This window comes from Serratia ureilytica (assembly GCF_017309605.1).
GTDB lineage: Bacteria > Pseudomonadota > Gammaproteobacteria > Enterobacterales > Enterobacteriaceae > Serratia > Serratia ureilytica.
The window spans coordinates 3,132,030-3,186,830 of the sequence record NZ_CP071320.1; the positions used below are offsets into that span (position 1 = coordinate 3,132,030).

58 protein-coding genes and 2 tRNA genes (2 of these 60 running past the window's edge) are annotated in these 54,801 nt (G+C 57.8%); 34 read left to right on the plus strand and 26 right to left on the minus strand.

The features are described 5' to 3' along the window. On the minus strand, positions 1-262 hold the 5' portion of the coding sequence (uvrY, locus tag J0X03_RS14720; RefSeq protein ID WP_004927947.1) for a UvrY/SirA/GacA family response regulator transcription factor. 395 nt of this gene lie to the left of the window's left edge; only the first 262 of its 657 coding nucleotides appear in the window; the start codon lies at positions 260-262; its stop codon lies off the left edge, out of view. Positions 263-956: 694 nt separating this feature from the next. On the opposite strand from uvrY, the gene J0X03_RS14725 reads away from it, so the two are divergent. Together J0X03_RS14725 and J0X03_RS14730 are read left to right on the plus strand one after the other, a co-directional pair. Further along, positions 957-1,181, plus strand: coding sequence for a DUF2594 family protein (locus J0X03_RS14725; protein ID WP_004927950.1), 225 nt, complete (start codon positions 957-959; stop codon positions 1,179-1,181). Positions 1,182-1,303: 122 nt separating this feature from the next. Continuing rightward, positions 1,304-1,645: a GlpM family protein gene (locus J0X03_RS14730; protein WP_025302360.1), complete on the plus strand. Its 342-nt coding sequence runs from the start codon at positions 1,304-1,306 to the stop codon at positions 1,643-1,645. A gap of 17 nt (positions 1,646-1,662) precedes the next feature. Here J0X03_RS14730 and J0X03_RS14735 read toward each other — a convergent pair whose 3' ends face one another. Next, positions 1,663-2,094 carry a hypothetical protein gene (locus tag J0X03_RS14735; protein ID WP_033642636.1) on the minus strand — a complete coding sequence of 144 codons (432 nt, stop codon included), beginning with the start codon at positions 2,092-2,094 and terminating at the stop codon, positions 1,663-1,665. A gap of 174 nt (positions 2,095-2,268) precedes the next feature. Then, positions 2,269-2,583, minus strand: coding sequence for a hypothetical protein (locus J0X03_RS14740; RefSeq protein ID WP_033642635.1), 315 nt, complete (start codon positions 2,581-2,583; stop codon positions 2,269-2,271). A gap of 542 nt (positions 2,584-3,125) precedes the next feature. Here J0X03_RS14740 and J0X03_RS14745 point away from each other — a divergent pair. Continuing rightward, positions 3,126-3,485, plus strand: coding sequence for a hypothetical protein (locus tag J0X03_RS14745; RefSeq protein WP_033642634.1), 360 nt, complete (start codon positions 3,126-3,128; stop codon positions 3,483-3,485). A gap of 47 nt (positions 3,486-3,532) precedes the next feature. On the opposite strand, the gene J0X03_RS14750 is transcribed toward J0X03_RS14745, so the two are convergent. From J0X03_RS14750 to J0X03_RS14765, 4 genes are read right to left on the minus strand one after another with little or no spacing between them, the layout of a single operon-like run. Next, entirely contained in the window at positions 3,533-4,801 is a 1,269-nt protein-coding gene (locus J0X03_RS14750) for an FAD-dependent oxidoreductase (RefSeq protein ID WP_160204166.1), read from the minus strand. Further along, complete coding sequence (locus J0X03_RS14755; RefSeq protein WP_033642632.1) at positions 4,794-5,054, minus strand: (2Fe-2S)-binding protein; 261 nt, start codon at positions 5,052-5,054, stop codon at positions 4,794-4,796. Before J0X03_RS14755 ends, J0X03_RS14750 begins: the two co-directional genes overlap by 8 nt. Next, on the minus strand, positions 5,051-6,175 hold the full coding sequence (locus J0X03_RS14760) for an NAD(P)/FAD-dependent oxidoreductase (RefSeq protein WP_033642631.1): 1,125 nt from the start codon (positions 6,173-6,175) through the stop codon (positions 5,051-5,053). The genes J0X03_RS14755 and J0X03_RS14760 overlap by 4 nt, the downstream gene beginning before the upstream one ends. Continuing rightward, complete coding sequence (locus J0X03_RS14765) at positions 6,175-7,122, minus strand: 4-hydroxyproline epimerase (protein WP_033642630.1); 948 nt, start codon at positions 7,120-7,122, stop codon at positions 6,175-6,177. Before J0X03_RS14765 ends, J0X03_RS14760 begins: the two co-directional genes overlap by 1 nt. Positions 7,123-7,509: 387 nt before the next feature. On the opposite strand from J0X03_RS14765, the gene J0X03_RS14770 reads away from it, so the two are divergent. The 5 genes from J0X03_RS14770 to J0X03_RS14790 all read left to right on the plus strand — a co-directional run bounded on the left by J0X03_RS14770 (position 7,510) and on the right by J0X03_RS14790 (position 13,805). Further along, positions 7,510-8,364: an AraC family transcriptional regulator gene (locus J0X03_RS14770; RefSeq protein ID WP_033642629.1), complete on the plus strand. Its 855-nt coding sequence runs from the start codon at positions 7,510-7,512 to the stop codon at positions 8,362-8,364. 207 nt (positions 8,365-8,571) lie between these two features. Further along, positions 8,572-9,492: a dihydrodipicolinate synthase family protein gene (locus J0X03_RS14775; RefSeq protein ID WP_069100856.1), complete on the plus strand. Its 921-nt coding sequence runs from the start codon at positions 8,572-8,574 to the stop codon at positions 9,490-9,492. A gap of 54 nt (positions 9,493-9,546) precedes the next feature. Further along, on the plus strand, positions 9,547-11,163 hold the full coding sequence (locus J0X03_RS14780; protein ID WP_047571998.1) for an aldehyde dehydrogenase (NADP(+)): 1,617 nt from the start codon (positions 9,547-9,549) through the stop codon (positions 11,161-11,163). Between the two features lie 44 nt (positions 11,164-11,207). After that, positions 11,208-12,773, plus strand: a complete 1,566-nt coding sequence (locus tag J0X03_RS14785) for an APC family permease (RefSeq protein WP_047571999.1) — start codon at positions 11,208-11,210, stop codon at positions 12,771-12,773. A gap of 18 nt (positions 12,774-12,791) precedes the next feature. After that, a complete protein-coding gene (locus J0X03_RS14790; protein WP_160204165.1) occupies positions 12,792-13,805 on the plus strand; it encodes an Ldh family oxidoreductase in 1,014 nt (337 codons plus the stop codon). A 46-nt stretch (positions 13,806-13,851) separates the two neighbouring features. On the opposite strand, the gene J0X03_RS14795 is transcribed toward J0X03_RS14790, so the two are convergent. The 3 genes from J0X03_RS14795 to J0X03_RS14805 all read right to left on the minus strand — a co-directional run bounded on the left by J0X03_RS14795 (position 13,852) and on the right by J0X03_RS14805 (position 16,033). Next, positions 13,852-14,532: a hypothetical protein gene (locus J0X03_RS14795; RefSeq protein WP_047572003.1), complete on the minus strand. Its 681-nt coding sequence runs from the start codon at positions 14,530-14,532 to the stop codon at positions 13,852-13,854. A 176-nt stretch (positions 14,533-14,708) separates the two neighbouring features. Beyond that, positions 14,709-15,137 (minus strand): universal stress protein, encoded by a 429-nt coding sequence (locus J0X03_RS14800; protein ID WP_033642623.1) that lies wholly within the window; start codon positions 15,135-15,137, stop codon positions 14,709-14,711. A gap of 179 nt (positions 15,138-15,316) precedes the next feature. Beyond that, positions 15,317-16,033 (minus strand): autoinducer binding domain-containing protein, encoded by a 717-nt coding sequence (locus J0X03_RS14805; protein WP_047024917.1) that lies wholly within the window; start codon positions 16,031-16,033, stop codon positions 15,317-15,319. A gap of 347 nt (positions 16,034-16,380) precedes the next feature. Between J0X03_RS14805 and J0X03_RS14810 the strand changes: the two genes are divergently transcribed. From J0X03_RS14810 to J0X03_RS14840, 7 genes are all read left to right on the plus strand, one after another. Continuing rightward, positions 16,381-17,910, plus strand: coding sequence for a 3-hydroxyacyl-CoA dehydrogenase NAD-binding domain-containing protein (locus tag J0X03_RS14810; RefSeq protein ID WP_160204164.1), 1,530 nt, complete (start codon positions 16,381-16,383; stop codon positions 17,908-17,910). Between the two features lie 9 nt (positions 17,911-17,919). Further along, positions 17,920-19,131 (plus strand): acetyl-CoA C-acyltransferase, encoded by a 1,212-nt coding sequence (locus tag J0X03_RS14815; RefSeq protein WP_089191485.1) that lies wholly within the window; start codon positions 17,920-17,922, stop codon positions 19,129-19,131. 15 nt (positions 19,132-19,146) lie between these two features. Further along, positions 19,147-20,358 carry a 5-aminolevulinate synthase gene (gene hemA / locus J0X03_RS14820; RefSeq protein WP_094141843.1) on the plus strand — a complete coding sequence of 404 codons (1,212 nt, stop codon included), beginning with the start codon at positions 19,147-19,149 and terminating at the stop codon, positions 20,356-20,358. Next, entirely contained in the window at positions 20,355-21,527 is a 1,173-nt protein-coding gene (locus J0X03_RS14825) for an MFS transporter (protein WP_060659689.1), read from the plus strand. The genes hemA and J0X03_RS14825 overlap by 4 nt, the downstream gene beginning before the upstream one ends. Continuing rightward, positions 21,520-22,239 carry an enoyl-CoA hydratase-related protein gene (locus J0X03_RS14830; protein ID WP_122004054.1) on the plus strand — a complete coding sequence of 240 codons (720 nt, stop codon included), beginning with the start codon at positions 21,520-21,522 and terminating at the stop codon, positions 22,237-22,239. The genes J0X03_RS14825 and J0X03_RS14830 overlap by 8 nt, the downstream gene beginning before the upstream one ends. 135 nt (positions 22,240-22,374) lie before the next feature. Next, entirely contained in the window at positions 22,375-22,941 is a 567-nt protein-coding gene (locus J0X03_RS14835; protein ID WP_160204163.1) for a GNAT family N-acetyltransferase, read from the plus strand. After that, positions 22,925-23,485: a hypothetical protein gene (locus tag J0X03_RS14840; protein WP_033644247.1), complete on the plus strand. Its 561-nt coding sequence runs from the start codon at positions 22,925-22,927 to the stop codon at positions 23,483-23,485. The genes J0X03_RS14835 and J0X03_RS14840 overlap by 17 nt, the downstream gene beginning before the upstream one ends. Before the next feature lie 111 nt (positions 23,486-23,596). Here J0X03_RS14840 and J0X03_RS14845 read toward each other — a convergent pair whose 3' ends face one another. Then, positions 23,597-23,899, minus strand: coding sequence for a putative quinol monooxygenase (locus J0X03_RS14845; protein ID WP_033633403.1), 303 nt, complete (start codon positions 23,897-23,899; stop codon positions 23,597-23,599). Positions 23,900-24,282: 383 nt separating this feature from the next. On the opposite strand from J0X03_RS14845, the gene J0X03_RS14850 reads away from it, so the two are divergent. Next, positions 24,283-25,596 (plus strand): MFS transporter, encoded by a 1,314-nt coding sequence (locus tag J0X03_RS14850; protein ID WP_033642615.1) that lies wholly within the window; start codon positions 24,283-24,285, stop codon positions 25,594-25,596. 74 nt (positions 25,597-25,670) lie between these two features. Beyond that, the gene (locus tag J0X03_RS14855; RefSeq protein WP_033642614.1) at positions 25,671-26,174 is read left to right on the plus strand and encodes a DedA family protein; all 504 of its coding nucleotides are present in this window, start codon (positions 25,671-25,673) and stop codon (positions 26,172-26,174) included. Positions 26,175-26,394: 220 nt separating this feature from the next. On the opposite strand, the gene J0X03_RS14860 is transcribed toward J0X03_RS14855, so the two are convergent. Then, positions 26,395-26,470, minus strand: a tRNA-Arg gene (locus J0X03_RS14860). Between the two features lie 350 nt (positions 26,471-26,820). Here J0X03_RS14860 and cycA point away from each other — a divergent pair. Continuing rightward, positions 26,821-28,221: a D-serine/D-alanine/glycine transporter gene (cycA, locus tag J0X03_RS14865; RefSeq protein ID WP_033642613.1), complete on the plus strand. Its 1,401-nt coding sequence runs from the start codon at positions 26,821-26,823 to the stop codon at positions 28,219-28,221. 50 nt (positions 28,222-28,271) lie between these two features. Here the strand turns inward: cycA and J0X03_RS14870 are convergent, their stop codons facing one another. Continuing rightward, positions 28,272-29,195: a DMT family transporter gene (locus J0X03_RS14870; protein ID WP_123061568.1), complete on the minus strand. Its 924-nt coding sequence runs from the start codon at positions 29,193-29,195 to the stop codon at positions 28,272-28,274. A 67-nt stretch (positions 29,196-29,262) separates the two neighbouring features. On the opposite strand from J0X03_RS14870, the gene J0X03_RS14875 reads away from it, so the two are divergent. Next, entirely contained in the window at positions 29,263-29,838 is a 576-nt protein-coding gene (locus J0X03_RS14875) for a helix-turn-helix domain-containing protein (protein ID WP_033642611.1), read from the plus strand. A gap of 117 nt (positions 29,839-29,955) precedes the next feature. Then, the gene (locus tag J0X03_RS14880; RefSeq protein WP_033642610.1) at positions 29,956-30,423 is read left to right on the plus strand and encodes a helix-turn-helix domain-containing protein; all 468 of its coding nucleotides are present in this window, start codon (positions 29,956-29,958) and stop codon (positions 30,421-30,423) included. Here the strand turns inward: J0X03_RS14880 and J0X03_RS14885 are convergent. Beyond that, positions 30,407-31,330 carry a LysR family transcriptional regulator gene (locus J0X03_RS14885; protein WP_160204162.1) on the minus strand — a complete coding sequence of 308 codons (924 nt, stop codon included), beginning with the start codon at positions 31,328-31,330 and terminating at the stop codon, positions 30,407-30,409. The two genes, J0X03_RS14880 and J0X03_RS14885, sit on opposite strands and share 17 nt — an antisense overlap. A gap of 68 nt (positions 31,331-31,398) precedes the next feature. On the opposite strand from J0X03_RS14885, the gene J0X03_RS14890 reads away from it, so the two are divergent. The 4 genes from J0X03_RS14890 to J0X03_RS14905 all read left to right on the plus strand — a co-directional run bounded on the left by J0X03_RS14890 (position 31,399) and on the right by J0X03_RS14905 (position 34,239). Further along, complete coding sequence (locus tag J0X03_RS14890; RefSeq protein WP_033642607.1) at positions 31,399-32,016, plus strand: LysE family translocator; 618 nt, start codon at positions 31,399-31,401, stop codon at positions 32,014-32,016. 78 nt (positions 32,017-32,094) lie between these two features. After that, positions 32,095-32,694 carry an NAD(P)H:quinone oxidoreductase gene (wrbA, locus tag J0X03_RS14895; RefSeq protein WP_033650699.1) on the plus strand — a complete coding sequence of 200 codons (600 nt, stop codon included), beginning with the start codon at positions 32,095-32,097 and terminating at the stop codon, positions 32,692-32,694. 240 nt (positions 32,695-32,934) lie between these two features. Continuing rightward, positions 32,935-33,249, plus strand: coding sequence for a hypothetical protein (locus J0X03_RS14900; protein ID WP_016928271.1), 315 nt, complete (start codon positions 32,935-32,937; stop codon positions 33,247-33,249). A gap of 189 nt (positions 33,250-33,438) precedes the next feature. After that, positions 33,439-34,239, plus strand: coding sequence for a DNA/RNA non-specific endonuclease (locus J0X03_RS14905; RefSeq protein WP_033650698.1), 801 nt, complete (start codon positions 33,439-33,441; stop codon positions 34,237-34,239). Positions 34,240-34,313: 74 nt separating this feature from the next. On the opposite strand, the gene J0X03_RS14910 is transcribed toward J0X03_RS14905, so the two are convergent. From J0X03_RS14910 to J0X03_RS14945, 8 genes are all read right to left on the minus strand, one after another. Beyond that, the gene (locus J0X03_RS14910; protein ID WP_197665001.1) at positions 34,314-34,751 is read right to left on the minus strand and encodes a helix-turn-helix transcriptional regulator; all 438 of its coding nucleotides are present in this window, start codon (positions 34,749-34,751) and stop codon (positions 34,314-34,316) included. A 169-nt stretch (positions 34,752-34,920) separates the two neighbouring features. After that, positions 34,921-35,445, minus strand: a complete 525-nt coding sequence (locus J0X03_RS14915; RefSeq protein ID WP_049866670.1) for a hypothetical protein — start codon at positions 35,443-35,445, stop codon at positions 34,921-34,923. Between the two features lie 136 nt (positions 35,446-35,581). Continuing rightward, positions 35,582-36,646, minus strand: a complete 1,065-nt coding sequence (locus J0X03_RS14920; protein ID WP_004928073.1) for a fimbrial protein — start codon at positions 36,644-36,646, stop codon at positions 35,582-35,584. Between the two features lie 15 nt (positions 36,647-36,661). Then, positions 36,662-39,157, minus strand: a complete 2,496-nt coding sequence (locus J0X03_RS14925) for a fimbria/pilus outer membrane usher protein (protein ID WP_047572019.1) — start codon at positions 39,155-39,157, stop codon at positions 36,662-36,664. Between the two features lie 14 nt (positions 39,158-39,171). Then, a complete protein-coding gene (locus tag J0X03_RS14930; protein ID WP_033644245.1) occupies positions 39,172-39,867 on the minus strand; it encodes a fimbrial biogenesis chaperone in 696 nt (231 codons plus the stop codon). 54 nt (positions 39,868-39,921) lie between these two features. Beyond that, entirely contained in the window at positions 39,922-40,518 is a 597-nt protein-coding gene (locus tag J0X03_RS14935) for a fimbrial protein (RefSeq protein WP_369825806.1), read from the minus strand. A gap of 820 nt (positions 40,519-41,338) precedes the next feature. Beyond that, the gene (locus J0X03_RS14940) at positions 41,339-41,551 is read right to left on the minus strand and encodes a hypothetical protein (RefSeq protein WP_004928089.1); all 213 of its coding nucleotides are present in this window, start codon (positions 41,549-41,551) and stop codon (positions 41,339-41,341) included. A 227-nt stretch (positions 41,552-41,778) separates the two neighbouring features. Continuing rightward, positions 41,779-41,866: transfer RNA gene (locus tag J0X03_RS14945), tRNA-Ser, on the minus strand. Positions 41,867-42,095: 229 nt separating this feature from the next. Here J0X03_RS14945 and yccA point away from each other — a divergent pair. After that, positions 42,096-42,755, plus strand: coding sequence for an FtsH protease modulator YccA (yccA, locus tag J0X03_RS14950; RefSeq protein WP_033642602.1), 660 nt, complete (start codon positions 42,096-42,098; stop codon positions 42,753-42,755). A 110-nt stretch (positions 42,756-42,865) separates the two neighbouring features. Beyond that, on the plus strand, positions 42,866-43,195 hold the full coding sequence (tusE, locus tag J0X03_RS14955) for a sulfurtransferase TusE (RefSeq protein WP_033642601.1): 330 nt from the start codon (positions 42,866-42,868) through the stop codon (positions 43,193-43,195). A gap of 34 nt (positions 43,196-43,229) precedes the next feature. Here the strand turns inward: tusE and yccX are convergent, their stop codons facing one another. Continuing rightward, positions 43,230-43,508 (minus strand): acylphosphatase, encoded by a 279-nt coding sequence (gene yccX, locus J0X03_RS14960; RefSeq protein WP_160204161.1) that lies wholly within the window; start codon positions 43,506-43,508, stop codon positions 43,230-43,232. 93 nt (positions 43,509-43,601) lie between these two features. Here yccX and rlmI point away from each other — a divergent pair, with 93 nt between their 5' ends. Both rlmI and hspQ read left to right on the plus strand, forming a co-directional pair. Further along, entirely contained in the window at positions 43,602-44,792 is a 1,191-nt protein-coding gene (rlmI, locus tag J0X03_RS14965; protein WP_072627929.1) for a 23S rRNA (cytosine(1962)-C(5))-methyltransferase RlmI, read from the plus strand. A gap of 60 nt (positions 44,793-44,852) precedes the next feature. After that, positions 44,853-45,170 (plus strand): heat shock protein HspQ, encoded by a 318-nt coding sequence (gene hspQ / locus J0X03_RS14970; protein ID WP_004928104.1) that lies wholly within the window; start codon positions 44,853-44,855, stop codon positions 45,168-45,170. 58 nt (positions 45,171-45,228) lie between these two features. On the opposite strand, the gene J0X03_RS14975 is transcribed toward hspQ, so the two are convergent. Continuing rightward, a complete protein-coding gene (locus J0X03_RS14975) occupies positions 45,229-45,642 on the minus strand; it encodes a CoA-binding protein (RefSeq protein WP_033642598.1) in 414 nt (137 codons plus the stop codon). A 256-nt stretch (positions 45,643-45,898) separates the two neighbouring features. Between J0X03_RS14975 and J0X03_RS14980 the strand changes: the two genes are divergently transcribed. After that, positions 45,899-46,564, plus strand: a complete 666-nt coding sequence (locus J0X03_RS14980) for a DUF2057 family protein (protein ID WP_099782773.1) — start codon at positions 45,899-45,901, stop codon at positions 46,562-46,564. A gap of 120 nt (positions 46,565-46,684) precedes the next feature. Beyond that, entirely contained in the window at positions 46,685-47,143 is a 459-nt protein-coding gene (locus J0X03_RS14985) for a methylglyoxal synthase (protein ID WP_033642596.1), read from the plus strand. Positions 47,144-47,176: 33 nt separating this feature from the next. Here the strand turns inward: J0X03_RS14985 and helD are convergent, their stop codons facing one another. Then, positions 47,177-49,231, minus strand: a complete 2,055-nt coding sequence (gene helD, locus J0X03_RS14990) for a DNA helicase IV (protein WP_160204160.1) — start codon at positions 49,229-49,231, stop codon at positions 47,177-47,179. A gap of 166 nt (positions 49,232-49,397) precedes the next feature. Between helD and J0X03_RS14995 the strand changes: the two genes are divergently transcribed. Beyond that, positions 49,398-49,850, plus strand: a complete 453-nt coding sequence (locus J0X03_RS14995; RefSeq protein ID WP_025302313.1) for a YccF domain-containing protein — start codon at positions 49,398-49,400, stop codon at positions 49,848-49,850. 26 nt (positions 49,851-49,876) lie between these two features. Then, positions 49,877-52,012: a YccS family putative transporter gene (yccS, locus tag J0X03_RS15000; protein WP_033642594.1), complete on the plus strand. Its 2,136-nt coding sequence runs from the start codon at positions 49,877-49,879 to the stop codon at positions 52,010-52,012. Here yccS and J0X03_RS15005 read toward each other — a convergent pair whose 3' ends face one another. Continuing rightward, entirely contained in the window at positions 52,013-52,672 is a 660-nt protein-coding gene (locus J0X03_RS15005; protein WP_160204159.1) for a TfoX/Sxy family DNA transformation protein, read from the minus strand. It lies immediately after the preceding gene. Positions 52,673-52,915: 243 nt separating this feature from the next. Here J0X03_RS15005 and sulA point away from each other — a divergent pair, with 243 nt between their 5' ends. Next, positions 52,916-53,422 carry an SOS-induced cell division inhibitor SulA gene (gene sulA, locus J0X03_RS15010; protein WP_160204158.1) on the plus strand — a complete coding sequence of 169 codons (507 nt, stop codon included), beginning with the start codon at positions 52,916-52,918 and terminating at the stop codon, positions 53,420-53,422. Positions 53,423-53,778: 356 nt separating this feature from the next. Continuing rightward, positions 53,779-54,801, plus strand: partial view of a porin OmpA gene (ompA, locus tag J0X03_RS15015; protein ID WP_033644244.1) — the 5' portion only. 60 nt of this gene lie beyond the right edge of the window; the window shows 1,023 of its 1,083 coding nt (coding positions 1-1,023); its start codon is at positions 53,779-53,781; its stop codon lies beyond the right edge, outside the window.

Consider the following 54,801-nt stretch of genomic DNA (forward strand, 5'->3'; position numbering starts at 1 on the left):
GATTTTCGGTATGGATAGTCAGCATGATGACTTTGACGTCGGGTGCATAACGCACAATCTTGCGCGTGGCTTCCAGCCCGCCAATGCCCGGCATATTCATGTCCATCAGCACGATATCGACAGCGTTGCCACGGCACCATTTTACGGCGTCTTCACCGCACTGGGCCTCACCGACAACTTTTATACCTTTGATATCTTCAAGAATGCGTCGTATCCCTGCGCGCACCAGTTCGTGGTCATCAACAAGAAGAACGCTAATCAAGGAAAATTCTCCAAAAAAAGGGAGTAACGCAATCAGCCTCTGTTTTCGCCAGAGATATTACTTGTTTTTCAGACAAGAATGAACACAGATTAATACATACTTCCGAATAACTTTGCGGAGCATAGCTGATTTTTCAATTTTAGCCGTCTATGCCGCCGATAAATCGTCACGTCGGAAAAGATCGAGCGACGAAAATAATTTCGTCGCGCTGCGTCAGACACAGGATAGCGCGACAATCATGCCGCGAGGGAGAAATCTGTGTAAGCAATCACGACATGAATAATATTAACACGGCTGTTGGCTGTTTGTAATCATTTGATATTTAAAGCCGCGGCCAACGCGAGCCTGACAGCCAGCGTACAAAACTATTATTACCGACCAACGCCGGCAAAATCAGTGCCACCCGCCCCTAATAATTATAATAACCCCGATTGTTCAACAATAACGAGCCGGGCAAATACTTGTTAACCGCCTCGAAATAACTGGCCGACAATGGATGACCCGGACGTGCAATGAGCAAACTTCACCCACCAGCGCCGCCAGAGCAAGCCCGGTGCAGATGGCTGACGCATGCTATGCTATACTCCGCGCCCAGTTAAATTCGCCGCCGTGCGTGGGCAACTTGCCTATAGTCCGCGCGCGGTGCGCTAAAGCAGCTTGTATCAGGCTACGGCCTCAAAAATCAGGAGAGAAAATGAGCAACGTTGATTTCACTACGTCTGCAAACCCGGAGATCTTGGCGACCGAGGTTGCCTGCCTCAAAGCCACGCTGACGCTGATCCTGAAGTCGATCGGCCAGGCCGATGCCGGGAAAGTCATCATCAACATGGAACGTTTCATCGCCCAGATTGAAGATCCGACTCAGGCGGAAATCTTCAAGAACAGCATTCAGCAAATCAAGCACGCTTACCGCCAGTAAACGTTGCCGCTCAGACCCGCGATTCATGCGGGTCTGTTTTTCCCCGCACTACGCAATACGCCATTGATTCTGCTCAGGCTTTCGGGCAGTGTGTTGGCTTTCCCCCGACACCCGAGACCGTTATGGGCATCCTTGTCAAAGCGCTGATAGGCGCGCTGGTCGTGGTTCTGATCGGCCTGCTGGCCAAAACGCGCAACTATTATATCGCCGGTTTAGTCCCGCTCTTCCCCACTTTCGCTTTGATTGCGCATTATGTTGTCGGCAGCGAACGTTCAATAGCGGCGCTGAAAACGACGCTGATTTTCGGCATGTGGGCGGTGTTGCCCTATCTGGTGTATTTGATTTCGCTGTATTTCCTGATTAACAGTCTGCGTCTGTCGTTAGCGCTGGGGGCGGCGGTACTGTGCTGGATTGCGGCGGCGTGGCTATTAATTACGCTGTGGGGATGGTGGCAAGGACGTTAACGCCCTTGCCTGGGCGGTTACGGCCGCCCTGCCTGCAAAACGAAGCCTCTCTGCCGATCGCCGGCGATACGCAGATAGCGGCTTTCACCGGCGCGCAGCGTCATCGGCACGCTGCCGCTGGTATCTCGCCAAATACACAGAGAGTTCTCTATCATATCTTGCCCGATGCTCACCGAAGTATTGCCCGGCGGCACGCGAAACTCCGCTTTTTCTTTCGCGCCCAGCGAAGCGGCGAACTCCCCATTCACATAAACGCCGGTGCGGCAGCTACCCGCCAGCATTCCACTGTCGCGCACCACCACCACCGTGGCGTATGGCGTATCCGGGATATTCTGATAAAGCATCAGACGGCTTGGGGGCGGTAATTCAGCCTGTTGCGGTGGTACGGCTTGGGTCGCACATCCCGTCAACAGTGCAGAGGCGAACAACAACGCGGCGTAATGCTTCATCCTTGGCTCCTGAAAAAAATAATGCTTATCGTAACAAGAGAATAGCTGCTGTCAGTAGCCTTCATGTCGCAAAGACGAAAAAATCGGATAACTTCCCACTTATCGCCCTGCGCGTCTTTCCGGATAAGAAGATTCTGTATTAAAGACCTTGAAATAAAGGCGATTTTTACAAATTTAAAACTTTACCATGCCGCGTTGGATATCTGCCGCAAACGCGTCACTGACGTAGCTGAAGCCATCCGGCGTGACGTAAACCCGGGTATGACCGGTCTCTGACAGCACTGCCACCATATATCCCAGACTGAGCATTTCATGCGAAGGAACATTCATCGGCGTTAGAAATCCGCGTCCGCGGCACCACTGATAAAAGCGAGTTCGCCCATATCCCAACACGGTGCCAACATCGGAAAGGTGCTTAAAATTATCATAATCCCCTGATGGTGAAGGCAAACCGCCATGGCTTTCAGGCGTTTTCTTTATCCCAGACAAAATAAACTCCTTTTTTGAACCTGTCGCTAACGGTTATCCCTCATCTGAGCTGAATTTAAAAAATCCAAATTTAAAATGCAAATGAATTCCCTGTAACTAAAAAGTATTTAATGGAAGAATTCCGAAAATAAAGGCACAATAAAAAAACAGAAATAAAAAAATAGAGCATTAATACCGTGCATTAAAACTTGGCCATGGGTAAATATCTTAATTCAAAATTCCATTTAAACAGGATAAGAAAACACTTAGCTTGCATACTGTTCTTCCCTCTCATAACGCTGAGATAATGACCAGGCCATGCAGCAAAAAGAGAAAAGATATAAAATCGCTCTGCCCACACACTCTCATCGTCAGATCAGCCCCTTGTAAGCCTCTCCCCTATCGCCGACGGCGCATTTCAGGGTGCCGTTGCCTCAACCACCCCTAAACAATAACCATTATCATTTCCAATTGTGCCGTCAGTTGATTACACTTTTTCGCATCGCTGGTTGGGAAGATTCCTAGTCAGTGATCACCAGGATAGAGGAAGAGTTAGGGACACCATGAAGAATTACCGTTGTTTGATTGTTTTACCGTTATTGATGATGACTGCCTGTACCCAATGGGAAAGACCCGGCGCAGTTGAGAGCACCCGAAATGCCGAATATGCCGAATGCCGCAGTCGGGGCTACGATCGCTTCCCGCCAGACGTCGTGCGGGACGTAGAGTTCAGCTACGAAAACAAATACATCCCTTGCGAGAAGAATAAGAAAGATTGTCCATCGGGATATCGCTATGACAAAGAGCCGTCGATCAAAACGGTACAGACCGATCGCAATCAGTCAGCCCGAAACGCCACCATCGAGGCTTGTATGTACGGCAAGGGCTGGCGAGAGAAAACCTACTATTGGCCGCAGTGGTGATGCAGCGAAATCGATTTGGACTGAAACGCCACTGCCGCGATGCCCCATCAATTATCGTCGTCGCTGCAATGCCTTCCCAGAGCAACCAGCGTTTCCGTCCGCACCGGCGTTAAAGGGACGCGTGGCGGCGGCAAAGGCCACCCCAACAGGTGCCGCGCCGCCGTCGCGCAAACCTTGCCCTGACAGGCTCCCATACCACAGCGGCTGCTCAGCTTGGCCGTGTTCCAGTCAGGTTGATGGCATACCTGTTCCAGCGTGACGTCTTCGCAGCGGCACAGCAGCGTCTGCGGTTTGGCCAGATAACTCATGCGTTCATCAAGCGCAAAAGCGGCCGCTGTCGACGTGGCGAAACACCGCCATCGCCGCCGCTGCGCCGTCAGGGATTCGGCTTTTGCCTTTTGCCCGGTGGCGGCATAACCGGCGATGGCGCCGGTGGTGAGCGCCAGTTCACTGCCGCCGATACCGGTACACTCCCCGGCGGCATAAATTTGCGCCTGGCTGGTTTGCTGCCAATAATCCACCGCGACGGCGTCGTATGCGATCCGGCATCCCAGCAGCATCGCCAGTTCAATATTCGCCACCAAACCGAAGCCGCAGGCCAGCCTGTCGCAGGCCACCGTACTTTCCCGCCCGCCGTTGCCGACGCGCACTGACGTCAAGCGCTCTTGCCCCAATGCCGCCAATACTCGGCTATCGGCACGGTAATGAGGCTGAATCAGAGAAAACGACTGACGCAGCTTGGGCGGCCAACGCCACAGGCCGCCGGCGAATGCCGCCAATCGCCGCAGCGCCGCCTGTTCCGCGACCAGCACGACCTCGCCACCGGCCTGTTTCACACTTTTCGCCACCGCCAACAGCAACGGACCGCTGCCGGCTATCACCACCCGCTCACCGCGGATCGCCAGCCCCTGCTTGATTTGCGCCTGTAGACCACCGGCGCCGCTCACTCCCGGCAACGTCCAGCCAGGAAACGGCAGCAGCAGCTCACGGGCGCCATTGCATAGAATCAGCTTTTGATAGCGAATCACGCCGCAGCCTTCGGCGTCTTCATACGCCAATCGGTTAGCGCCACACTGCGCCACCAGCTTGCAGCCGGAGTGCAGCACAATATTTTCCCGCGCCGCCATCGCCTGCCGATATCGTCTCGCCGCTTCAGGCAAAGCCACCTGCGGCCCATCACGCCAGATTTGCCCACCGGGGTGCGGATTATCATCGATCACCCGTATCTGCCCCTCGTTTTCCGCCGCCGCCAGCGCTGCCGCCATGCCGGCCGGCCCGGCGCCGACGATCAGCACCTCGCAATCGAAGTCACTCATCATCGCTCCTCTCAATCCGCATGCCGGATTGGCACAACGTCTGGCACGCCAGGCGGCGCAGACCGTTAATGGTTACCCGGCACTCCTGACAAACGCCCATGCCGCAAAATGGTGCGCGCGGCTGGCGTGAAATCGACAACCGGCAATGATCCCCGCCGCACAAACTGAGCGCCGCGGCAACGCTGATGCCAACCGGCACCCGGTAGGGTTTGCCATCGATGCTCAACGCGAGCGTGTTTTGCCTCTCTTTCATACGGACAACTCCTCGGCGGCAAACGCCCGCGCCGCCAAATACGGGGAATCATCAATCTCCGGCGCCTGCCGGCCGATCTGCGCAGCAAGCAGCGCGGCGCTGCCGAGGGCGGTCGTGACGCCCAGCCCCTCGTGCCCCAACGCCAACCACAACCAGGTATGCCGCGGATGTGCGCCCAACAGCGGCAATCCATCGGCAGAGGCGGCGCGCAGCCCGGTCCAACAGCGAATGATGTTCAGCTGCGCCAGTGTGGGCAAGAAATGCTGCGCGCGCATGAGCATCGCCGCCAGCAGCGGCATATCCAATGACGAATCGACGGAATCGAACTGGCGGGAAGAACCGATCAGCCATTGCCCGGTGGGCCGCGCCTGCACATTGAACGCCACGGAAGCGCCGTCGCTGGCATGCGCGCTGGCGCCATACCCCAGCTCCACCAACTGATGCCGCACCCGCGGCGGATAACGATCGGTGATCGCCAGGTGGCCCTTCTTGGCACGCAGCAACGGCTGCGATAACAAATCATTGGCCCGCAGGCCGCAGGCCAAGACGACCACCGGCGCCGCCAGCTCTCTGCCGTCCGCCAACCGCACAGCCGCCTCGTCCAGCGCGATCGCTTCACCCTGCACCACATCGATCGCCACGCCAGCGTCGGCCAACAGCCAACGCGCCGCCTGCGGCGCATACAAAATGCCGTCGCCCGGCACCCGCAGCCCACCAGCGAGCCCCTGCCGCAGCATCGGCTCCATGGCGGCAACCTGCTCCGCCGTCAGCAGTTCCGCCGCCACGCCCTGCTCCGCCAGCCGCGCCCGCTTTTGTTCGGCGATGGCCATTTCATTCGCTTGCTCCGCCAACCACAGCGTTCCGCAGCCGCGCCAGGCGCAGGCTTGCGGCATCCGGCCCGTCACTTCACGCCATAACCGCAGCGAATAAGCGCTCAACGCCAGCTCGGCCGGGTTGTCGTCCATGCATACCAGGTGCCCCATGCCGGCGGCGGTGGCGCCAGCGCGACAGTCGTCCACCACCGAGACGCGGTACCCCTCCCTCGCCAACCGCCAGGCGCAGGCGGCGCCGATGATGCCGGCACCCACCACGATGGCATCAACTCCCCGTCCGCCGCCCATCAGCGTATGCCCCAGACAAAAGGATCGCGTTCGTCGAGCAGCAGTTGGCTATCGGCGCATACATAAGCCTGCCCACGAATAAAGGGGGTGATGCGCTCGCCGTTCCAGCGGTAATAAGCCTGGAATTCGCTGCCGATGACGCTGGCCTGGCGCCAGTGCATATCGGGCGCCAGTTTGCCGTCCGCCGCCAGACACGCCAGCTTGGCGCTGGTGCCGGTGCCGCACGGCGATCGATCGTAGGCTTTGCCGGGGCACAGCACGAAGCTGCGGCTGTCGGCCTGCGGATCGTCACCGAACAGCTCGATATGGTCGATCGCCCCGCCGTCTTCGCCACGAATGCCCGCCTGTTCAAGCGCCTGCCGGACCGCCCAGGTGAACGCGGTCAGCGCCTCCAGATTGTGTTTATCGATGGTCAACGGCGACTCGCCGATGAGAAAAAACCAGTTTCCCCCCCAAGCAATGTCCCCCGTCACCGGGCCGTAACCGGCCACCTCAACTCGCACCTGGTGGCGATAACGATAAGCCGCCACGTTCTCTACGGTAACGCTGCCGTCATCATGCAGCGTGGCGTTCACCGGGCCGACCGGGGTCTCGATCAGATGACGCCCGGCGCGGATGCGCCCGAGATGCGCCAACGAAGCAATCAGCCCGATAGTGCCGTGGCCGCACATGCCCAGATAGCCGGTGTTGTTGAAAAAGATCACCCCGGCGGTAGCCTGCGGCGAACAAGGCCGACACAGCAACGCCCCCACCAACACGTCATTGCCGCGGGGTTCGAGCATCACCGCGCAGCGCCAATCGTCATAATGTTGCGCGAAATGCGCCCGCCGTTCCGCCATGCTGCCTTCGCCAAGGTCGGGGAAGCCTTCGACGATCAGCCGGGTCGGCTCCCCGCCGGTATGAGAATCGATCGCCCGCAAAGCGGTGATATGCGCAGAAAGTGCCATCGGCGTCTCCAGGGTTAATGAGATGTTACCAATGGCGTTAGCCTGAACGAATGCGCGCATGACGGCTTGATGCGTTTCGGCGTGGCGAATGAAGAAATCAGCACAATGAGGACAGGCTAGCCTGGCCCATCACGGGCATACGTTTAACGCAAACATAACAATAACTTATTTATCATTACGTTACTTTCATGCTAGACCACCGCGTAGCGAGAAATACCGCAGTTTTCAAGCAACCGGCGCGCGCCGTCCGGCAAAAGTATGCGGCGATCCGCATATTTGGTAGCCAGCCGGAAATAGCGCTTGATTCGTTACAAAAAAGTTAATATTGATGCGAAAGCGCCAACCTGGCCGCCTGTTTTTCCGGCTAACGACCGAAAAGGGACTGCTATGCGATCCATTTCAGACCATCAACATCAGATTTCTCCCTCACCGCCTGCCCTGGTGGAGCTGCCGGATCAGGAGGACGTTTTCGCCGTCGAACATTTGTCGCGCCTGTGCGACGGGCTGGCGCAGCAGCGTCCGAACAACCTGCGCGATCTGCTCAATACGCTGGCGCTGATCGCGCCGTTGCTGAACGCGATTCCCAATGTGGTGTTCTTTATCAAAGACGCCCAGGCGCGCTACCTGTTGGCCAACCTGACGCTGGCCAGGCGCTGCGGCTTCAAGACCGTCGCGCCGCTGCTGGGCAAGACGTCCGCCGACGTTTTCCCCGCGCAGCTCGGATCAGGCTACACCGAGCAAGATCTGCGGGTATTGCGCCACGGCGTGCTGATCCAGGATCAGCTGGAAATGCACCTGTACAACGGCCGTGAAACCGGCTGGTGCCTGACGCAAAAGCTGGCGCTGTACGACGCGCAGGGAAAAATCATCGGAATGGCGGGCATTTCACACGATCTGCAAGAGGCCAAAGCCAATCATCCGGCTTACCAACGGCTGGCCGCGATCGACGTATACATCCGCCGCCACTACGCCCGGCCGATCGCGCTCGAGGAGCTGACGGCGTTGACCGGGTTATCGGTGGCGCAGATAGAACGCTACTGCAAACGTATCTTCCACCTCACTCCGCGCCAGATGATCCACAAAGTGCGGCTGGAAAAGGCCACGGAACTGCTGGCGGGCGAGCTGCCGATCACCGACATCGCGCTGCAGTGCGGCTATACCGATCACAGCGCCTTCAGCCGTCAGTTCAAAGCCATGACCGGTTCCACACCGCGCGATTTCCGCCTGACGCTTTCCGCTTAATTCGCTGATTTACCGCATTAAAAGCATTCTTTATGGCGCACCGGCGCCCGATTTCTGCATGCCCGCTTTCCGGCGCCATTGTGCCAATTTCGTCGCAGCAATCGGCGAAAAGCGTCAAGCCTCCCTGTGCAATACCGGTCAATCTGTCGGTGAGCCTCACCAAAGATTCACTTTTTATTAACACTTTCGGACGACAGGACAAACACGATGAGCCATAAAACCCTAAGCTGGAGCGGCGTATTCCCGGCGGTGACGACCCAGTTCCGCAACGATTTTTCTCTGGACCTCGACGCCACGCATACGGTGATCAAAAACCTGGTGCGCGACGGCGTCTCCGGCCTGGTCGTCTGCGGCACCGTCGGTGAAAACACCTCGATGACGGTACAGGAAAAGCTGGCGGTGATCGAAGTGGCAAAGGACGCCGCCGACGGCCAAGTGCCGGTGATCGCCGGCATCGCCGAATTCACCACCGCCTTCGCGCAAAACATGGCGCGTGAAGCGCAAAAGGCCGGCGTCGACGGCATTATGGTGATGCCGGCGCTGGTCTACTCCGCCAAGCCGCACGAAACCGCCGCGCACTTTCGCAGCGTCGCCGGCGCTACCGATCTGCCGATCATGGTCTACAACAACCCTCCCATTTACAAAAATGACGTCACGCCCGACATCCTGACCTCACTGGTCGACTGCGAGAACATCGTGTGTTTCAAAGACTCGTCGGGCGACACCCGCCGCTTTATCGATCTGCGCAACGAAGTCGGCGATCGCTTCGTACTGTTCGCCGGGTTGGATGATGTGGTGCTGGAGAGCATCGCCGTCGGCGCGCAAGGCTGGATCTCTGGCATGTCCAACGCTTTCCCGCGCGAAGGGGAAACCCTGTTCCGTTTGGCGAAGGAAAAACGCTATGAGGAAGCGCTGGCGCTGTACAGCTGGTTCATGCCGCTGCTGCATCTCGATGCCCGCCCCGATCTGGTGCAATGCATCAAGCTGTGCGAACAGCGGGTCGGCCGCGGCAGCGCCGTCACTCGCCCGCCGCGTCTGGCGCTGCAGGGGGAAACGCTCTCCGAAATCAACGCCGTGATCGATAAAGCGCTGGCCACTCGTCCCGCGCTACCGAACGTCGGCCTGTAACGCCTTCACCGCCCGGCCACGCCGGGCGTCGCACTTTCTCTACCGGGGGGACCCATGCCCAACGCTCGCGATGCCGCCATCAGCGGCCAACAATTTATCGGCGGCCAGCGCCGTGCTACGGGAGAAGCGGCGCTGCTCAGCCTGCGCGCCGACGACGGTCAGCCGACCGGCTACCGCTTCCACCAGGCTACGGCGGCAGAAACCGCCGCCGCCGCCGAAGCCGCCGCGGCGGCCTTTGATCCCTATTCGCAATGCAGCGCCGAACAACGCGCGAGTTTTCTCGACGCCATCGCCGAGGAGCTGGACGCGTTGGATGAGACCTTCTTCGCCTTCGCCATGCAGGAAACCGCTCTGCCGCCGGCGCGATTAAGCGGCGAACGCGCCAGAACCAGCGGCCAGATGCGGCTGTTCGCCACGCTGCTGCGACGCGGCGACGTCGAGGGCGTGCGCATCGACTGCGCGTTGCCGCTGCGTTCTCCTCTGCCGCGTCCCGATCTGCGTCAATATCGCACGGCGCTCGGTCCGGTGGCGGTGTTCGGCGCCAGCAACTTTCCGCTGGCGTTTTCCACCGCGGGCGGTGATACCGCCGCCGCGCTCGCCGCCGGCTGCCCGGTCGTGTTCAAGGCACACAGCGGCCATATGATCACCGCCGAGCTGACCGCTCAGGCGATCGAGCGCGCAAGGGAACGTATGGGCATGCCCGCCGGCGTCTTCAACATGATCTTCGGCAACCGTGTGGGAGCCGAGCTGGTGCAGCATCCGGCGATTCAGGCCGTGGGGTTTACCGGCTCACTGCAAGGCGGCCGGGCGCTGTTCGATCTGGCCGCGCAGCGTCCCCAGCCGATCCCGGTCTTCGCCGAGATGTCGAGCATTAACCCGGTCGTGATCCTGCCGCAGGCGTTGGCTCGGCGCGGGCAGCACATCGCGCAGGAACTGGTCTCCTCCTTCACGCTCGGCTGTGGCCAGTTTTGCACCAAGCCCGGCGTGATCGTCGCGCTGCGCGGCGTCGCCTTCGAACGGTTGGCCGCGACGATGAGCGCATTGGTCGACGCCGCCCCCCCACAGCCGATGCTGAATGCCGGCACGCTCGAACACTACCGGCGCGGGCTGGCCGCGCTCGATGCCCATCCGCACATACGGCATCTGGCGGGGGAGCGCGAGATTCTGCCTCACCGAGCAGCGGCGCAGCTTTATCAGGCGGAGGAAACATTGCTGCTGCAGGCCGATCCGCTGCTGCAAACAGAGGTCTTCGGCCCGGCCAGCGTGCTGGTGACGGTAGATAACGAAGCGCAGCTGCATGCGGCGCTGGCGGCGTTGCAAGGCCAGCTGACCGTCACGCTGCTGGCGGAAGACGGCGATCTCGATATGGCCGCCGGGCTGACGGCATTGCTGACGCGCAAAGCCGGCCGGGTGCTGTTCAACGGGTATCCAACCGGGGTAGAGGTGTGCGACGCCATGGTGCACGGGGGCCCTTATCCGGCGACCAGCGACGCACGCGGCACCTCGGTAGGCACGCTGGCCATCGAGCGTTTCCTGCGGCCGGTCTGCCTGCAAAACACCCCGGCGGCGCTGCTGCCGCCGCCGCTGCAGGACGCCAACCCGCTCAACCTGCTGCGGCTGGTGAACGGCGTTTACACCCGAGATCCCATAGTTTCACCTGCCCAACATTAGCCCGGCCGCATCTGCCTGCCACTCAATAACAAAAGGGTAATACCATGACAACCCAAGGCAAATTCAAGAAGCAGCTTACGCTCACCGATCTGACGTTCATCGGTCTGGGCGCCATATTCGGCTCAGGCTGGCTGTTCGCCGCCAGCCATGTCTCCTCCATCGCCGGCCCCGCCGGCATCTATTCCTGGCTGATCGGCGGCCTGGCGGTGCTGCTGCTGGGCATCGTCTACTGCGAGCTGGGCGCCGCCCTGCCGCGCGCCGGCGGCATCATTCGCTATCCGGTGTTCTCGCACGGCGAATTGATGGGCTATCTGCTGGGGTTTATCACGCTGATCGCCTTCTCCAGCCTGATCGCTATCGAGGTCGTCGCCGCCCGTCAGTACGCCGCCGCCTGGTTCCCGCTCCTCAGCCAGCCGGGTTCCGGCGATCCGACAGCGCTCGGCTGGCTGGTGCAGTTGGCGCTGCTGTGCTTTTTCTTCGCGCTCAACTACTACAGCGTCAAAACCTTCGCCAAATCCAATAATCTCATCAGCGTGCTGAAGTTTCTGGTGCCGCTGTTGGTGATCGTGGTGCTGTTCAGCTTTTTCAAACCGGAAAACCTGCACAGCCAGGGCTTTGCCCCCTTCGGCTCCGCCGGGGTTGAAGCCGCCATTTCCGCCGGCGGCATCATCTTCGCCTACCTCGGCCTGACGCCGATCATTTCGGTCGCCAGCGAGGTGCAAAAACCGCAGCGCACCATTCCCATCGCGCTGATCCTGTCGGTAGTGCTGTCCACCATCATCTATGTGCTGCTGCAGATAGCGTTTCTCGGCAGTATCCCCAGCGAGATGCTGAGCGGTGGCTGGGCCGGCATCAGCCAACAGTTTTCCCTGCCTTTCCGCGATATCGCCATCACGCTCGGCATGGGATGGCTGGCGTTTCTGGTGGTCAGCGACGCGATCGTTTCGCCCAGCGGCACCGGCAACATCTACATGAACGCTACGCCTCGCGTGATCTACGGGTGGGCGCGCGCCGGCACCTTCTTCAAACTGTTCACCCGGGTGGATGGTAAATCCGGTATCCCGCGCCCGGCGTTGTGGCTCACCTTCGCCCTCTCGGTCTTCTGGACGCTGCCGTTCCCATCGTGGGAAAAGCTGATCGGCGTGGTGTCCGCCGCGCTGGTGCTGAGTTACGCCATCGCCCCCGTCACCGCCGCCGGGCTGCGGCGCAATGCGCCCGATATGCCGCGTCCGTTCCGGGTGCGTGGTTTCTGCGTGCTCGGCCCGCTGTCATTTATCATTTCGGCGCTGATCGTCTTCTGGTCCGGCTGGGACACCGTCTCCTGGCTGCTCGGCTTGCAGATACTGATGTTCTTCATCTACATCCTGTTCAAGAATCAGGTGCCGACCCACGCCGTTAGCCTCAGGCAGCAAATTTGGTCCTCGCTGTGGCTAATCGTCTTCTATGCGCTGACGATCGCGCTTTCCTACCTCAGCAGTTTCGGCGGCATCGGCGCTATTGCTCATCCGTGGGACACCCTCACCATGGCGGTGATTGCGCTGGCGATTTACTACTGGGGCGCCTATACCTGTTTACCCCAGGCCAATTTTATCGGCGATGAAGAAGAATGACCCAGGGAGGACATCGAAATGACAACCATGCACGTTTTGTCGCTGGAACACGCTTATCAACTGGCGCTACGCGCACTGCGCTGCAACGGCTTCAATCAGGCGCATGCCGAGACAGTGGCGCAAAATGTCATTCAGGGCGAGCGCGACGGCTGTGCTTCGCACGGGTTGTACCGGCTGTTGGGCTGCGTCCGCTCATTACGGGCGGGCAAAGTCTCTGCCGATGCGAAACCCAGGCTCTTCGACCAGGCGCCGGCCATCTTGCGCGCCGATGCCGGCGGCGCCTTTTCCCTGCTCGCCTACCGCACCGCTCTGCCGGCCTTTATCGATAAGGTGCGCGCCAACGGCATCGCCGCCCTGGCGATCAACCACTGCGTGCATTTCTCCGCGCTGTGGGCCGACATCGAACCGCTGACCGAACAGGGTTTAGTGGCCTTAGCCTGCACGCCCAGCCACGCCTGGGTGACGCCGGCCGGCGGTTCACGCCCGCTATTCGGCACCAATCCCATCGCCTTCGGCTGGCCGCGCCCGGCTCGGCCGCCGTTTTTGTTCGACATGGCCACCAGCGCGGCGGCGCGCGGCGAAATCGAATTGCATCGCCGCGCCGGCATCCCGCTGCCGGAAGGCTGGGGCATTGATAAGGCAGGCAACCCCTCCACCGACGCCGCCAGCGTGTTGGAGGGCGCGATGCTGACTTTCGGCGGCCATAAAGGCTCGGCGCTGGCGGCCATGGTTGAATTGTTGGCTGGGCCGCTGATCGGCGACATGACCAGCAAAGAGTCGCTGGCCTATGACGACGGCACGGGTTCATCGCCCTACGGCGGTGAACTGATCATCGCGTTGGATCCCGAGCGTTTTCTCGGCGCGGATAAGGAGCGGTATTTCGCCAGCGCGGAGGCGATGTTTGCCGACATGCAAGCGCAAGGCGCACGCATTCCCGGCGAGCGGCGCTATCGGCAACGACGCCACAGCGAACAATACGGCGTGGAAATCCCCAGGACGCTGTACGACGAGATAGCGGCGCTGTGTGATTAGCGCCGAATTGATGCCCCCGCGCCGCCAATCCGGCGCGGGGCGAAGTTTAGCCTGCCTGAGCCAAGTCGCTGTGCAGGCGCTTGCGCCATACGGGTTTGCTGTCCCATTGGGCGAAATGTTTCGCCTCTTTACCAGGTTGCACTTTGTGCCACATGCCCTCTTGCCACCGGATCGGTTCCTTTCCGCGCAACGTTGGGCGGGTCTGTTTAATCGTTCGTTGCAAGACGCTCGCTTCTTCCGCAGTAATGTTCGGCGCCTGTCTGGCGGCGTCCAGCGCGCGGCTTCCCAGCGGCGCCATCACCTGATACAACACTTTGACCTGCTGCAGCGTCGCTTGCTGATTCGTGCTCATGCCTTTGCCGGACCAGTCGTCGAAATTTTCACCGGGATCGTCACCCTGCGCGCGATATTCGTTACCCGGCCCCTCGACGATATTCCAGCCTTGCCAGGTCACCAGGGTATGTAACCCATCGCGATCCTGCAGATTTTCATTCTTGATCTGTTTGAGCACCTCGGCGCGGTTAGGCACACCGATCAGATTCATAAACTCGTCGAGCGCGTTCCAGTGCTCGCCAGCCACCAGACCATTCCAGACATTACGTAAACAGTTCCAGGGGATGGTGTGATGCCAGGTCAGCGTGACAAGCGGTTTGGTTGGCGTATGTTGCCAATGGCTCGGTTCACTGCCTCGATCGCCTCTGATGATCCCATCGACTTCTAATGGCATGGCTGCCCCTCTTCTGGCTGAAATAAAGAATATGCGCAAGGCCGCTGGCCCGGTCGGCATAAAAAACGTCAGCTAAAATCGTAGCAGCTCAGGCTGAGATGGCAATAAAGCAGCCTGCGTTCTGCGGCCGACCGGCGACCGCAGACGCGCATGAAAACGGCGGACTTAAAGGAGGATTATCGAACCACCATCACCGATATATTGGCATGGCGAACGATGGCGGCGGCGTTGGAGCCCAACAGATAAGTTTTCACGCTCGGGCGACGCGAACCGATGATGATCAGATCGGCGTCGATCTCTTCCGCCAGTTCCAGCGCCTGATCGCGCGCAGAGCCAAAGCTGACGGTGTAATTGAGGCGATCTAACGGCAGATCGATTTCCGACATGATTTTCTTCAGCTTCTCCACCGCCTTCACTTCCGCCTGATTCTCAAACTCCTTGAGACCGAACGAATAGGCAGTAACAAAAGCCGAGGCATCCGGCAGCGCATGGAAAAAATGCACTTTAGCGCCGGACATCTTCGCCAAATATTCCACATGCTTCAGCGCATGCTCGGTCAACAGATCCTCTTCAATATCTATCGGCACTAAAATAGTCTTGTACATATCACATCCTTTCTATGTAAACCGGGTGCCTACAGAGTACTGCCGCGCACGGGCGCGGTGAACCGCTTTATCACGCTTTTGTGATCGGAGGTAAATACTGATAAGGACAATGCTTAATTTAACAAAATATAAACATCGCGCCGCTAACTGATAGGCGATTAATTATTTATTTCTCGCAATTAAATCAGCTGTAAATAAACGGCTTTGGCGGTGGCTGCGGTCTTATTGGCGACCGAAAGTTTTTTAATCGAGTTACCGATATGAAAATTGATCGTACGTTCACTCACCCCCATCAGCAGCGCGATCTCTTCCGCCGTTTTGCCTTCGCTGCACCAGCGCAAGATATCTTTCTCGCGCAGCGTCAGTACATCTTTTATCGCTTCGTCGTTCACCGATATCAACGCTTCACGCAGCGTTTTGTGGGCGGTTTGCGCCAGCCAAAGGAAAAAGAGTTCATTCACCGCGCCGGCCTGCGGCGTTTGCTGCGGCAGCGCCTTGCCGGCAAAAGTCAGGATCCCCAGGCGACCATAGCAATCCTTGACCGATTGCGACCACCCGGTGTGCAGACCAAACTGCGACATGCGCTGCCAAAGCGCCGGCCGCTCGTGATAAAAACTTTCGTCCCACTGGAATTGCAGCGTGGAATGGTGGGCTCGCTCGATGACAGGATCCTGCAAATACGCCCGCTGCCGCCGATAATCCTCGAGATAGCGCGCCGGAAACGTTCCTTCAACCCGCATTTTTGGCCGGCTCGCCGGATAACAGGAAAAAACGATGTAGGAGAAATAATCAAAACCCAGCGCCTCGACGCAGCGCCCCAGTTGGGTCAGAAAACGTTCGCGATCGGTCAAACTGCCAATCACCTCCGCCATGAGCCGTTGAGTGCGGGTATCCATAACGCAGGTTCTCCAAATAGCGATGTCGATTTATCGATAGGTCAGACTCACTATAGGATATCGCCGCCCGGCGCCAATAGCCGTTTCATATAATAAAAAATACGAACGCTATAACGAAAAAAGCTATTCCCCGGTTTATTTCCCTCAGAATAAGCCTTTTTATTGGGCTGAGCCGCAAAACTACGCGAATAGCATAACCCCGTCTGCAGGTAAACCTGTCATTTCTACCGTTAGACAGCCAAGACACCGCCAATTACTTTCCTCACAGGCACCCGGTGCCGCCGTAAATCCAAAGAGATAATAAGCATTTGCGAATTTCGCATGGCATACAGTGACGGGGATTTTCTATGGCAGAAAGTAATGCGGCAATTCAATCGGCTGCGATTATCGGCGCGGGAACGATGGGCAGAGGCATCGCTTATCTTTTGGCGCAAAAAAGCATTCGTACGGTGCTTTATAATCGCAACGGCAATACCCTCAATCAAGCTCGCGACGCTATCGTGCAAGACCTGAACAAAAAGGTGGAACAGGGCAAGCTCGCGCTGCAGGACAAAGACGCGGTGCTGGCTAATCTGACGTTCTCCGCGGAATTTGGGGCCATCGCCGACAGCGATCTGGTGATCGAAACCATCGCAGAGCATGAGCAAGCCAAACTCGAGGTGCTGGCGGCCATCGCCGCGACGGTCAAGTCCGACACGCTGATCGCCACCAATACCTCCTCACTGTCGCTTAATAAGCTGGCGACGGCGGTGACGCACAGCGAACGCTTTATCGGTTTGCACTTTTTCAACCCCGCGCCGCTGATGAAGCTGATTGAAATCATTCCGGCCTATTTTACCGCACAGGTCACCACCGCACGTTGCCGTCAACTGGTGGCGGCGTTGGGGAAACGCGATGTCGTCTGTCAGGCCACGCCGGGATTTATCGTCAACCGTATGGCCCGCCCCTACTATCTGGAAGGGTTCCGCCTGTTGGAAGAACACGTGGCGCGTGCGCCGCAGATCGACCGCGCCCTCAAAGCCGGCGGACACTTTCGCATGGGGCCGCTCGAGCTGACCGATTTTATCGGTCAGGACATCAACTATCAGGTCAGCCGGCAAATTTGGCAGGACATGCAGTACGATCCGCGCTATACCCCGGGCCATCTGCAGCGCTCGCTGGTCGATGCCGGTCTGTTGGGCAAAAAGAACGGCCGCTCCTATTTTTCCACCGAAGAATCTCCCCCGCCGCTTGCGGCCGCCGTCGATGCGGAGGTCGAGACGCTACGCATTTACGGTGAACATCCTCTCTTTACCCTGCTACAGCAGCGGGCCGCCCTGCAATGGCCGCGGCTGCGCGTGGAACAACGGCCGACATTACCGGACCTGGGCGCCGCCATTCAGGTCAATGACGCTTTCACCGTCAGCGTTACCGATGGCCGCACGGCAAACCAGCTTGCCGAACAGACCGCGGCGGACGCCTTTGTCGTCGATGTCGCCCTGAACTACGGCGATACGGCGTACCTGGTGGCGGCACATAGCCGCCATGCCTCTGCGGCCAATAAGGCGCTGTTTTTACGCCTGCTGCACACCGCGATCCCGCAGGTGGAATTTATCAAGGATTCCCCGGCCTTGATCGTCGCCCGCGTGCTCAGCAGCCTGATCAACGAGTCGGTGATCATGGTGGAAAGCGGCGTCTGCAGCCGGGAAGACATTGATGTCGCCGCCGTCGCCGGCGTGAACTACGCCGACGGTATTTTCGGCTGGCTCACTCGCCTCGGGGAGGAAAATGTCAGGACGACGCTGAGCAACCTGGCGCAATTGCTGCACGCGGCGCGCTATGCGCCGCATTACACCCTTCTGCACGCCGCCCAACCGGCGCTGACCACCACGCCTTAAGGATCCATGATGAGCATTAAAGATGACGGTGTTTATCTGATCGACGGCACGCGCACGGCGATCGGCGCCTATGGCGGCAGCCTGGCGCATACCCGCCCCGATGATATGGCGGCGACGATTATTCGCAGCCTGCTTCAGCGCCATCCGGCGGCGCAGCAGGATCTGGATGAAGTGGTGCTGGGCTGCGCCAACCAGTCCGGCGAAGACAACCGCAACGTCGCCCGCATGGCGACGCTGCTTTCCGGGTTGGATCAGTCGGTGCCGGCCATCACCCTCAACCGCCTTTGCGCCTCCGGGTTGGATGCGGTGATCTACGCCGCGGCGAAAATCCGCAGCGGCCTCAGCGAACTGATTCTGGCCGGCGGCGTGGAAAGCATGAGCCGCGCGCCCTATGTGCTGAGCAAGGGCGAAACGCCGTTCGACAAGGGGGTAAAGCTGTACGACACCACGCTGGGATGGCGCTTTGTCAACCCACGCCTGGCGGAACGCTACGGCAGCGATCCGCTGGGCATCACGGCGGAAAACGTGGCCCAACAGCAGGGTATCTCACGCGAGGAACAGGATCTGTTCGCGTTGGGCTCGCAGCAAAAAGCCCGCCGGGCGATCGACAGTGGTCGATTGGCGCGGGAAATCACGCCCGTGGATGTGCCGGCGGATCGTAAAACCACCCGTATATTCGCACAGGACGAATTCCCCCGGCTCAGCACGCTGCAGCAGTTGCAGGCGCTGAAACCGGCTTTCGCCGCCGGCGGTTCGGTCACCGCCGGCAACGCTTCCGGCATCAATGACGGCGCCGCCGCGCTGCTGCTGGCCTCCGGACGCTACGTGAAACGCCAGGGCTGGCAACCGCTGGCGGAGATCGGCGACAGCGCGGCCGCCGGCGTCGCGCCGGCGCTGATGGGGCTGGGGCCGATCGCCTCCACCGAGCGCTTACTGCAGCGCGGCGGGTTCACCTTGAACGACTTCGACATCATCGAGATTAACGAAGCCTTCGCCGCGCAGGTTCTGGCGGCGCTGAAACACTGGCGCATCGACGCCGGCGACGCGCGCGTCAACCCAAACGGCGGCGCCATCGCGCTCGGCCATCCGCTGGGAATGTCCGGCGCGCGCCTGGTGCTGTCGGCGGCGCTGGAATTACGCGATCGGCAGGCCGGCAACGCATTGGTCACAATGTGCGTCGGCGTCGGTCAGGGCCTGTCATTAAACCTTAAAGCCGTTTAACACAAGGAACATGCTATGAGCGTACTGAACATTCTTGAAGAAAAGTTGGCGGAAACCAAAAAGCAGGGGCGTTTTCGCGAGTTCCTCAACCTTGAACGCGGCGTACAGGACAAACCCTGGGCCACCAGCCACGGGCAACAAGGCGAGCGCCGTCTCAACGTCTGGTGCTCAAACGACTATCTGGCCATGAGCCACCACCCCAAAGTGCTGCTGGCCACCACCGACGCGGTTAACCGAGTCGGGTTAGGCACCTGCGGCGCCCGCAGCATTTCCGGCACCTCGGTCTATCACACTGAACTGGAAACGCTGCTGGCCAGCGCCTACGGCAAAGAGTCGGCGCTGCTGTTCACCACCGGCTTCGGCGCCAACGACGCCACCTTGTCCACCCTGTGCGACGCCATTCCCGATCTGATCGTGTTCTCTGACGAACTGAATCACGCCTCGATGATTTACGGGATTCGCTACAGCAAGGCGGAGAAAAAAATCTTCCGCCATAACGACGTGGCGCACCTCGCCGAGCTGCTGCAGGCCGCCGATCCGGCGCGGCCAAAGCTGATCGCCTTTGAGTCGCTGTATTCCATGGACGGTGACTTTGCTCCTCTGGCGCAGATTGTGGCGCTGGCAGAACAGTATCAGGCGCTGACCTATCTCGACGAAATTCATTCGGCCGGCGTGTATGGCGAACGGGGGCTGGGCTATGCCGAACAGCTGGGCCTGTTGGATAAAATCACCATTATCCAGGGCGGGTTCGGCAAGTCTTACGGTGCGGCGGGCGGCTATATCGCCGCGCCCCGTTCGGTGGTGGAAGCCGTGCGCAGCTGGGCGCCGGCATTCGTCTTCAGCACCTCGTCGCCGGCGCCGGTGGTGGCCGCCGCGTTGGCCAGCTTTAAATACAACCTCGAGCACGACACCCAACGCAAGCACCTGCTGGCGATCGTCGATCACCTGAAGACCGGTCTGCGCGCCGCCGGCATCCCGCTGGTGTCGGCAGACAGCCATATCCTGCCGCTGCTGGTCGGCGATCCCCATCGCAACAAACACATCAGCAAAGTGCTGCTCGATGAGCACGACATTTACGTGCAACCGGTCAATGCCCCGACGGTGCCTGCAGGCAGCGAGCGGCTGCGGGTGACGCCGACCTCGGCGCATTCCCATGCCGACGTGGAGACCTTCCTGGCGGCGTTGAGCCGGGTCTGGGCGGTAAACGATCTGCGGAGGGCGGGATGAAGTTAGCGGATTATAACGGCCATCTGGTCACGCTGTGTCTGATGGCGACCGGCACCTTCGCCATCGGCACCGACGCCTTTATCGTCGCCGGCGTGCTCAGCGACATTTCCGCGACATTTGCCGTCAGCCCCGCGCAAGCGGGGCAGTTGATATCGGTATTCGCGCTGGCCTACATGCTGTTTGCGCCTCTGACCGCCTGGCTGCTGGGCAACGTCAACCGCAAGCACATCCTGCAGTTGGCGCTGGTGCTGTTCATCGCCGGCAACCTGGCCTGCGCCTGGGCCACCAGCTATCTGCAGATATCGTTCGGCCGAGTGCTGGCGGCATTGGGCGCGGCCTGTTACACCCCGCAGGCCGCCGCCGCCGCAGTGGGGCTGGTGGCGGAAAAACGCCGCGGCCTGGCTATTTCCATCGTCTATGGCGGCATGACGCTGGCCATCGCGCTCGGCATTCCGTTCGGCACCTTTCTGGCCAAACTGATCGGCTGGCGCGACATCTTTCTGTTCATCGCCCTGCTGGGGGCGGTGGCGCTGCTCGGCCTGTCGCTGGCGCTGCGCGCTATTGCGGCGCCAGGCAAACATTCGTTGAAAGAACGCCTCGCCCCGCTGCGGCAAAAGGCGGTGCTGACCACGCTGCTGATCACCTTTTTCGCCGTGTGCTCGGAGCACATTGTTTACAGCTACGTCAGCGTGCTGTTGAAAGACACCCAGTTCGGCCCGGAAGCCATTCTGCCTTTGGCGCTGCTGGTGTTCGGCATTGGCGCGGTGATCGGCAATTTTGCCTCCGGCGCGCTGACCGACGCCCTAGGCAGCAAGTTCGTGCTGTTGTTTTCCGTGGCGATCCAGACGTTGTCCCTGTTCCTGCTGGCCTTTTACGTCACCTCGCCCTGGTGGGTGCTGGCCATCTTTCTGGTCTGGGGCATCACCGGCTGGATGTATCTGGTGCCGATCCAGCATCACCTGTTGTCGCTGTCGAAACGCTTTGGCGCGCTGACCGTGTCGCTCAACAGCTCGGTGCTGTACGCCGGCATCGCGGCCGGCGGCATGCTGGGCGGCCTGTCGCTCTATGCGTTGCCGGCCCACTATTTGCCACTGTTTTCGCTGCCGCTCGGCGCCATCGCCCTGCTACTGACGCTGCTGTTTTTCCGGGGAGAGACCAACAATGAGTGAAGCCCTCCCGGTGCTTTATGAGCGCCACGGCGCGCAGGTTGCGGTCATCACCCTCAATCGGCCGGAGAAAAAGAACGCCATCAACCTGCAGATGGCCGAATTGATCCGCAGTTACCTGCGGCAGGCGGATAATGACGATACGATACGCGCGATCGTCCTGACCGGTCAGCCGGCGGTATTTTCCGCCGGCATGGATGTCACCGCATTCCGACAGGGCGAACTGCCCATCGTCACGCCGGAGGGATTCGGGGGACTGATCCATGCGCAGATCGCCAAGGTGATCATCGCCGCCGTTGACGGCATCGCTTACGGGGGCGGCTTTGAGCTCGCCCTGGCTTGTGATCTGATCGTCGCCGGCCAGAACGCGCGCTTCAGCTTCCCCGAAACCGGGCTCGGCTTGGTCGCCGCGCAAGGCGGATGCGCGCGCTTGCCGGCGCGAGTTTCTCCCTATGTCGCCCTCGACTGGCTGCTGACCGGCAGAACCGTCGGTGCGCGGGAGGCCCTGTCACACGGCGCCATTTCCCGCATCAGCGAGGGCTCGGCTCGGGAAGAAGCGCTGCGCATCGCCGAGCAGATCGCCGGGAAGGATCTCGCCGCCAGCCTGGCCGTGAAGGCCATCGTGCGCCAGGGGCTGACGCAGCGCGAGGCGCCATCGTTCGATTTTCAGCAGGCGCCGGTCGAACGCCTGCGTCAGGCGGCCGCTCGTCGTTAACCCCCTTATTGCTTGCCGGCTTGCCTGAGCCGGCATTTCCCGCTACGCCTCCCCGCCACAGCTCATTTTACGCAGACCGCCTCTCGGCGCTGGGCTACACTGCCGGTAGCCCTCATGCGCTGATAAGGAAAAATAATGCGCCACTTGCCTCTGCTGACCCCCAGACTGATCTTGCGCCCGTTCACCGCCGACGATCTGCCCCACTTTACCGCCTACCGCAACCATCCTGACGTGGCGCGCTACCAAAGCTGGAGCGACTACAGCGCCTCCGAGGCACAGGCCTTTTTCGCACAGCAACGGCGGCTCGAATTCAACCGTGACGACAGCTGGTTTCAACTGGCGGTCGAGCGCCGCGAGGACGGCGCGTTGCTGGGCGATGTCGCGGTGCATTTTTTCGATGAAGGGCGTCAGGCTGAACTGGGCGTGACCTTCGATCCGGTTCATCAGCGGCAAGGACAGGCGCGCGAGGCGCTAAGCGCCGTCATCGCCCTGCTGTTCGGGCCGCTGGCGAAACACCGCATTACCGCCGTGGTGGACGCGCGTAATCTTCGCGCCGCCGCGTTGTTCAGTAAGCTGGGCTTTCGCCGTGAGGCCTGTTGGCGGCAAAACGTGTTTTTCAAAGGCGCATGGGGCGACGAATTCGGTTTCGCCCTGCTGCAAAGTGAATGGCGGGAGCATGAACAACATGACGCTGTTGAATAAATATCTTGGGCAATACCAGTTCTCTGAGCGGCATACGATCGTCATCACCGCGCCGCAATCGCGGGTGCTGGACGCCGTGGCCGCTTACGATCCCAAGCGCGATCGTTTTTTCCGCAGCATGATAGCGCTGCGCGAATTGCCCGCGCGGCTGATGCCACGCGATAAGCCTCGTCCTCCGCCGTTTGGCCTGCATAACTTTTGCCTGCTTGAGCAGGATGAAACCGCGTTGGTCTATGGCCTGATCGGCCGGTTTTGGCAGGCCGAATACGGTTTGGTGAAGGTCGCTGACGGGGCGGACTTTCAGGCCTTCGCTCAGCCCGGCGTCGCCAAACTGGCGCTGGGGTATGCCGCGAGCCCGCTGGAGGGCGGGCGCTGCCGCCTGGTAACGGAAACGCGCATCTTCTGCCCCGACAGCGCCAGCCGGCGGCGGTTTACTCCCTACTGGTATGCGATTCGCCTGGTGAGTGGGTTGATAAGACGCCGCATGCTGCGCGCCATTAAAACCGCCAGCGAAAAGCAGACGGCGAATCATTCACCAGATTGATTAATTTAAGAGCATTCCTAGAGAATGAAAATCATTATCAGCCTATTTTTTAATCACAACAAGATAGTGTTGAGAAGCCATTGACCCCGCCCCCTGCGGGGATTTTTTCGCCTATTTATCGCCTGTTTCAGGGAACGCCTGCATAAACAGGAAGGTGCAAGGCTTGCGCTGATACTGATTGATCTGCGGCACCAGCCGGGTGAAATGCTCGGTCTGGCAATGCACTTCGAGAGCCGCGCGATCCGGCCAGCTTTCGATAAAAATAAAGTGCCCGGGATCCTGCTGGTCAATGCACAGTTCATAACTGATGCACAGCGGCTCCTGCCGGGTTTTCTCCACCAGCTCGCGATACCACGGCATAACGGTGTCAATGTGTTCCGGGTGAATGAAATCTTCAGCAATGACCTTCAGCATGTTGCGCTCCTGCGTTCTGTTGTGCCGCGCTTCACCTTATCGCCCTCCCTCGCGAGATGAAAGCGCCACTCTCCCGTGTCTGTCATCGGGTTCCCAATTCGGTGATAGCGCACACAGATCTCGATCAAAGCGCTTGAACGCCTCCTGGCCCTGTGTGAACTTTAAATTAACAAAAAAGCAACACACCATTCACCATGGTGATATCTGTACCGATATGCCGACGCAATACGTGGCGTTTTTTTCGCCCCCAAAGGCCTGACCATTAGTCCTTTAGACCTTTAAGGCTCACGCAGAAAAGCCATGTCATCGCCGCATGATGGGCCACGGCGCCAGGACGGTCCTTATGACCGACGTTTATCATTCTCAGAAAAGAGGTTACGCCAGTGAATCACGCCACCTATGCCGCTCCAGCGCTCAACGCCGCCATCCGCAAAACCTGGCGCAGACTGGTACCATTGATGTTCGCCATGTACTTCATTGCGTTTATCGACAGGGTCAACGTCGGCTTTGCCAAAGACGCGATGGCCATCGATATCGCGCTGTCGCAATCCGCCTTTGCGCTGGGCGCGGGGATATTCTTTGCCGCCTATGCGCTGTTCGGCATTCCGGCCAACCTGTTGATGAATCGCTGGGGCGCCAAACGCTGGCTCAGCGCCACCACCGCGCTGTGGGGGGCATTGTCGGCCTGTACCGGGCTGGTGGCCAACGAGCAGCAATTTATTGTCCTGCGCTTTCTGCTGGGGATCGCCGAAGCTGGCTTTTACCCCGGCATCCTGCTGCTGGCGTCGATCTACTTTCCCAATAAGGTGCGCGCCTCGGTCATTGGCATTTTCGTGCTTGGCGTACCGGCGGCCCTGACGCTCGGCTCACCGCTGTCGGGGGCATTGCTGGAGATGCACGGCGTGTTGGGCAAGCCCGGCTGGTTCTGGATGTTCGTGCTGGAAGGGTTGCCGGCCGTCGTCCTCGGCGTCTTCGCCTTTTTCTATCTCGACGATAGCCCAGGGCAGGCCCGCTTTCTGACCGAGGAAGAACGTAATGCGCTGGTCACACAGCTGGCCGCTGAACAGCAGCGTACCGAAACCAACAGCGTTAAAGCGGCGATGAGAAGCGGCAAAGTTTGGCATCTGGCGTTGATCTACGGCACCCTGCAAATCGGCGTATACGGCCTGATGTTTTTTCTGCCGTCGCAGATCGCCTCGCTGATGGGCACCCATCTCGGCTTCAAGGCCTCGTTGGTGGCCGCCATTCCCTGGGCATGCTCCGCGCTTGGCGTCTATTTCCTGCCGCGCTATGCCGACAGAAAAACCGCCAGAAGATTGCCGATCGCCGTTGGCTGCATGGTCGCGGCAGCGCTGGGGTTGGTCGTCTCTTCCTATGCCGGCCCGTTGCTCGCTATCGTCGCCCTGAGCTGTTGCGCAGTCAGTTTTCTGGCGGTACAACCCATTTTCTGGACGTTTCCCGCTCAGTTGCTCACCGGTCCGGCGCTGGCGGCCGGCATCGGTTTTTGCACCACGCTCGGCGCCGCATTCAGCTTTTTAGCCCCGCTGATCCGCACTGAGGCGGAACAGCGTTTTCACAGCCCGCATGCCGGGCCGCTGGTGCTGGCCGCCTTTTCGCTGCTGTGCGCCGTGCTGCTAGGGGCGCTCAGACATCGGCATGCTGAGGCACGCAAGCAAGACGCAGAGATAACCGGATAGCGACGCGTTATTTAGCCATTATTGAACCTGCGGATGGGACACTGACAGTCAGCCCTCTCGCCCACAGGTGTTAAATGGATGAATTGACGCACATTATCGCCAAATACAGCCCGGAACCGGAGATGTTGCTGCTGCTGATTTTCCTGTTCGCGCTGGGAAAATCCGTGATCGTGGTGTCCTCCGTCCTGCCGCCTGCCTCGGTGACGCTGCTGATGGGCATCCTTGCGGGCAAACATGCGCTGCCGATCGGCGCGGTTTGGGCGGCCATCGCCCTTGGCGCGGCGTTGGGCTCAATCCTGTCTTTCCACTGCGGCGCACTGCTCTGCCGTCGCGATCTTGGCCGCCGGCTGCCGGCACGCTTTCACGCCCCACTGCGCAAAGCGCAACGTTCCTTGCAAAAGCGCGGGCTGCCGCTGCTGTTCGCCTCGCGTTTTCTGGCGGTGATGCGTTACACCGTGCCGCTGATGGCCGGCATGCTGCAACTGCCGGCGAGGCACGTCTATGCCACCGCCGCACTCTCAGCCGCCGTTTGGGCACTGCTCTTGATGTCGGCCGCGCATGTGTTCCCCGTTTCTTGACCTGAAAGATTCTTGGGCAAATGCCCCATCCCTGCGCCGACGTTGCGCCAGCGCACAGCCTCCCTTGCCGTATAAAGTACGGTGCAACATCGCAGTTTGCGCCAGATCACCTTTCTGAACATCAGTCGAAAAATGCGAATTTTTTTGCAGAATACGCGCTTAAAACGGCGCCATGAGGGCACGATCAAAGAAATGTCTGAGCGTAACACGCTGATTTGGTTGGCGGGCCGTACAGGGGGCGAACCTCTGTCTCGTTGATTAGGCGTCAACGGCTCATCCGCCTGAGCTAACGGCCCAACGAGATAAATCGCCCTTCTTGTCAGCCTCGCTGTCGAACGCTTACACCCATTACTTTTTCTCATGCGAATTTTACAACCCTTTGTTTAATCAACGAGATAAGCCGCATAAGGTCTGTTAATCCCACCGTTTGAAGAGTAATCTTCCGCTCCCTGAACGTCCGATTTGCCTCCTCTCGTGTAAAGATTGATCGACTTTTATCCCGCGTATAAATGTTGTAAACATGTTGCACAAAGGTGGCGTTATTGCACTACCTTACTAAAGCCGGACCAACCGGATAAATGTATAAAAAAGAGCCACTTCAGAGCTCACGACTTCACTAATGACAGGTAAAACAGGACATCATCAGATGGTAGATCACTCTAAAATAGCGACTGACGCGACGCCCGCCTCAGAAGATCATCTACGGCGAAACCTCACTAACCGACATATTCAACTGATCGCCATCGGCGGCGCCATCGGCACCGGTCTGTTTATGGGTTCCGGTAAAACCATCAGCCTGGCAGGCCCTTCGATCATCTTCGTGTACATGATCATCGGCTTTATGCTGTTCTTCGTGATGCGCGCCATGGGCGAGCTGCTGCTGTCCAACCTGGAATACAAATCGTTCAGCGATTTCGCCGCGGATCTGCTCGGCCCGTGGGCCGGCTTCTTCACCGGCTGGACCTACTGGTTCTGCTGGGTGGTCACCGGCATCGCCGACGTCGTGGCGATCACCGCCTACGCCCAGTTCTGGTTCCCTGAACTGTCGCAGTGGATCGCTTCGCTGCTGTGCGTGCTGTTGCTGCTCGGCCTTAATCTGGCGACGGTGAAGATGTTCGGCGAAATGGAGTTTTGGTTTGCGATGATCAAAATCGTCGCCATCGTCGGGCTGATCGTCGCCGGGTTGGTGATGATCGCCATGCAGTTCCAGTCGCCGACCGGTACCGTAGCCTCGTTCACCCATCTGTGGAATGACGGCGGCATGTTCCCGAAAGGCATCAGCGGTTTCTTCGCCGGCTTCCAGATCGCGGTATTCGCCTTCGTCGGCATTGAACTGGTGGGCACCACCGCGGCGGAAACCAAGGATCCGGAGAAGTCACTGCCACGCGCCATCAACTCGATTCCGATCCGCATCATCATGTTCTACGTGTTCGCCCTGATCGTCATCATGTCGGTGACGCCGTGGAGCTCCGTGGTGCCGGACAAGAGCCCGTTCGTTGAATTGTTCGTGCTGATTGGCCTGCCGGCCGCGGCCAGCGTGATCAACTTCGTGGTACTGACCTCCGCCGCCTCCTCCGCCAACAGCGGGGTGTTCTCCACCAGCCGCATGCTGTTCGGGCTGGCGCAGGAAGGCGACGCGCCGAAATCGTTCGCCAACCTGTCCAAGCGCGCGGTGCCGGCCAACGGCCTCACCTTCTCCTGCATCTGCCTGCTGGGCGGCGTGGTGCTGATTTACCTGATCCCGAACGTGATGACGGTCTTCACCCTGGTGACCACCGTGTCGGCGATTCTGTTCATGTTCGTCTGGACCATCATCCTGTGTTCGTATCTGGTCTACCGCAAACGGCGCCCGGCGCTGCACCAGAAATCGATCTACAAAATGCCGGCCGGCAAACTGATGTGCTGGGTGTGCATGGCGTTCTTCGTGTTCGTGTTGGTGCTGTTGTCGCTGCGCGAAGACACCCGTCAGGCGCTGATCGTCACCCCGCTGTGGTTCATCCTGCTCGGCCTGTCTTACGTGTTCCTGCGCAAGAAGAAAACCGCGTGATGCAAAAAGGGGCGGATATCTCCGCCCCTTTGCTCTTTTTTGCCTCTGCGCTAATCCGCTTCCGTCGCCACCGCCGCTTTCCCCTTGCGCCGTACGCGCAGCTCGCTGACCACCACCCCGATCACAATCAACGCGCCCCCCAACAACGCGACGCCCGGCAAACGCTCACCGGCGAGCCGCCCGACGATGCCCGCCCAGACCGGTTCGCCGGCGTAGATCACCGTAGCACGCGTGGGTGAAACGCTGCGCTGCGCCCAGTTCATGGTCAGCTGAATCAACGCGCTGGCCAGCCCCAGCCCAATGGCGCTGTACAGCAGGTAATCCGAATACGGCGGCGGCGATTCGCCGGTCGGCACCATCATCAAAAATGAGGCCAGCGAGGCGGTCGCCAGCTGCACAATGGTCACCCGGCGGATATTCACCTTGCCGGCGAAGGCGCCGATCAGAATGATCTCTGCCGCCATGCCCAGCGTGCCGGCCAGCGTCAGAATTTCGCCGAGGCTCAGCGACATGTCCGTGCTGCTCGGCGCCGCCAGCAGCATCAGACCGGTAAAGGCCAGCAGAATACCGATCCACGACATGATGCCGGGGAACCGCCCCAGCACCAGCCATTGCAACAGCGGCACGATCGGCACGTACATGGCGGTGATGAACGCCGATTGGCTGCTGGTAATCGTCTGCAGACCGACGGTTTGCATGCTGTAGCCGAACATGATCGCCAGCCCGATAAGTACGCCCGCCTTCAGTTCATACAGGGTCAGGCCGCGCAGCACGCGCAGCGAAAACAGCGTCAACGCCAGCGTGGCGGTGGCGAAACGCAGACCGACGAAAAAGAACGGCCCGCTGACTTGCATCGCGTGATGCACGGCCAAAAAGGTGCCGCCCCAGATCATGGTGATGAAAATCAACACCGCTTCCGGCAACCTGATTTGCGGAACCACGGCGGAAATAAAGGATTTTTTTGCTACTGACACCGGCTTGCCCTTCCTGCTGAGTGCAATATAATGCACAGATCCTGCCAGTATGAGATAAAGTCCGGCGATGAGCAATACGGCGCATAACGCGAAAACCGATCCCCCCAAAGTGCTGCAGTACCTGAGCAGCAATCTGCGCGGCTACCGCCAACAGGCGGGCCTGAGCCAGATGGCGCTGGCCGAACTTTCCGGCGTCAGCCGCCGCATGCTGGCGGGCATCGAGGCCGGCGATCGCAACGTCAGTCTGGCGGTGCTCGACAAGATCGCCGCCGCCCTGGCGATTTCGTTCACCGATCTGATTCAGGCGCCAGAGGCTCGCGGCAGCCATCTGGTAGGCGAGTTGGCCTGGCAAGGCGCACAGCCGGGCAGCCAGGCGCTGTTTGCCGCCAGCGTGCCGGCGCGCCAACGGGCCGAGCTGTGGGAATGGACGCTGATGCCAGGCGAGCGCTACGACTCGGCGCCGGACGCCGAAGGCTGGAGCGAAATGATCTACGTGATTGCCGGCACCCTGACGCTGGAACTGGAACAAGGCACGCTGACGCTCAGCGCCGGCGCCACGCAAACCTTCAACAGCGATCAGCGCTACGCTTACGCCAACCACGGCGATCTCCCGCTGCGCTTTATCCGCAACGTCGCCTTCTGACTGCCCGCCGGCCCGCGCCGGCGGCGGATGTCGTGTCGCTGTCGTGCCGCTGTCGTGGCGCCGCTACCCCGCGCCACCTACACTGGATGACAGTGACAGCGAACTCGGGAGTGCACCATGCAAAAGTACCGCATCAGACCATTACGCCTGGAAAAAGGCTGGTCGCAGGAGCAGTTGGCGGCCATCGCCGGCCTCAGTACCCGCACCGTACAGCGGATTGAAAACGGCGAACAGGCCAGCCTGGAAACCTTGACCGCGATCGCCGCCGCGCTGGGCGTGCAGGTCAGCGATCTCAACGCGCCGCCGCAGACACCGCAGGAGGAGACGCCTGAGGCGCAGCGCCTTCGTCGCCAGGTTGCGGCAGAGGGCAAGCTGCTGAGCATGGCGGTGCGTTTCGCCGTCATCGGCGCGATATTGCTCGCTGTCAACGTCTTTACCCACCCGCACTATCTCTGGGCGCTATGGGCGATCGGCGGCATGAGCCTCGCGCTGATCATGCGGGCGGTACGTACCCTGCTGCTGCGCAACGTCTTCAGCCGCTGGCAGGAACAGCGGCTGGCGCAAAAACTCAGGCGCCTGCCGTGAGCGTTAGCCACTCGGCCAGCCGGGCCAACGCGCTGCCCGGCACGATAGGCTGCAGCGACAGCAGGTAATAGCCGCTGCCGTCGGGCGTAAAACCGAACGGCGCGCTCAACAAGCCGGCGGCCAGATCGTCTCGCACCTGCAGCCATGGGCCGATTGCGATACCAAGGCCGGCTACCGCGGCCTGCAGGCTGAAATAGAAATGGTCAAAGCGCTGTTCCGGATGCCCCGCCAATGTCCCCCCCTGCTGATGCGCCCAGTGCCGCCAGGCATCCGGCCGGGTCGCGGCATGCAGCAGTTTGGCGCCCGGCAGCAAAAGCCGCCGTCCGTCCACAGAGGCCGTCAGCCTCGTCAGCGCCTCGGGTTGGCACACCGGCCCGACCTTTTCATTGAACAGCGCCAGGCTATGCGCCTGCTTTCCCCAATCGAAGTCATTGCGCCGGATCGCCGCCGTGATGCCGTCATGGAACGAAAACGGACCGCCGCCCGCCACCAGCTGTAAGTTGATGTCCGGGTGCGCCCGCTGAAAAGCCGGCAAACGCGGGATCAGCCAACGCATCAATAAGGTCGGTTCACAGGACAAGACCAGCGGCGCATTGAGCGCCTGCTGGCGCAGCTCCAGCGCGGTATGGTCCAGAATGCCGAAGGCCTGCTGTGTCGCCTGAAACAGCTTGCGGCCCGCCGCCGTGAGCAGTACCCGCCTATGGCGGCGCTCAAACAACGCCACGCCCAATTCCTCTTCCAGCGCCCTCACCGCCCGGCTGATGGCGCCATGCGTCAAATTCAGCCCCTGCGCCGCCTGGGTGAAACTTTCCAGCCGCGCGGCGGCCTCGAAACAGCGCAGCCCGCCCAACGGCAATGGCCTGGCTCTATTGCGTGAGTTTTTCTCACCGATATCGTCACTATTCATCGTTTGTCACCGAGAAAAATTACTCTTATAAATCAGTCACTCTATTGATAAACATCGCAAGGATAACTATGACTGAACTCATCGCTGTCGTCACCATTACTTTACTCGCTGTAATCAGCCCCGGGCCGGATTTCGCCATGGTCTCGCGCAACAGCCTGCTGCTCTCCCGCCGCGCCGGCATCTTCACCGCCTGCGGCATTGGCGCCGGCGTACTGATCCATGTCAGCTATACGCTGATTGGCGTCGGCGTGTTGATCCAACAGTCGCCCTGGTTGTTTAACCTGCTCAAAGGCATCGGCGCCGCCTACCTGATCTACCTTGGCTTTACGCTGCTGCGCAACGCAACCCATCACGACGCCGCGCCCACCACGACGCCGGCCGCCATCAGCGATCTCGCCGCCCTGAAAACCGGCTTTCTCACCAACGCGTTAAACCCGAAAACCACCATCTTCATCGTCAGTCTGTTCATGCAGGTGGTCTCTCCCCACACCGCGCTCGGCGTACAGATCGGCTATGGCCTCTTTATCGCCGCCGTCCATGTATTCTGGTTCGCCGCCGTCGCGCTGCTGTTTTCCGCGCCGGGCGTCAATGCGCGCTTTTTGCGTTTGCGCCGCGGCATCGATCGCACCTTTGGCGGGCTGCTGATTGTCTTTGGCGCCCTGTTGGCGATCGCCGGCATCAGGTAACGCCACGACGCCAAGTTCGTCATTCGCTTCTATGCTTATCAGGGGTTTTTGTTAATCATCTGAGCGGGAGTACGAAACATGACGAAACTGTTGGTGCTTTATTACTCAATGTACGGCCACATCGAACGCCTGGCGCAGGCGGTGGCCGAAGGGGCGAATCGGGTCGATAACGTGGACGTAACGGTCAAACGCGTGCCGGAAACCATGACGCCGGAAGCCTTCGCCAAGGCCGGGGGCAAACAACACCAGCAGGCGCCGGTCGCCACCCCGCAAGAGCTGGCGGACTATGATGGCATTATCTTCGGTACGCCAACCCGCTTCGGCAACATGGCCGGACAGATGCGCACCTTCCTCGATCAGACCGGCGGCCTGTGGGCTTCCGGCGCGCTGTACGGCAAGGTGGGCAGCGTCTTCTCCTCCACCGGCACCGGCGGCGGCCAGGAGCAAACCATCAGTTCGACCTGGACCACGCTGGCGCACCACGGCTTCATCATCGTGCCGATCGGCTATGCGACGCCGGAGCTGTTTGACGTTTCGCAGGTGCGCGGGGGCACCCCCTATGGCGCGACCACCATCGCCGGCGCCGACGGTTCGCGACAGCCGAGCAACGAAGAGCTGACCATTGCCCGCTATCAGGGCGAGCACGTGGCGAAAATCACCGCCAAGCTGAAAAGTTAGTTAATCGCCCTCCTGCACCCGTGATTCAAAGGGCCGCGCATTCGCACGGCCCCATCTTGTTGCCGACCCGCCGCAAGGTTAGAATGCCCCTCCCCCGGCCATTCAGCGTCTGAAGGCCAGGCCCGAATTCGTTCTGCCCGTCGCTCATCGGCTTTCAGCCCGAGGACGGGCGTTCTGTTTTTTGCGCACAGCGAAGGGAATAAGTCAGTGTCTAAAGATTTTGATGAACTAATAAGAGACATGGATCTTATTATTGAAAATGTAGACAGCTTCAAAGCTCTGGCTCCGCGCGCGCCCGAGCCGGCTCCGGCCCCGCCGCCGCCGGTTCATCACTACGACTCGTTCTGCGAAAACATCGCGTTGAAAGTGGTATTGAAGGTGCTGCTGTCTTCGGTGGACAAGATAGTCAAAGTGCAGATCGCCAACAAGGTCGAGCAAGAGATCGCCCAAATTGAGCAGCAGGTGGTGCGCGCCGGCGGCGGGCCGGTATCACCGGACGATCTGGCGCAGATGACGCACTACGTTCGCCGCACGGTCAACGACCTGCTGGAATAACCCCCTTTTGAAACGGCGTCTGTTGGACGCCGTTTTTATTTCTGCCGACTTTAACGTGCGGTATCGCTGTACCATGACTGACACATTCACAACATGAATGTGTTGCATTGTTGTATTCGTTTCACTGCGATAAGTTTAATTTACTGTAAATATATACAGTATTTTTTTTAACTTATTGAGGATATGAATATGCGCTTTAACAACAAGATGTTGGCCCTGGCCGCCCTGCTGTTCGCCGCACAGGCGTCGGCCGAGACGCTCGAATCTATCGACAACTGCGCGGTTGGCTGCCCGACCGGCGGCAGCAGCAATGTGTCGATCGTGCGTCATGCTTATACGTTGAACAATAACAGCACCACCAAATTCGCCAACTGGGTGGCCTATCACATCACCAAAGACACGCCGGCCAGCGGCAAGACGCGCAACTGGAAAACCGACCCGGCTCTCAATCCGGCAGATACCCTGGCCCCTGCCGATTACACCGGCGCCAACGCGGCGCTGAAGGTCGATCGCGGCCATCAGGCGCCGCTGGCCTCGTTGGCCGGCGTTTCCGACTGGGAATCGCTGAACTACCTGTCCAACATCACGCCGCAAAAGTCCGACCTGAACCAGGGCGCTTGGGCGCGGCTGGAAGATCAGGAGCGCAAGCTGATCGATCGCGCAGACATCTCTTCGGTCTATACCGTGACCGGGCCGCTGTATGAACGCGATATGGGCAAACTGCCGGGCACCCAGAAAGCGCACACTATCCCCAGCGCCTACTGGAAGGTGATTTTCATCAACAACAGCCCGGCGGTGAACCACTATGCCGCTTTCCTGTTCGATCAAAACACGCCGAAGGGCGCCGATTTTTGCCAATTCCGCGTGACGGTGGACGAGATCGAGAAACGCACCGGCCTGATCATCTGGGCTGGTCTGCCTGACGACGTACAGGCTTCGCTGAAGAACAAGCCCGGCGTTCTGCCGGAGTTGATGGGCTGCAAAAACTGACGGAAAAACCCGCTTCGGCGGGTTTATTTTTACTCGGGCATCAGACGGCGCTCACTCCGCCAACGGCATCACGCTTACACTCGCTCATCCGCCGCAACAATAAATTGGTGAAAACGTTCGATTTCCAATTTACGCATGGCGTTCATTTTATGCTGGCTGACGGTTTTCTCGGAAATGCCCAACGCCTTAGCGACGCCGGTATTCGGTTTTCCCGCCAGCAGCATGGCCAACACCGAAAGCTCGCGCGGCGACAGGCTCTGCCCTTTGCAGCTCGCGGTGAACATTTTTATTGCCTCAACGAACGTCGTAAGACCGATGTTTTTTTTCAGGCAGTTAAAATTCGCCAGTCGCGGCGTTTCCACGCCGGTTAAGACGATCGTATTGTCAGGCCTGTCGACAATATGCGATAAGAAATTCATAACCCGACAGATAGACGAGAAAGAGACGATGACCACTTCTGCATGACAATACATGGCATGTAATCCACGGCGTGCAGATGAATGCAGACCCATAACTTCAACGCCCTCCAACGACATTAAGATCTGCGATATGCCATAGAATAAATAGTAATCATCAGAAAATATAGCCACTCGCACAGGATCACCCCATTGCTATTTGTCATGGGCGCGTTTTTAACAACGCCCCCATGGCAGTCATGTCAATTAACTTTATTGGTCCGACTTACTTAAGTGAAGAACATAATGAGATCAGCAATGCGGACAGCGATGAAAGATATTTTTCATCCAAATTCATAATGCCATCTTCACTGTATTTCACGTTATTATCTAGAATTTCATGAATACTCTCGACGGCGCATACGGCATCCTTCCAAACTACGCGCCGACCGAAAGGCGAAGCGCCGAGATATTGCGCGCTTTGGCGAAAACCAACGATAAAGTCGCGCAATATATCGAGCACAATCAATACTTCCTCCCTGCTGACACACCGCTTCATTTGCACTTTATCCAGGAAAACGCTGAGCGTGCTTTGTAAGGAAAACAGGTTCTTGAACAACCCGCCGGCGATATCCTTCGGTGTTTTCACGCTGGTTGATATGACAAAAGGGAGCTCTCCATGCTGCGAGATATATTGATAAAGCCCATTTATCGCCGTCGTCGGCTTAATATCCAAACCGCGAAGAATGACGTCAACCTCATCTTTTAGCGATTTTTCCACTTTGACACCGATCTGGATTTGTTCCGTCATACAATTCATCCTCAACATAGAGATCCGGATTAAACACCAATATTATTCAAGCAAATAATATTCGCCACCAATTACCATGTTAAGATTTTTCTTATATGTGGCAACCTGTTTTTTATTATTAAAAATAACAAAAGAATTATTTATATATAATGTTAAGCGTAGCCGATGTGTTAATTCCCCCGCTGCTCATTGCGGTGGGGCTGTAAGGATAATAATAGGCCGCCATGCCGATGGAAAATTGTGCATCCAAGGCATTGCCGGTTCCCACGTGAAATAATGAAGTCGCCGCGCCTGGCGTCACGCTGGAAAGCGACAGCGTGACGGGATTATTCGGCGAAGCCGTCTTGACCAGCCGGATGCCAATGCCTTTTGCCGCCTCAGCGCTTTTATCAATCAAAACCGTATTATCCGAAGACAACAGATTATTGCTGGATAAAAACATATTGATATCCCGATCGGCCGTGCCGCCACTTTGCCGATTCTGGCAGCTGAAATTCAGCGTAAAGGGCGTCAGGCCATTTTGCGCCCCCTGAGTAATCTGCGATATCCCCAGCGTCGGCAACTTCACCGCCAGGCCGGCATTGTCGAAAGTGCAGGTCGTCATCTTGGGCGCATACTTGATGGTCATCGGCTGCCCGTACATGTCGCGCTGATCGTAAGGCCAATTGAAACCGTTGAGCAGCCAGGTCAAAATCTTCACCAACTGCTTGGCGGGCCACAAAATGATCTCCAGCAAGGACATCCCGCTCAGATCGGTCACGAACATCACGTCCTTAAGGCTAACCGTGTCGCCGGGTATCGATGTGCCCGTCTTGCTGACCAGACTGAAACGAATATTCATCGGCTGATTCAATTCCGAAGCGGAGTGCGATCCCCAACCGCTAAGTTTTTTGTTGGCGATGTCGTTGGTTATTTCCGCGCGTATCCAATATTTACCGTTGTTGAATCCCAGAATGGTCGCCTTTGTGCTGTCGGTTGACAGGATGCGCGTATAGCCGAATTCGCTGCTCGAGGTTGAACAACTGAATGAACCGCTGTATTGCGTATAAAAACTGCCTTCCCAGACCGGGGTTTTATCGCTGAGCTTATCCGACAAATCGACGTAGATAGGCGGCGCATATTGGATGCCGTTGCCGTAGCATGAAGCGTAACTGTAACCGCTGAACAACAGGGACAGGGTCAGTGCGAGTATCCTGAGCATGGTGTAATTATCCTTTTATCGACATGTGTTGGCTGCGCTGTCCATCGAGATTTTCGGGCGTTCAATCTTGCAGACACCGTCATTCAGCCTGACCTCCAGTGACGTTGGCTGCTGCTCCACCCGCAGATACAGGACGCTGGCCTGCCCGACGAAGCCAATGGCATGCCCGCTTTGATCCGCCACCTCCGCACCAAATGGCAGGGGCTTATTGCCGGGCTTAAAGGCGCGCAGCGTATAAGGCCGACGCCGATCGGTTTCGAATCTCAAATAGTTGACGGCGCCGGCATAGGGCACGCTGTTGGCGATATTGCCGACGATCTCGGCGCCGGAACTGTTGCCGGTATCCGACAATGTCACGGAGTTTTGCCGGTAAGGCGTGGCGTAAGGCACCAAAGCCAGCCCTTCGTCGTTAGTGACGATGCTCTCGTCGCCGTTCACCATCAGCCCTTTGGCCTTGGGCGCGTCCACCACCATCATGGTGTTGCCCATTTCGTTGGACGCCAGCAAATGCCAAGGGATCGCCACCAGGCTGCCGCGGGCGCTCATGCCCAACTGTCGATAGTCTGATGATTCACTGTAGGAGCCGCCGACGGTCGTCGCGTTGGCGCGATAGGCGGCATTCACGCTCGCCATGCTGTTGCCGCCGCTTTGATTGCTGCCGGCAAGCGCATAACTCAGACGGTTTGATTCCAGCGCATTGCCGCTCAGGCTCAGCGAGCTTTGCTGATAGTGCGAATCGGTGGCGGATAAGCTGGTGCTGAGATAGGCATTGTTGTCGAACATCGACAACGGCACGCTCAGAGAGAGATAAAACCGCGTCTCTTCTTTGCGATCGGAATTTCTCACGCGACTCGCGGAAATGTTGTAACTGACGCGCGCGAAGGCATTTGAATACCCGAGCTGGTATTCCCGGCTTTTATTCGTATCCGACCAATAGTCGCGCTGGGTGCCGGAGAAATAGAGCGTGCCCCACCCGTCTGCGAGCCTCTGATTTAGGTTCAAATTGAAGGTATTGCGCGGACGAGCGGCGCGAACGGCGTCCCAGGTATTCAAATCCAGCGGGGCAAGCTCATCGTCATCCCGATCGTTCCAATAATCGTGAAAGCGCTTGTCACGCTCGCGGTAGCCTTGATGGGTGTAGATGGCATCGTTGAAACTGTAATAACCTTTGGTCGAATAACGGTAAGCCGCCAGCGTGAAGTTGGTTGCGGTAGCGTCCAAAAACTTGCTGTAGGCGATCCGAAAACTTTGCCCATTCTCGTTGCGATCCTGCAAATGCGTCGAGGCCTGAGTCACATCGACGGATACCGCGCCGAACGGCAGATTCCAGCCACTGCCCAGCAGCCAGGCGCGATAGTCCTCGCTGAGGATCGTACCGGCGTAACCGGTGACCAGATTATTGAAGCCGTACTGCAGCGTGCCCTGCACGAAAGCGGGCGCATAGTCGGTATCCGCCTGATTGACCTTACCGGCCACCAGGCCGTATTTGCTGACGCCCTGCTTCAACATGTTGGGAACGGCGGAAAACGGCACGGTAAAGGATTGTTCCCGCCCGTCGGCTTCCCTGACCACGACCAACAGATCCCCCGCAGAACCGGTCGGCAATATATTGTCCAGCGTAAAGGCGCCCGGCGGCACGTTCTCCTGATAGATGAGGTTGCCGTTTTGCAATACTTTCACCAGGGCATTGCTCTGCGCCACGCCCCGTACTATCGGCGAAAAGCCCTGCTGCGAATTGGGCCGCATGTTGATATCCGAGGCTAAAGCGCCGCCCCGCACCCGAATCGAGTCGAACAAATCACCCGGCGAATAGAAATCGCCCATCGTCAGGTTCGATTTGATGGCGGCGAAGCCACGCTGCACATAGCGAGTATTATTTTGCCAATCGCTGCCTTGCCGCGAACTGCTGCGGAAATTGCTGCTGTCTCTGAATTGCCAACCCGCCAGATTGACCCCCGATTCCAAACCGGTATAGAAATCGTCGTTTGACGCCTTGTCGCCCTGCAACGACTGCACGTGGTAATAGGTGGCGTTATAGGCCAGCAGCAGCGCAGGCACGCCGCGATCCCAAAATTTGGCGTCAACATAGCCGGCCTCTGCACGAATCACTCGCGACTGGGGCACCGTCAGCTTAAGGCTCAACGTCCCCACATCGAAGTCCGCCCTTCCTCCTTGCACCAACGTTTGGACGGGGATCGGCCCCTTGTCCACCCCGATGGACAAACGACTCATATCGATGCCCAACAGGGCGGCGTCACGATGGGCGATGCGAATATCGCCTTTATGTTCGCCGAACTGCAACGAGAACCGCCCTTTCCAACTCTGGTTGACATACACGTCGACCGTTTGCGTGCCTGCCGGCATGTCATTATTGAGGTAAAAACGCGACAGATCGGATTCGCTGGACGCGCCGGCCAATAGAGAAGTGTCGAATTTCATCGCCGATGCTTTATTTAACGGTATGAATACAGATGCGGTCAGTATCGAAAGCAATTTTAGTTTAAGCTTCATGGCCGTTCTTCACGTTAGCGGGCTGTAATGGCTTTAGATTTATAAGCCCCCAGGTCGTCGATATAGAGCAGGGTGTAGGGAATATTCCGGCTCACGCCAACTTTGGTCGGGGCAAAGAGGCTGGAATATGGCCCGACCATCACTGAATCGACCAACAGATTCTTTTTGCCTTTCTGATCAACATTGGCCAACGTAAAATAGTAAGGGCCTTTGTTGATAACCTTAAATCCCTTCCCCGCCGCCTGGAGTTCAATGAAGTCGGTGATGTTATTGACACTGCCGGTTAACCCTGCCGGGCGATAAAATAGCTTGATGCGTGATTTGATGGCTAATTGCAGCGTATTGACGCCCTGCAAATTCTCCGGCGTAGGCGGGATATCCAGCACATTCAAATAAAATACCGACTCACGATCGCCGGGAAGCGCCGCGTTCATTTTTTGTATGCGTAATTGCTGGCCATTATTTCCGGCAACTTTCACAACCGGCGGGGATAACAAGAACGGCACGTTTGCCGTTTCAGGCGTCGAGTTTATATCACCGTCATCAATCCATGCCTGCACCAGTGCCGGATCGTCACCATTGTTGACTAACTGAACGATAACATCCTTGTTTTTTTCCGGATAAATAACGCGCGTTCCATTAATTACAATATTGGCATCGGCGCAAAAGCTGCTGAGAAACAATCCAGCAAAGATTAAGCACTGTTTCATAGTCACCCCAGAAGCCAGGCCTTTGCCTTGGGCGCAGGCCTGGCTTAATTGCAATTACAGGTAAGAAATGGTGTAAGTCACGTTGGAACTCAATTCCCCCACTTTTGCTTCCAACGCATTGGTCTTGTAGTAATAGGCGTCCAACGTCAGCGTTTCGGCATCCGGCGCCGTTTTATCGCCTTTGATCTTGGTGACATAAGGTACGTTCAACGGAATCGGCGTGGATGAACCCGGCTCAGCCAGAGAAAAACCGACGTTTTTCGCTACGGCGGCGTCGCTTTCATTCACGGAGCTGTTCAGCAGATATTTCCCGTCGGTAGAGATATTATTCGCCGAAGAGAAGTAGATCTTCAGCGGCGTACCGGCCGTTCCCGCCGCCGGCGTGCAGCCGGAGAACGTCAGCGAGAAAGATTTCTTGTTTTTGGTGATGGGGCCGACCACGGTGCCCGCATCAGTCACGGAAATCGGGCTGAGCGCAACGGTAAAATCGGCGCTTTTCCCGCCATTGATGGTACAAGTGGTATCCGTAACGGCACCGCTAAACGAAATAACGCCACCGGCGGAATTATCTGCCGCCGTTGCGCCCACAGATGTTAACGCGGCAGCCAATACCGCCAAAGAGATGCCTTGCTTAATCATAATAAACCCCATTACTTTCTTCGCTGAGAGAGCATATATAAAATGACCTACACCATTAAACCGTTTAGAGGCTAACGAAGCTTAGGCAATAGCAGAGTATTGACAGCATCCTGCCATCTAAAAGTTTATATGCGACGGTATATATTTATATATATCCAAGTGTATTCTAAAAGGTATCCGACAATGGGAAAAATCTCATTCACCGCCAGATGCAGGACATATTAATTCCAAAGGCAAAAAAATTGCAACATCGAATCAAATAATTTTCATGACAATAAAAAAAATGAATCGAGCAATGACCGGAAGGATGTGTGCCTTAAAAGAGTGAGTACGGCAGGCTGCTTACTGCGCGGGTTAAATGAGGGCCGCCATTTCCCCATAAAAGCGCTTGTGGCATAAAAAACAAAAAGCCATTGATATAAAAAGAAAAAACACACAAAGAAAAATCTTAGATTCCTTAACCCTCCTCATCCCTCCACGTAAGGTTTACTTTTCCCCTACCTTAAAAATTATCCGACCTACCGCTATAGGAGTAGCCCGGAAATGCGATACTCTCTGCACATGAATATTCAGACACACAAGAAACAGCGTCCGAATTTTTCTTTGCTCAGTCGATAAGGGTGAATTTTTCAGAGAAAAATATATCTTTCCCTATCAATATAAAACCCACCTTTAAAGTATATTAAAAAATATACTGAAAGATAATTCATTTAAATAAATCGCTACAGGGGTCAAACAAGATAGGGGAAAAGGGATGCTTCGCGAGTAACGGCGGGAATAAAAAACCCGAGCGCCACAGGCTCGGGTTGATAGCAACACAGATATTCGACGATCAGAGCGGCTTTTCAGTCCGTACGATGCCGTGATTCTTCATCACTTCTTCCATCGTAAGGCTATCGTCATACGGCGTCTCGTCGACCACAACGTCTTTCGGACGCTCATAGGGTTTGGTCGCACGTTTGAACATCCACCACCATACGAACACCAGGAAAGCGCCGGACTTGAGAAAAATCATGGTCCATAGGGCGACTTGATACCAGTTCATCTCTGTCTCCTAAGAGTATTAAGCAAAATCGATAAGGCGGCGTTAATTATCGTGCCGATCACGCCTGACAGCAGCAGGCATCCGAGCGGCCTGCCTTGATGACCGCATAATCTCACCGATGCGTAGCCCTTATCAATAGCCGTTCGCATTTCCTGCGGGCGACCGTCAAGTTCTCAGCACGCAAAAGCAAAAAACCCCGCGCTCTAAGAGCGCGGGGTCAGAATGTATGGCGGAGGAGCAGAGATTCGAACTCTGGAACGGTTTCCCGTCGACGGTTTTCAAGACCGTTGCCTTCAGCCACTCGGCCACCCCTCCGCAACGACGCGCACTATAAACAGAGCTTATTCGCTTGTAAAGCCCAGGCGCGTTCAACCGCGCGAAAAATCGACGGAATGATGCAAGCCGGCGAACAAACGCGCGGCCGCTCCCCCCGCTGTTGCAACAATGATAACTAAGGGTAAAGATTGGTAAACAAACTTTAATCAAGCGCTTGCGCTGCCTATCATCGGGATTATTTTGTGATGGCCTGATAAGAGAGATCATTATGGACCGCATTGTCGTCTCGTCTTCCTCGCGCGACTCCCTGCTCAGCACGCATAAAGTCCTGCGCAACACCTATTTCCTGTTATCCCTGACGCTGGCTTTCTCGGCGCTGACCGCAACCGCCAGTACCCTGCTGGGCCTGCCTGCGCCGGGCTTGCTGCTGATGCTGGTTGGCTTCTACGGGCTGATGTTCCTGACGCATAAACTGGCCAACAGCCCGGCAGGCATTCTGGCGGCGTTCGCGTTGACCGGTTTCATGGGGTATGCCCTTGGCCCGATCCTCAGCTCGTTCCTGAACGCCGGCGCGGGCGATCTGATCATGCTGGCGCTGGGCGGCACCGCCGCGGTGTTCTTCTGCTGCTCGGCCTACGTGCTGACCACCCGTAAAGACATGTCGTTCCTGTCCGGCATGATGATGGCCGGTTTTGTGGTGCTGCTGGTGGCGGTGATCGCCAACCTGTTCCTGCAGATCCCTGCTCTGCACCTGGCGATCAGCGCGCTGTTCATTCTGTTCTCCGCCGGCGCGATCCTGTGGGAAACCAGCAACATCATTCACGGCGGCGAGACCAACTACATTCGCGCCACCGTCAGCCTGTACGTGTCGCTGTACAACATGTTCATCAGCCTGTTGAGCATTCTGGGCTTCGCCCGCAGCAACTGATCGCGTGTTACCCCGCCTTCCAGGCCCCGCTCCGGCGGGGCTTTATTTTTTGCGGCTGAAAAAATTTGCTAAACTGGCGGCCGTTCCGAATTATCCGTTATCGAGGCAGTATGTTGGAGTTTGAAGGTCGGGTTATCGACACTGACGCACAGGGCTATCTGAAAAACAGCGCCGACTGGCATGAAGGCCTGGCGCCGCTGCTGGCCGCGCAGGAAGAGATCGTGCTCACCGAAGCACACTGGGAAGTGGTGCGCTTTGTGCGCGACTTCTATCAGGAATTCAATACCTCACCGGCTATTCGCATGCTGGTCAAAGCCATGGCGCAGAAATACGGTGAAGAAAAAGGCAACAGCCGCTATCTGTACCGCCTGTTCCCGAAAGGGCCGGCCAAACAGGCCACCAAGATCGCCGGATTGCCCAAACCGGTAAAATGCATCTGACCGCTCCGCCCGCAGCGCCGCTGCAGGCGAGCGCTTAATAGCGAATGCCGAACCCGTCGTAGTCGGCTACGCCTTGCGGCTCCACCAGCACGCGTTCGACGCGCGCGCTGCGCGGGCCGCCCTGCTTCAGCCATGCGACCAGCGAGTCCACCTGCTCCTGTGTGCCGCAGGCCACCACCTGAACGCTGCCGTCATCAAGGTTGCGCGCATAGCCCGTCACCCCCAGCGCCTCGGCCTGCCGCTGAGTGGAATAGCGAAACCCTACCCCCTGCACCACGCCATACACATACGCAGCAATGCAAACTTGTGTCATAATCGCCCCCTTAATTCAGTTTTCGTTATGGCATTGCCGTGCCTTTGCACCGCCGTGTCACTCTTTCTATCCTAGCTGGCAGCATTATTAATTATGACCGTACGCCTGTTTCTCGCCAAAGGACGTGAAAAGTCCTTACTCCGTCGTCACCCTTGGGTATTCTCCGGCGCCGTTCAACGCGTCGAGGGCAAAGCGCTCTCCGGTGAAACCATCGATATTCTCGACAGCCAGGGCAAATGGCTGGCTCGCGGCGCCTATTCGCCCGAGTCGCAGATCCGCGCACGCGTCTGGACTTTCCAGCAGGATGAAGAGATTAACATCGATTTCTTCATTCGCCGCCTGCAGCAAGCGCAAAGCTGGCGTGATTGGGTCGCGCAGCGCGACGGCCTGGACGGATACCGCCTGATCGCCGGCGAATCCGACGGCCTGCCGGGCATCACTATCGATCGCTTCCAGAATTTCCTGGTGCTGCAGCTGCTGTCCGCCGGCGCCGAATATCAGCGCCCGGCTCTGCTTTCCGCTCTGCAGCATTGTTACCCGGAATGTTCAATTTACGACCGTTCCGACGTGGCGGTGCGTAAAAAAGAAGGCCTGCCGCTGGCGCAGGGTCCGGTGCTGGGCGATCTGCCGCCGGAGCTGCTGCCGATCACCGAACACGGCATGAAACTGCTGGTGGACATTCAGCAAGGGCACAAGACCGGTTTCTATCTCGATCAGCGCGACAGCCGCCTGGCGGCGCGTAACTACTCTGCCGGCCGCCGGGTGCTGAACTGCTTCTCCTACACCGGCGCCTTCGCCGTTTCCGCTCTGATGGGCGGCTGCGCGCAGGTGATCAGTGTAGATACCTCGCAGGCGGCGCTGGATATCGCCAGACAGAACGTCGAGCTCAACAAGTTGGAGCTGAACAAGGCAGAGTTCGTTCGCGATGACGTGTTCCAACTGCTGCGCAACTACCGCGCCCAGGGCGAGAAATTCGATCTGATCATCATGGATCCGCCGAAGTTCGTCGAGAACAAAAACCAGCTGGCCAGCGCCTGCCGTGGCTACAAAGACATTAATATGCTGGCGCTGCAGCTGCTGAACCCGGGCGGCATTCTGCTCAGCTTCTCTTGCTCCGGGCTGATGCCGACCGATCTGTTCCAGAAAATTTTGGCCGACGCCGCTGTAGATGCCGGACGTGATGTACAATTTATAGAACAGTTCCGCCAGGCTGCCGATCACCCGGTGATCGCCACGTACCCTGAGGGGCTGTATCTGAAAGGCTTCGCTTGTCGGGTGATGTAACTTGAAATGCGCTGCCTTGCCCCCATATATGAGCAAGGCATTGTTTCTCAGGAGGTCATCATGATTGCCAGCAAATTCGGTATCGGACAACAGGTTAGGCATAAACTGCTGGGGTATTTGGGCGTCGTTATCGATATCGACCCTGAATACTCTTTGGAACAACCCAAAGCTGACGAGATAGCGGCGAACGATGAACTGCGTTCCGCTCCTTGGTACCACGTGGTGATGGAAGACGAGGAAGGCCAACCGGTGCATACCTATCTGGCGGAAGCGCAGCTGGATGGCGAGCCCCAGGAAGCGCATCCCGAGCAACCATCGCTGGATGAACTGGCGGAATCCATCCGTCACCAGTTACAGGCGCCACGCTTGCGCAATTGACCGCGCCAAGACCTGAGAAACCCTGAAAGAGCCCGGCATCGCGCCGGGCTCTTTTTATTTAGCGCTCCAGCCCCAAACGCGGGATTTCGATTTTCGGGCAGCGATCCATCACCACCTGCAGCCCAGCCTGTTGCGCCAGCACTGCCGCCTGATCATTAATCACGCCGATCTGCAACCACAGCGCCTTGGCGCCGATCGCTATCGCCTCTTGCGCCACGCCGTAGGCTGCCTCCGAATTGCGAAAAACGTCGACCATATCGACCGGCTGCGGGATGGCGGCCAGCGTGGCATAAACCGGCTGCCCCAACAGCGTCTGCCCCGCCAGTTTTGGGCTCACCGGGATCACCTGATATCCCTGCGACAACAGATAAGCCATCACCCCATAGCTGGGCCGCGACGGGTTATCGCTGGCGCCCACCAGCGCGATGGTTTTCACCTGCTGCAATAACTCAACAATCTCTTGATCTTGCATCTTCAACTCCCGTTTATCACTGCGTCACTCTTCCGTTTCGAGTGTAACCGATCGGCATTCGCGCAGCTAAACGCTACGCGCAGGAAACTTCAGCGTAATCTTATGGTCTGAGGCTGTCGCGGTTCAGCCACGCACAGACGTGTCTAATTACAAATAAATATGTAAAAATGTAAATAAAATACCCGATTGAAAAATTTTGACACAACCTATGCCATGTTCAACACTTAGAGCTACGTCACTTTATAAGGAGATAATGATGAAATTTGGTCTGGTGGTTGCGGCGTTGCTCAGCATCAGCATGCCTGCCGCGGCTACGACCCTGAAACTCTCCCCGGACATCGATCTGCTGGTGGTCGACGGCAAGAAAATGACAGGTTCGTTGTTAAAAGGCGCCGACAGCCTTGAACTGGATGGCGGACAGCACCAGCTGCTGTTTAAAGTGACCAAAACCGTACGTTCCGGCCAGCATACGCAGGCCTATGCGTCCCTGCCGCTGGTTGCCACCTTCAATACGCAAAAGATCAGTCAGGTGGCGATCGAACTGCCGCGCATCGAGAACGATCGTGACGCGCAACGCTTCGATAAAACGCTGAACTATCGGGTAGTGGATAAAGAGGGTAATGCCCTGCCGTTCCAGCATGATGTGCTGCATCCCGACAGCGTCACCTTCAATGCCGATTTGGAAAAGGTGATGACGGATTACAACCGCCAAAACCGCCCGGCTTCCGTCCCGCTTTTCGTCCAGCCGAACGCAGGCAACACAACAGCCTCCCTGCCGGCCGGCGCACCAGTGAATGCCCCGACGGTGACGCTGAAAGGTGAAAACGTGTCGGAACAGATGCTGCAATACTGGTTCCAACAGGCGGACAAGGAAACCCAGAAGCGCTTCCTGCACTGGGCCAACAAACAACCGGTTCGCTGATCCCTCCGGCGCCTTAGCCGCGAAGGCGCCTTTTCTTCGCATTTTCAACTGCAAACGCTAGGCAGTGAAAAACAGTTTCAGTAATCTGTCGCACATCACCGATTAGCGAAGGACACTGAGATGGAATTGACCACCCGCACTATCGCCGAGCGCAAACACATTGCGCTGGTGGCGCACGATCACCGCAAACAGGCCCTGCTGGAATGGGTTGAAAGCCACAAGACCATTCTGGCGCAGCACCAGTTGTACGCCACCGGCACCACCGGCAACCTGATCCAGCGTGCCAGCGGCATTCCCGTCACCAGCATGCTGAGCGGCCCAATGGGTGGCGATCAGCAAGTCGGCGCACTGATTGCGGAAGGCAAGATAGACATGCTGATCTTCTTCTGGGATCCGCTGAACGCGGTTCCTCACGATCCCGACGTGAAGGCGCTGCTGCGGCTGGCGACCGTCTGGAATATTCCGGTAGCGACCAACCGTTCGACCGCTGATTTTTTGATTGACTCTCCGCTGTTCAAAAGCGAGGTGGCGATCGCCATCCCCGACTATCAGCGTTACCTGCAAGACCGCCTGAAATAGTCCTTTCGGCCTGGCTACCGCCAGGCCAGCTGCTTACGGTTTTTTCTGCACCGGAACGCCAAGCTCACGCAGGTGGTCGACGAACACCGAAGGACGTTCACGATCCTGCAACAGCCATACCTGATGTTTGGCGCGAGTCAACGCGACATACAGCAGACGGCGCTCTTCAGCATCCGGAAAGTCCTCCGGCTGCGGCAGTAACACCTCTTCCAACACCGACTCGCGCGCCACGGCGGGGAAGCCGTCACGCCCCTCATGCAAACCGGCGATGATGACGTATTCCGCCTGCTGCCCCTTGCTGGCGTGGATGGTCATAAACTCCAGATCCAGCTTTGGCCAGCGGGTGGCCGCTTTCGCCAGCGCTTCCGGTTTCAGATGGTGGTAACGCGCCAGCACCAGGATGCGCTCATCCGGCTTGGCGTAGCCGCTCAGCTTGTCCAGTAGCGGCTCCAACTGCTCGTGCGGCAGGATCGTCACCGACTTTTTATTGCCCTTGCTCAGACTATTGAGCGGTTTTTTCAGCTGGTGCGGGTTCTGCTGCACGAACCGGTTGGCCACCTCGCCGATGCGTTCATTGAAACGATAGGTGGTATCCAGCGCGCACTGCGCGCCTTCGCCGAAGTTCGTGGCGAAGGCCGTGGTTAACGTCAGTTCTGCGCCGCTGAAGCGATAAATCGCCTGCCAGTCATCCCCTACAGCAAACAGGCAGGTCTGCTTGTTCTGTCGGCGCAATGCCGCCAGCAAGAGCGCACGCTGCGGTGAGATATCCTGAAACTCGTCGACCAGAATATGTTTCCACGGGCTGACGAAGCGCCCCTTGTCGAGAATGTTGACCGCCTGATGGATAAGGCCGGAGAAGTCCACCGCCCCTTCCTCTTTCAAGGCGCTTTTCCAGGCTTTCAGCAGCGGCGCCATCAGCCTGATGCGTTTTGAAAACAGATCGCGGATTTCTTCATCCGCCTGCTCGATCATTTCCGCCTGGCTGCCGCCATGCATGCGCATCAGCCCCAACCAGCGTTCCAACCGGCTTGCCAGGCGATCCGCCAGGCGCTTATCCTGCCAGAAGTCGCCTTCCGGCACTTCCCATTCCAGCTCTTCGGTCAACCATTGACGCCACCCCTTGGCCTGCGCTTTCTTCTCCGCGCACTGTTGGCGCCAATGGGTGATCAGCAGCTCTTTGCGCGCTTTGGCATCGGTTTCCAACCGGCTGATGGCCGGCGCTTTGCGGCTGCCTTGTTGAATGATTTGCAGCGCCAAGGCATGGAAGGTCTTGGCCTGAACACCGACATCACCCAAACGTTCTTTGATGCGGTCGTTCATCTCGCCGGCGGCCTGACGGCCGAACGCCAACAGCAAGATTTGACCCGGCTCAGCCTCCTGACGACGCAGCAGCCAGCCAGCGCGCGCCACCAGCACCGACGTTTTGCCGCTGCCGGCGCCGGCCAACACCAGCACGGAATCCTCGCCATTGACCACCGCCCGGCTCTGGGCGTCGTTGAGCGGCGAACTCTCGACGGTCTGGAAGAAATCATGGTGTTGATCCAGCATGCGCTCGGTCCACTGCCGGTTGCGTTGCTCGATGCTGCGCCCCCCCTGCTGCAACCATTGCAAACACAGATGGTAATCAGCCCGGCAGTTATCGAATTCCTCCAGGCGCGCCACCGGCATCGGCAGCGCGGAGAAAGCCTCGCGAATTTGCTGCTGCAACTTGCCCAACTCAGACTTTTTGAACCATTTATCTTGTTGCTCAATGCGCTTAATCTGCGCCACCTGCTGTTGCAACACGCCGGCGCTGACGTCGCTCATTTCGGCGCTCCACTGCTGCCACGCCTGCTGAAGAAAGTGATAAAAACGCTGCGTTTCCTGCCATTCGGTGCCGTGCAGCCGCACTACTTTTTCGTCCGGTAATTCAAATTCCAGCTCGCCCCAGACGATGCCACGCTTGCACCTGACCTGAATCAGTTGATTGAAGGGGATCAGGTATTCATGTTTTTCCCCGCTCACCTCAACGCCGGCGTGCAGCAACCGCACGCGGTTATAAGGGTGCTGAGCCAGGTGTTTCCCCAGCGATGTCGCTTTAAGTTCCATATCGTCGCGCCATGACTATGTTGAGATTAAATAACGGATATCTGCCAGTTTACCTGCGATAAGCAGTGGCACTCTAGCGCTAAAAAAAGGGTAGAATAGATTTTGCGTTTTTATCGTGAATACGCCCGCATCGCGGTTTGGCTATCATTAGAGCAGAATGACGTCTATGCGTACTGTACTGAATATTCTTAATTTTGTGTTGGGCGGTTTCTTCACCACGCTAGGCTGGCTTATTGCTACAGTGTTCAGCGTGCTGCTTGTCATCACACTGCCGCTTACCCGCTCCTGTTGGGAAATCACCAAGCTGTCGCTGGTGCCGTTCGGCAACGAAGCGATACACGTCGATGAACTGTATCCGGAAAAAAGCAATGCGCTGCTCTCCGCCGGCGGCTCACTGCTCAACATTATCTGGCTGGTGCTGTTCGGCTGGTGGCTGTGTCTGTCACACATCGCCGCCGGTATCGTGCAATGCGTTTCAATCATCGGCATTCCGGTCGGCATCGCCAATTTCAAAATAGCCGCCATCGCACTGTGGCCGGTGGGACGCCGCGTCGTCTCGGTAGAAATGGCTCAGCAAGCCCGTATTGAGAATGCTCGCCGTCACTATCAACAGCGTTAATTTTTTCTCCGTTTGAGGAGTTTTTCGTGCTCTCTTTTGCACCCGCAGTTCGTCGTTATACTTACAACAGCAACCTGCTGTATCACTTGCGCATCCTCATTGCGCTGATCGGCACCACCGCCGTTCCCTGGTGGCTCGGCATTCCCAAGCTGACTATCCCGTTAACGCTGGGCGTGGTGGCAGCCGCCCTGACTGATTTGGACGACCGCCTGGCCGGCAGATTACGCAATCTGCTGATCACGTTGGTATGCTTCTTTATTGCTTCCGCCTCGATTGAGCTGCTGTTTCCCTACCCTTGGTTGTTCGCGCTTGGCTTAACCACCTCGACCTGCGGTTTTATCCTGCTGGGCGCCTTGGGGCAACGTTACGCCACCATCGCCTTCGGTGCGCTGCTGATCGCGGTTTACACCATGCTCGGCACTTCCATGTACGATGCCTGGTATCAGCAACCGCTGCTGCTGGTGATCGGTGCATTGTGGTACAACCTGCTGACGCTGGCGGGCCACCTGCTGTTCCCGATCCGACCGCTGCAAGAAAACCTGGCGCGCTGTTACGATCAACTGGCCAATTATCTGGACGCCAAAGCCAACCTGTTCGATCCCGACGCCGAACGCGACGCCGATCTGCCATGGATGGACGTCGCAATGGCCAACAGCGCGTTGGTCGCGTTGCTGAACCAGACCAAAGCCTCGCTGCTGACGCGCCTGAAAGGCGATCGCGGCCAGCGCGGCACCCGCCGCACCTTGCACTACTATTTTGTCGCGCAGGATATCCACGAACGCGCCAGCTCTTCCCACGTTCAGTACCACGCGCTCAGCCGGCAATTCCGTCACAGCGATATTTTATTCCGCTTCCAGCGTTTGCTGAGCATGCAGGCGCGCGCCTGCCGCCAGCTGGCACAATCGATCCTGCTGCGGCAAAAATACCAGCACAACCCGCGTTTTGAGCCAGCCTTCAGCCGCATTCAGGAGGCCTTGGCACGCATCGCCGAAACCCAGGGCAATAGCGAACAGACCAAGGCGCTGGCGCATCTGCTGAAAAACCTGCATGCGATAGATGCGCAGTTGGCCAATATCGAGTCCGAGCAAACGCTGGCGAGCGGACAAGCGGAAGAGAACAGCCTGGCCGACGATCGCTTAACCGGTTGGAGCGACATCCGGCTGCGCATCAGCCGCCATTTAACGCCGCAGTCGGCCCTGTTCCGCCATGCGATCCGCATGTCGGCGGTGCTGTGCGTCGGTTACGCCTTTATCCAGTTCACCGGTATGCAGCACGGTTACTGGATCCTGCTGACCAGCCTGTTCGTCTGCCAACCGAACTACAACGCCACCCGCCGGCGCCTGGCACTGCGCATCATCGGCACTCTGGCAGGTATCCTGATCGGCCTGCCAATCCTCTATTTCGTGCCTTCCGTAGAAGGGCAACTGGTGTTGATCGTCATCACCGGTGTCTTGTTCTTCGCTTTTCGCACCGTACAGTATGCCCATGCAACGATGTTCATCACGCTGCTTGTGTTGCTGTGCTTTAACCTGTTGGGTGAAGGTTTCGAAGTGGCCGCCCCGCGCGTTTACGATACCTTATTGGGTTGCGCCATCGCCTGGGCGGCGGTCAGCTTCATCTGGCCGGACTGGAAGTTCCGCCAACTGCCGGCGGTGGTGGATAAAACGCTGAATGCCAACTGCCGCTATCTGGACGCCATTTTGGTGCAATATCATCAAGGTAAGGATAACGGCCTCGCTTACCGCATTGCACGACGAGATGCCCATAACAGCGATGCGGAACTGGCTTCGGTCATCTCCAACATGTCAGCCGATCCCAAGGCCGACAAAGCGCTGCAGGAAGCCGCCTTCCGCTTGCTCTGTCTGAACCACACGCTCCTGAGCTATATCTCCGCATTGGGGGCGCACCGCGAGCGGCTTAACACCCCGGCCACGCTCGATCTGCTCAATGACGCCGTGTGTTACGTGGACGGCGCCCTGCATCAGGAAGAACGGAACAGCCAGCGCATTGCGCAGGCGTTGGAACAGCTGGCGGAGCGCATCAGCAAAGCCGTTCCGGAACCTGAAAGCAAAGAACAATTGGTCTTGCAGCAGGTGGGATTGGTGCTCGAGCTGCTGCCGGAGCTCACCGCGCTGCATGCCCAAATCAATAAGGCAGCCTAACTATTCAGGGCCCGACGATGGGCCCTGAATAACCGGCTCATGCCCATGGCGGCGCATCGCCATCGTATGATCGAACCAACGCACTAGCTCGCTGCGTAATTCGGCCGGCAACGCCGCCTGATGATAACCGGCTATCGCCCCGCCCAGCGACAGCAGCACTCGTAGCCCCAAATTAGTCTGCTGTTTCAATAAACGGAGATAGCTGCGTTTGGCGCCATGCAGCCGTAGGTCATAAGCGTTGCGAATGCCCGCTCGCCACAGCAGACGTTCCATATTGACGTCAATATTCGGCAATGCCTTCAGTCGGCCATGATCGCCAGCCTTAAGCCGCTGCTCCCGGCGCGCCTCCCTGACAGCCTGCCAGGCCAGCCCCACCAGCTCGTTGCGTTCCCGCCACAGCGACTCGTCAACCCAGTAATAGCGCAAGGTAATGGGCACACCGCGTTTGGAATAGACCATATTGACCATTCCGCGGGCGCGAAAGGCGGGTTCCATGCTTGCCGTAGCCCGCAAATACAGCTCCCCCTCCGCTATCACCGCAAACATGACGCCCTCAGCCAGCAGACCGTAACCGCCGAACTGCGACCGAGTCGTGATGGCCCCCAATGCCGCAAAGCAATTTTTAGCCTGCGCGATTCTTCTCGTCGACATCCTTTTCATAGCGTTCCTCCTTTTTAGGTTCTGGCCTTTAGGTTCTGGCCGTATTATTTCTCTCATCAATGAAAAAAGTAACGTGAACAACTAATTAGAAAAATACGCACTATCCGCCCGCCTGCCAATCACAAAAACCATCGGTACAAAAAATGATCGCAATTATGCGAGCCGCTACGAAAATTTGGGTTGATCTTATCCTAAATCAGGGATACTGTATAAACATACAGTAACACGACGGGCGGGAACTTTATGCGTACTCAATCACTCTACCAACCTCATTTCGGCCATGGCTCTTATACAACGCGCAATGTTGCGAAGAACACGGATGTCGGCAAAGAGAATGGCTTGATCAGTGAACTTGTTTACAACGAGCGCCAGCCCGCAGTGGCTCAATTGCTGTTGCCCCTGCTGCTGCAACTGGGCAAGCAGTCTCGCTGGCTTCTGTGGCTCACGCCGCAGCAAAAATTAAGTAAACAGTGGCTGCAGCAATCCGGCCTGCCGGTGGATAAAGTGGTGCAATTGAGCCAGATCAGCCCGGTGAATACGGTTGAGGCAATGGAAAAAGCGCTGCAAACGGGGAATTACAGCGTGGTTCTCGGCTGGTTGCCCGAGCTAACAGAGGAGGATCGTCTAAAATTAAGACGAGCGGCAGAATTGGGTAACGCATACGGGTTTATCATGCGTCCACAACGTGACATTAGCCCGACTCACGGACAGTGTTCTACCCTAAAAATTCACTCTTCTTTGTATCATTAAGTAAATTTAGGATTTTTCCCATCATTTTCGCACCCCGTAAAGGGAACCTTTGCGGGATAAGGCAAAAAGCTAGTCCGGCCGCGGTTCGGCAAGGAAAAACGCCCTGTTGATCGCCGCTTTTTTGAGCGGAGAATGTTAGCAAATATGTACGATTCTGCGTTTTTTTTTAGAGCCTTATCACATCACACTTGTAACTTTCGCGCCACGTTGTAGACTTTACATCGCCAAGGTTGCTCTATAACGTCAGAAAAACTGGCGAGTAACAAACGAGGGCTTAAACCTTGGCGAAGGAATTTAACCAAGGGCTTAAACAGCTTTAAAGCTCATTGCCTATTTGGATGATAACGAGGCGCAAAATGAAAAAGACAGCTATCGCATTAGCAGTGGCACTGGCAGGTTTCGCTACCGTAGCGCAAGCCGCTCCAAAAGATAACACCTGGTACACCGGTGCTAAACTGGGCTGGTCCCAGTACCACGACACTGGTTTCTACGGTAACGGTTACCAGAACGGTATCGGCAATGGCCCAACCCATAAAGATCAGCTGGGTGCAGGCGCGTTCCTGGGCTACCAGGCAAACCAATATCTGGGCTTCGAACTGGGCTATGACTGGCTGGGCCGCATGCCTTACAAAGGCAGCGTGAACAACGGTGCTTTCAAAGCGCAGGGCGTTCAACTGGCCGCTAAACTGAGCTACCCAATTGCTGACGATCTGGACATCTACACTCGTCTGGGTGGTATGGTATGGCGCGCAGACTCCAAAGCGAACTACGGCCGTACTGGTCAGCGTCTGAGCGACCACGACACCGGCGTTTCTCCGCTGGCTGCTGTTGGTGTTGAATACGCACTGACCAAAAACTGGGCTACTCGCCTGGACTACCAGTTCGTAAGCAACATCGGTGACGCAGGTACCGTTGGCGCGCGTCCAGACAACACCATGCTGAGCCTGGGCGTTTCTTACCGCTTCGGTCAGGATGACGTAGTTGCTCCAGTTGCTCCAGCTCCAGCTCCGGCTCCAGTTGTTGAAACCAAGCGTTTCACTCTGAAGTCTGACGTGCTGTTCAACTTCAACAAGTCTACTCTGAAAGCAGAAGGCCAGCAGGCTCTGGATCAGCTGTATACCCAACTGAGCTCCATGGATCCTAAAGACGGTTCCGTAGTGGTTCTGGGTTACACCGACGCCGTTGGTTCTGACCAGTACAACCAGAAACTGTCTGAAAAACGCGCACAGAGCGTTGTTGACTACCTGGTCTCCAAAGGCATCCCGTCAGACAAAATCTCTGCACGTGGTATGGGTGAAGCAGAGCCAGTTACTGGCAACACCTGTGGCTACAAATCTGGCCGCGCTACCAAAGCTCAGATCGCTTGCCTGGCACCAGAT

What these genes read in the sequence shown, in the direction of transcription:
- yccA (WP_033642602.1), top strand. Translation starts at nt 42,096, where the DNA reads ATGGACCGCATTGTCGTCTCGTCTTCCTCGCGCGACTCCCTGCTCAGC.
- hspQ (WP_004928104.1), top strand. Translation starts at nt 44,853, where the DNA reads ATGATTGCCAGCAAATTCGGTATCGGACAACAGGTTAGGCATAAACTG.
- J0X03_RS14765 (WP_033642630.1), bottom strand. Translation starts at nt 7,122, where the DNA reads ATGGCACTTTCTGCGCATATCACCGCTTTGCGGGCGATCGATTCTCAT.
- cycA (WP_033642613.1), top strand. Translation starts at nt 26,821, where the DNA reads ATGGTAGATCACTCTAAAATAGCGACTGACGCGACGCCCGCCTCAGAA.
- J0X03_RS14780 (WP_047571998.1), top strand. Translation starts at nt 9,547, where the DNA reads ATGCCCAACGCTCGCGATGCCGCCATCAGCGGCCAACAATTTATCGGC.
- J0X03_RS14925 (WP_047572019.1), bottom strand. Translation starts at nt 39,157, where the DNA reads ATGAAGCTTAAACTAAAATTGCTTTCGATACTGACCGCATCTGTATTC.
- J0X03_RS14805 (WP_047024917.1), bottom strand. Translation starts at nt 16,033, where the DNA reads ATGGATACCCGCACTCAACGGCTCATGGCGGAGGTGATTGGCAGTTTG.
- J0X03_RS14755 (WP_033642632.1), bottom strand. Translation starts at nt 5,054, where the DNA reads ATGAAAGAGAGGCAAAACACGCTCGCGTTGAGCATCGATGGCAAACCC.
- J0X03_RS14815 (WP_089191485.1), top strand. Translation starts at nt 17,920, where the DNA reads ATGAGCATTAAAGATGACGGTGTTTATCTGATCGACGGCACGCGCACG.
- J0X03_RS14785 (WP_047571999.1), top strand. Translation starts at nt 11,208, where the DNA reads ATGACAACCCAAGGCAAATTCAAGAAGCAGCTTACGCTCACCGATCTG.
- J0X03_RS14845 (WP_033633403.1), bottom strand. Translation starts at nt 23,899, where the DNA reads ATGCTGAAGGTCATTGCTGAAGATTTCATTCACCCGGAACACATTGAC.
- J0X03_RS14725 (WP_004927950.1), top strand. Translation starts at nt 957, where the DNA reads ATGAGCAACGTTGATTTCACTACGTCTGCAAACCCGGAGATCTTGGCG.
- J0X03_RS14745 (WP_033642634.1), top strand. Translation starts at nt 3,126, where the DNA reads ATGAAGAATTACCGTTGTTTGATTGTTTTACCGTTATTGATGATGACT.
- rlmI (WP_072627929.1), top strand. Translation starts at nt 43,602, where the DNA reads ATGACCGTACGCCTGTTTCTCGCCAAAGGACGTGAAAAGTCCTTACTC.
- J0X03_RS14910 (WP_197665001.1), bottom strand. Translation starts at nt 34,751, where the DNA reads ATGGGTCTGCATTCATCTGCACGCCGTGGATTACATGCCATGTATTGT.
- J0X03_RS14800 (WP_033642623.1), bottom strand. Translation starts at nt 15,137, where the DNA reads ATGTACAAGACTATTTTAGTGCCGATAGATATTGAAGAGGATCTGTTG.
- J0X03_RS14880 (WP_033642610.1), top strand. Translation starts at nt 29,956, where the DNA reads ATGCAAAAGTACCGCATCAGACCATTACGCCTGGAAAAAGGCTGGTCG.
- J0X03_RS14730 (WP_025302360.1), top strand. Translation starts at nt 1,304, where the DNA reads ATGGGCATCCTTGTCAAAGCGCTGATAGGCGCGCTGGTCGTGGTTCTG.
- J0X03_RS14795 (WP_047572003.1), bottom strand. Translation starts at nt 14,532, where the DNA reads ATGCCATTAGAAGTCGATGGGATCATCAGAGGCGATCGAGGCAGTGAA.
- wrbA (WP_033650699.1), top strand. Translation starts at nt 32,095, where the DNA reads ATGACGAAACTGTTGGTGCTTTATTACTCAATGTACGGCCACATCGAA.
- hemA (WP_094141843.1), top strand. Translation starts at nt 19,147, where the DNA reads ATGAGCGTACTGAACATTCTTGAAGAAAAGTTGGCGGAAACCAAAAAG.
- J0X03_RS14935 (WP_369825806.1), bottom strand. Translation starts at nt 40,518, where the DNA reads ATGGGGTTTATTATGATTAAGCAAGGCATCTCTTTGGCGGTATTGGCT.
- J0X03_RS14810 (WP_160204164.1), top strand. Translation starts at nt 16,381, where the DNA reads ATGGCAGAAAGTAATGCGGCAATTCAATCGGCTGCGATTATCGGCGCG.
- J0X03_RS14995 (WP_025302313.1), top strand. Translation starts at nt 49,398, where the DNA reads ATGCGTACTGTACTGAATATTCTTAATTTTGTGTTGGGCGGTTTCTTC.
- J0X03_RS14770 (WP_033642629.1), top strand. Translation starts at nt 7,510, where the DNA reads ATGCGATCCATTTCAGACCATCAACATCAGATTTCTCCCTCACCGCCT.
- J0X03_RS14975 (WP_033642598.1), bottom strand. Translation starts at nt 45,642, where the DNA reads ATGCAAGATCAAGAGATTGTTGAGTTATTGCAGCAGGTGAAAACCATC.
- J0X03_RS14775 (WP_069100856.1), top strand. Translation starts at nt 8,572, where the DNA reads ATGAGCCATAAAACCCTAAGCTGGAGCGGCGTATTCCCGGCGGTGACG.
- J0X03_RS14920 (WP_004928073.1), bottom strand. Translation starts at nt 36,646, where the DNA reads ATGCTCAGGATACTCGCACTGACCCTGTCCCTGTTGTTCAGCGGTTAC.
- J0X03_RS14830 (WP_122004054.1), top strand. Translation starts at nt 21,520, where the DNA reads ATGAGTGAAGCCCTCCCGGTGCTTTATGAGCGCCACGGCGCGCAGGTT.
- J0X03_RS14885 (WP_160204162.1), bottom strand. Translation starts at nt 31,330, where the DNA reads ATGAATAGTGACGATATCGGTGAGAAAAACTCACGCAATAGAGCCAGG.
- J0X03_RS14985 (WP_033642596.1), top strand. Translation starts at nt 46,685, where the DNA reads ATGGAATTGACCACCCGCACTATCGCCGAGCGCAAACACATTGCGCTG.
- J0X03_RS14915 (WP_049866670.1), bottom strand. Translation starts at nt 35,445, where the DNA reads ATGACGGAACAAATCCAGATCGGTGTCAAAGTGGAAAAATCGCTAAAA.
- sulA (WP_160204158.1), top strand. Translation starts at nt 52,916, where the DNA reads ATGCGTACTCAATCACTCTACCAACCTCATTTCGGCCATGGCTCTTAT.
- J0X03_RS14890 (WP_033642607.1), top strand. Translation starts at nt 31,399, where the DNA reads ATGACTGAACTCATCGCTGTCGTCACCATTACTTTACTCGCTGTAATC.
- J0X03_RS14790 (WP_160204165.1), top strand. Translation starts at nt 12,792, where the DNA reads ATGACAACCATGCACGTTTTGTCGCTGGAACACGCTTATCAACTGGCG.
- helD (WP_160204160.1), bottom strand. Translation starts at nt 49,231, where the DNA reads ATGGAACTTAAAGCGACATCGCTGGGGAAACACCTGGCTCAGCACCCT.
- tusE (WP_033642601.1), top strand. Translation starts at nt 42,866, where the DNA reads ATGTTGGAGTTTGAAGGTCGGGTTATCGACACTGACGCACAGGGCTAT.
- J0X03_RS14930 (WP_033644245.1), bottom strand. Translation starts at nt 39,867, where the DNA reads ATGAAACAGTGCTTAATCTTTGCTGGATTGTTTCTCAGCAGCTTTTGC.
- J0X03_RS14760 (WP_033642631.1), bottom strand. Translation starts at nt 6,175, where the DNA reads ATGGGCGGCGGACGGGGAGTTGATGCCATCGTGGTGGGTGCCGGCATC.
- J0X03_RS14825 (WP_060659689.1), top strand. Translation starts at nt 20,355, where the DNA reads ATGAAGTTAGCGGATTATAACGGCCATCTGGTCACGCTGTGTCTGATG.
- J0X03_RS14855 (WP_033642614.1), top strand. Translation starts at nt 25,671, where the DNA reads ATGGATGAATTGACGCACATTATCGCCAAATACAGCCCGGAACCGGAG.
- J0X03_RS15005 (WP_160204159.1), bottom strand. Translation starts at nt 52,672, where the DNA reads ATGAAAAGGATGTCGACGAGAAGAATCGCGCAGGCTAAAAATTGCTTT.
- J0X03_RS14940 (WP_004928089.1), bottom strand. Translation starts at nt 41,551, where the DNA reads ATGAACTGGTATCAAGTCGCCCTATGGACCATGATTTTTCTCAAGTCC.
- J0X03_RS14980 (WP_099782773.1), top strand. Translation starts at nt 45,899, where the DNA reads ATGAAATTTGGTCTGGTGGTTGCGGCGTTGCTCAGCATCAGCATGCCT.
- J0X03_RS14905 (WP_033650698.1), top strand. Translation starts at nt 33,439, where the DNA reads ATGCGCTTTAACAACAAGATGTTGGCCCTGGCCGCCCTGCTGTTCGCC.
- yccX (WP_160204161.1), bottom strand. Translation starts at nt 43,508, where the DNA reads ATGACACAAGTTTGCATTGCTGCGTATGTGTATGGCGTGGTGCAGGGG.
- J0X03_RS14840 (WP_033644247.1), top strand. Translation starts at nt 22,925, where the DNA reads ATGACGCTGTTGAATAAATATCTTGGGCAATACCAGTTCTCTGAGCGG.
- J0X03_RS14835 (WP_160204163.1), top strand. Translation starts at nt 22,375, where the DNA reads ATGCGCCACTTGCCTCTGCTGACCCCCAGACTGATCTTGCGCCCGTTC.
- J0X03_RS14735 (WP_033642636.1), bottom strand. Translation starts at nt 2,094, where the DNA reads ATGAAGCATTACGCCGCGTTGTTGTTCGCCTCTGCACTGTTGACGGGA.
- J0X03_RS14750 (WP_160204166.1), bottom strand. Translation starts at nt 4,801, where the DNA reads ATGAGTGACTTCGATTGCGAGGTGCTGATCGTCGGCGCCGGGCCGGCC.
- J0X03_RS14875 (WP_033642611.1), top strand. Translation starts at nt 29,263, where the DNA reads ATGAGCAATACGGCGCATAACGCGAAAACCGATCCCCCCAAAGTGCTG.
- J0X03_RS14900 (WP_016928271.1), top strand. Translation starts at nt 32,935, where the DNA reads ATGGATCTTATTATTGAAAATGTAGACAGCTTCAAAGCTCTGGCTCCG.